This window comes from Thioclava sp. 'Guangxiensis', assembly GCF_045348365.1.
GTDB classification, from domain to species: Bacteria; Pseudomonadota; Alphaproteobacteria; order Rhodobacterales; family Rhodobacteraceae; genus Thioclava; species Thioclava kandeliae.
In genome coordinates, this window is sequence record NZ_CP155822.1 from 1476459 (window position 1) to 1530207 (window position 53749).

General features: G+C 60.4%; 63 protein-coding genes (2 of these 63 only partly in view). 32 read left to right on the top strand and 31 right to left on the bottom strand.

Annotated elements, in window-relative coordinates; translation table 11 throughout:
• Both hemF and ABEB22_RS07305 read left to right on the top strand, forming a co-directional pair.
• Positions 1-22: the 3' end of an oxygen-dependent coproporphyrinogen oxidase gene (hemF, locus tag ABEB22_RS07300; RefSeq protein WP_406869955.1), read on the top strand. It extends 875 nt beyond the left edge of the window; only the last 22 of its 897 coding nucleotides appear in the window; the start codon falls outside the window, past its left edge; the stop codon is at positions 20-22.
• A gap of 117 nt (positions 23-139) precedes the next feature.
• On the top strand, positions 140-2032 hold the full coding sequence (locus ABEB22_RS07305) for a DEAD/DEAH box helicase (RefSeq protein ID WP_406869956.1): 1893 nt from the start codon (positions 140-142) through the stop codon (positions 2030-2032).
• A gap of 47 nt (positions 2033-2079) precedes the next feature.
• On the opposite strand, the gene hrpB is transcribed toward ABEB22_RS07305, so the two are convergent.
• Together hrpB and ABEB22_RS07315 are read right to left on the bottom strand one after the other, a co-directional pair.
• Complete coding sequence (gene hrpB / locus ABEB22_RS07310) at positions 2080-4518, bottom strand: ATP-dependent helicase HrpB (RefSeq protein WP_406869957.1); 2439 nt, start codon at positions 4516-4518, stop codon at positions 2080-2082.
• Between the two features lie 3 nt (positions 4519-4521).
• The gene (locus ABEB22_RS07315; RefSeq protein ID WP_406869958.1) at positions 4522-5247 is read right to left on the bottom strand and encodes a DUF3108 domain-containing protein; all 726 of its coding nucleotides are present in this window, start codon (positions 5245-5247) and stop codon (positions 4522-4524) included.
• A gap of 163 nt (positions 5248-5410) precedes the next feature.
• On the opposite strand from ABEB22_RS07315, the gene meaB reads away from it, so the two are divergent.
• Positions 5411-6388 (top strand): methylmalonyl Co-A mutase-associated GTPase MeaB, encoded by a 978-nt coding sequence (gene meaB, locus ABEB22_RS07320; protein ID WP_339113528.1) that lies wholly within the window; start codon positions 5411-5413, stop codon positions 6386-6388.
• A 1-nt stretch (position 6389) separates the two neighbouring features.
• Here meaB and ABEB22_RS07325 read toward each other — a convergent pair whose 3' ends face one another.
• The 4 genes from ABEB22_RS07325 to ABEB22_RS07340 all read right to left on the bottom strand — a co-directional run bounded on the left by ABEB22_RS07325 (position 6390) and on the right by ABEB22_RS07340 (position 8540).
• Positions 6390-6860 (bottom strand): copper chaperone PCu(A)C, encoded by a 471-nt coding sequence (locus ABEB22_RS07325; protein ID WP_339113527.1) that lies wholly within the window; start codon positions 6858-6860, stop codon positions 6390-6392.
• 34 nt (positions 6861-6894) lie between these two features.
• Positions 6895-7251: a hypothetical protein gene (locus ABEB22_RS07330; RefSeq protein WP_339113526.1), complete on the bottom strand. Its 357-nt coding sequence runs from the start codon at positions 7249-7251 to the stop codon at positions 6895-6897.
• Between the two features lie 117 nt (positions 7252-7368).
• The gene (rpmB, locus tag ABEB22_RS07335; protein WP_339108997.1) at positions 7369-7656 is read right to left on the bottom strand and encodes a 50S ribosomal protein L28; all 288 of its coding nucleotides are present in this window, start codon (positions 7654-7656) and stop codon (positions 7369-7371) included.
• A 167-nt stretch (positions 7657-7823) separates the two neighbouring features.
• Complete coding sequence (locus tag ABEB22_RS07340) at positions 7824-8540, bottom strand: NAD-dependent deacylase (RefSeq protein ID WP_339113525.1); 717 nt, start codon at positions 8538-8540, stop codon at positions 7824-7826.
• A 28-nt stretch (positions 8541-8568) separates the two neighbouring features.
• Between ABEB22_RS07340 and ABEB22_RS07345 the strand changes: the two genes are divergently transcribed.
• On the top strand, positions 8569-9018 hold the full coding sequence (locus ABEB22_RS07345; protein WP_406869959.1) for a low molecular weight protein-tyrosine-phosphatase: 450 nt from the start codon (positions 8569-8571) through the stop codon (positions 9016-9018).
• A 51-nt stretch (positions 9019-9069) separates the two neighbouring features.
• Here ABEB22_RS07345 and ABEB22_RS07350 read toward each other — a convergent pair whose 3' ends face one another.
• Together ABEB22_RS07350 and ABEB22_RS07355 are read right to left on the bottom strand one after the other, a co-directional pair.
• Positions 9070-9381 (bottom strand): hypothetical protein, encoded by a 312-nt coding sequence (locus tag ABEB22_RS07350; protein ID WP_339113523.1) that lies wholly within the window; start codon positions 9379-9381, stop codon positions 9070-9072.
• A 127-nt stretch (positions 9382-9508) separates the two neighbouring features.
• Entirely contained in the window at positions 9509-9697 is a 189-nt protein-coding gene (locus ABEB22_RS07355; protein WP_339113522.1) for a heavy metal-associated domain-containing protein, read from the bottom strand.
• Positions 9698-9915: 218 nt separating this feature from the next.
• On the opposite strand from ABEB22_RS07355, the gene lepA reads away from it, so the two are divergent.
• Positions 9916-11715, top strand: coding sequence for a translation elongation factor 4 (gene lepA / locus ABEB22_RS07360; RefSeq protein ID WP_339113521.1), 1800 nt, complete (start codon positions 9916-9918; stop codon positions 11713-11715).
• Positions 11716-11783: 68 nt separating this feature from the next.
• Here the strand turns inward: lepA and ABEB22_RS07365 are convergent, their stop codons facing one another.
• Both ABEB22_RS07365 and ABEB22_RS07370 read right to left on the bottom strand, forming a co-directional pair.
• Complete coding sequence (locus ABEB22_RS07365; RefSeq protein ID WP_406869960.1) at positions 11784-12836, bottom strand: Hint domain-containing protein; 1053 nt, start codon at positions 12834-12836, stop codon at positions 11784-11786.
• Between the two features lie 378 nt (positions 12837-13214).
• Positions 13215-14135: an AEC family transporter gene (locus tag ABEB22_RS07370; protein ID WP_339113519.1), complete on the bottom strand. Its 921-nt coding sequence runs from the start codon at positions 14133-14135 to the stop codon at positions 13215-13217.
• A 153-nt stretch (positions 14136-14288) separates the two neighbouring features.
• Here ABEB22_RS07370 and ABEB22_RS07375 point away from each other — a divergent pair, with 153 nt between their 5' ends.
• Positions 14289-15401, top strand: coding sequence for an aminodeoxychorismate synthase component I (locus ABEB22_RS07375; protein WP_406869961.1), 1113 nt, complete (start codon positions 14289-14291; stop codon positions 15399-15401).
• Positions 15362-15991 (top strand): aminotransferase class IV, encoded by a 630-nt coding sequence (locus ABEB22_RS07380; RefSeq protein WP_406869962.1) that lies wholly within the window; start codon positions 15362-15364, stop codon positions 15989-15991. The genes ABEB22_RS07375 and ABEB22_RS07380 overlap by 40 nt, the downstream gene beginning before the upstream one ends.
• Positions 15992-16012: 21 nt before the next feature.
• On the opposite strand, the gene ABEB22_RS07385 is transcribed toward ABEB22_RS07380, so the two are convergent.
• The 5 genes from ABEB22_RS07385 to fliL all read right to left on the bottom strand — a co-directional run bounded on the left by ABEB22_RS07385 (position 16013) and on the right by fliL (position 20804).
• Positions 16013-18319, bottom strand: coding sequence for a hypothetical protein (locus tag ABEB22_RS07385; RefSeq protein ID WP_406869963.1), 2307 nt, complete (start codon positions 18317-18319; stop codon positions 16013-16015).
• Positions 18316-19185, bottom strand: a complete 870-nt coding sequence (gene motA / locus ABEB22_RS07390; RefSeq protein ID WP_339113515.1) for a flagellar motor stator protein MotA — start codon at positions 19183-19185, stop codon at positions 18316-18318. The genes ABEB22_RS07385 and motA overlap by 4 nt, the downstream gene beginning before the upstream one ends.
• Positions 19186-19248: 63 nt before the next feature.
• Positions 19249-19869: a hypothetical protein gene (locus ABEB22_RS07395; protein ID WP_339113514.1), complete on the bottom strand. Its 621-nt coding sequence runs from the start codon at positions 19867-19869 to the stop codon at positions 19249-19251.
• Positions 19866-20294, bottom strand: a complete 429-nt coding sequence (locus ABEB22_RS07400; RefSeq protein WP_406869964.1) for a hypothetical protein — start codon at positions 20292-20294, stop codon at positions 19866-19868. The genes ABEB22_RS07395 and ABEB22_RS07400 overlap by 4 nt, the downstream gene beginning before the upstream one ends.
• A 12-nt stretch (positions 20295-20306) precedes the next feature.
• The gene (fliL, locus tag ABEB22_RS07405; protein WP_406869965.1) at positions 20307-20804 is read right to left on the bottom strand and encodes a flagellar basal body-associated protein FliL; all 498 of its coding nucleotides are present in this window, start codon (positions 20802-20804) and stop codon (positions 20307-20309) included.
• Between the two features lie 122 nt (positions 20805-20926).
• Here fliL and fliF point away from each other — a divergent pair, with 122 nt between their 5' ends.
• From fliF to fliP, 4 genes are read left to right on the top strand one after another with little or no spacing between them, the layout of a single operon-like run.
• Positions 20927-22549, top strand: coding sequence for a flagellar basal-body MS-ring/collar protein FliF (gene fliF / locus ABEB22_RS07410; RefSeq protein WP_406869966.1), 1623 nt, complete (start codon positions 20927-20929; stop codon positions 22547-22549).
• Positions 22546-23142 (top strand): flagellar biosynthesis protein, encoded by a 597-nt coding sequence (locus tag ABEB22_RS07415; protein WP_339113510.1) that lies wholly within the window; start codon positions 22546-22548, stop codon positions 23140-23142. The genes fliF and ABEB22_RS07415 overlap by 4 nt, the downstream gene beginning before the upstream one ends.
• Positions 23135-23410, top strand: a complete 276-nt coding sequence (locus tag ABEB22_RS07420; protein ID WP_350934955.1) for a FliM/FliN family flagellar motor C-terminal domain-containing protein — start codon at positions 23135-23137, stop codon at positions 23408-23410. The genes ABEB22_RS07415 and ABEB22_RS07420 overlap by 8 nt, the downstream gene beginning before the upstream one ends.
• Positions 23411-23417: 7 nt before the next feature.
• Complete coding sequence (gene fliP, locus ABEB22_RS07425; RefSeq protein WP_406869967.1) at positions 23418-24146, top strand: flagellar type III secretion system pore protein FliP; 729 nt, start codon at positions 23418-23420, stop codon at positions 24144-24146.
• Between the two features lie 42 nt (positions 24147-24188).
• On the opposite strand, the gene ABEB22_RS07430 is transcribed toward fliP, so the two are convergent.
• The 3 genes from ABEB22_RS07430 to ABEB22_RS07440 form a co-directional block, all read right to left on the bottom strand.
• On the bottom strand, positions 24189-24689 hold the full coding sequence (locus ABEB22_RS07430) for an acyl-CoA thioesterase (protein ID WP_339113507.1): 501 nt from the start codon (positions 24687-24689) through the stop codon (positions 24189-24191).
• A gap of 113 nt (positions 24690-24802) precedes the next feature.
• Positions 24803-25450: a GntR family transcriptional regulator gene (locus ABEB22_RS07435; protein WP_339113506.1), complete on the bottom strand. Its 648-nt coding sequence runs from the start codon at positions 25448-25450 to the stop codon at positions 24803-24805.
• Between the two features lie 41 nt (positions 25451-25491).
• Positions 25492-26235 (bottom strand): M48 family metallopeptidase, encoded by a 744-nt coding sequence (locus ABEB22_RS07440; RefSeq protein WP_406869968.1) that lies wholly within the window; start codon positions 26233-26235, stop codon positions 25492-25494.
• A gap of 119 nt (positions 26236-26354) precedes the next feature.
• On the opposite strand from ABEB22_RS07440, the gene ABEB22_RS07445 reads away from it, so the two are divergent.
• Together ABEB22_RS07445 and ABEB22_RS07450 are read left to right on the top strand one after the other, a co-directional pair.
• A complete protein-coding gene (locus ABEB22_RS07445; protein WP_339113504.1) occupies positions 26355-26681 on the top strand; it encodes a TIGR02300 family protein in 327 nt (108 codons plus the stop codon).
• A 154-nt stretch (positions 26682-26835) separates the two neighbouring features.
• Positions 26836-27723 carry an intradiol ring-cleavage dioxygenase gene (locus tag ABEB22_RS07450; protein WP_406869969.1) on the top strand — a complete coding sequence of 296 codons (888 nt, stop codon included), beginning with the start codon at positions 26836-26838 and terminating at the stop codon, positions 27721-27723.
• A 46-nt stretch (positions 27724-27769) separates the two neighbouring features.
• Here the strand turns inward: ABEB22_RS07450 and lpdA are convergent, their stop codons facing one another.
• The 9 genes from lpdA to sucC form a co-directional block, all read right to left on the bottom strand.
• Positions 27770-29155, bottom strand: a complete 1386-nt coding sequence (lpdA, locus tag ABEB22_RS07455; RefSeq protein ID WP_406869970.1) for a dihydrolipoyl dehydrogenase — start codon at positions 29153-29155, stop codon at positions 27770-27772.
• Positions 29156-29217: 62 nt separating this feature from the next.
• Positions 29218-29625 (bottom strand): MAPEG family protein, encoded by a 408-nt coding sequence (locus tag ABEB22_RS07460; protein ID WP_406869971.1) that lies wholly within the window; start codon positions 29623-29625, stop codon positions 29218-29220.
• A 7-nt stretch (positions 29626-29632) separates the two neighbouring features.
• Positions 29633-30025: an MAPEG family protein gene (locus tag ABEB22_RS07465; RefSeq protein WP_350934965.1), complete on the bottom strand. Its 393-nt coding sequence runs from the start codon at positions 30023-30025 to the stop codon at positions 29633-29635.
• Positions 30022-30357, bottom strand: a complete 336-nt coding sequence (locus tag ABEB22_RS07470) for a hypothetical protein (protein WP_339113499.1) — start codon at positions 30355-30357, stop codon at positions 30022-30024. The genes ABEB22_RS07465 and ABEB22_RS07470 overlap by 4 nt, the downstream gene beginning before the upstream one ends.
• A 72-nt stretch (positions 30358-30429) precedes the next feature.
• Positions 30430-31932 carry a 2-oxoglutarate dehydrogenase complex dihydrolipoyllysine-residue succinyltransferase gene (odhB, locus tag ABEB22_RS07475; RefSeq protein WP_406869972.1) on the bottom strand — a complete coding sequence of 501 codons (1503 nt, stop codon included), beginning with the start codon at positions 31930-31932 and terminating at the stop codon, positions 30430-30432.
• A gap of 3 nt (positions 31933-31935) precedes the next feature.
• Entirely contained in the window at positions 31936-34884 is a 2949-nt protein-coding gene (locus tag ABEB22_RS07480; RefSeq protein ID WP_339113497.1) for a 2-oxoglutarate dehydrogenase E1 component, read from the bottom strand.
• Between the two features lie 72 nt (positions 34885-34956).
• The gene (locus tag ABEB22_RS07485; RefSeq protein WP_339113496.1) at positions 34957-35367 is read right to left on the bottom strand and encodes a hypothetical protein; all 411 of its coding nucleotides are present in this window, start codon (positions 35365-35367) and stop codon (positions 34957-34959) included.
• A gap of 378 nt (positions 35368-35745) precedes the next feature.
• The gene (gene sucD, locus ABEB22_RS07490) at positions 35746-36630 is read right to left on the bottom strand and encodes a succinate--CoA ligase subunit alpha (protein ID WP_339113495.1); all 885 of its coding nucleotides are present in this window, start codon (positions 36628-36630) and stop codon (positions 35746-35748) included.
• Between the two features lie 4 nt (positions 36631-36634).
• On the bottom strand, positions 36635-37828 hold the full coding sequence (gene sucC, locus ABEB22_RS07495; RefSeq protein WP_406869973.1) for an ADP-forming succinate--CoA ligase subunit beta: 1194 nt from the start codon (positions 37826-37828) through the stop codon (positions 36635-36637).
• Positions 37829-38056: 228 nt separating this feature from the next.
• Between sucC and ABEB22_RS07500 the strand changes: the two genes are divergently transcribed.
• On the top strand, positions 38057-39139 hold the full coding sequence (locus ABEB22_RS07500; RefSeq protein WP_339113493.1) for a glycosyltransferase family 2 protein: 1083 nt from the start codon (positions 38057-38059) through the stop codon (positions 39137-39139).
• A gap of 56 nt (positions 39140-39195) precedes the next feature.
• Here ABEB22_RS07500 and mdh read toward each other — a convergent pair whose 3' ends face one another.
• Positions 39196-40158 carry a malate dehydrogenase gene (gene mdh, locus ABEB22_RS07505; RefSeq protein ID WP_339113492.1) on the bottom strand — a complete coding sequence of 321 codons (963 nt, stop codon included), beginning with the start codon at positions 40156-40158 and terminating at the stop codon, positions 39196-39198.
• A gap of 214 nt (positions 40159-40372) precedes the next feature.
• Positions 40373-40699 (bottom strand): hypothetical protein, encoded by a 327-nt coding sequence (locus ABEB22_RS07510; RefSeq protein ID WP_339113491.1) that lies wholly within the window; start codon positions 40697-40699, stop codon positions 40373-40375.
• 191 nt (positions 40700-40890) lie between these two features.
• Between ABEB22_RS07510 and ABEB22_RS07515 the strand changes: the two genes are divergently transcribed.
• From ABEB22_RS07515 to ABEB22_RS07575, 13 genes are all read left to right on the top strand, one after another.
• On the top strand, positions 40891-41751 hold the full coding sequence (locus ABEB22_RS07515; RefSeq protein ID WP_406869974.1) for an HpcH/HpaI aldolase/citrate lyase family protein: 861 nt from the start codon (positions 40891-40893) through the stop codon (positions 41749-41751).
• Between the two features lie 18 nt (positions 41752-41769).
• Positions 41770-42309: an NnrU family protein gene (locus ABEB22_RS07520; protein WP_339113489.1), complete on the top strand. Its 540-nt coding sequence runs from the start codon at positions 41770-41772 to the stop codon at positions 42307-42309.
• 11 nt (positions 42310-42320) lie between these two features.
• Complete coding sequence (locus tag ABEB22_RS07525) at positions 42321-42524, top strand: DUF1737 domain-containing protein (RefSeq protein ID WP_339113488.1); 204 nt, start codon at positions 42321-42323, stop codon at positions 42522-42524.
• Between the two features lie 29 nt (positions 42525-42553).
• Positions 42554-43588, top strand: coding sequence for a MaoC family dehydratase (locus tag ABEB22_RS07530; protein WP_406869975.1), 1035 nt, complete (start codon positions 42554-42556; stop codon positions 43586-43588).
• 135 nt (positions 43589-43723) lie between these two features.
• Positions 43724-44011: an NINE protein gene (locus ABEB22_RS07535; protein ID WP_339113486.1), complete on the top strand. Its 288-nt coding sequence runs from the start codon at positions 43724-43726 to the stop codon at positions 44009-44011.
• Positions 44012-44036: 25 nt separating this feature from the next.
• Positions 44037-44297, top strand: a complete 261-nt coding sequence (locus tag ABEB22_RS07540; protein ID WP_339113485.1) for a TM2 domain-containing protein — start codon at positions 44037-44039, stop codon at positions 44295-44297.
• Positions 44298-44660: 363 nt separating this feature from the next.
• Positions 44661-45050, top strand: coding sequence for a succinate dehydrogenase, cytochrome b556 subunit (gene sdhC, locus ABEB22_RS07545; protein WP_339113484.1), 390 nt, complete (start codon positions 44661-44663; stop codon positions 45048-45050).
• 12 nt (positions 45051-45062) lie between these two features.
• On the top strand, positions 45063-45455 hold the full coding sequence (gene sdhD, locus ABEB22_RS07550) for a succinate dehydrogenase, hydrophobic membrane anchor protein (RefSeq protein WP_339113483.1): 393 nt from the start codon (positions 45063-45065) through the stop codon (positions 45453-45455).
• Positions 45456-45475: 20 nt separating this feature from the next.
• Positions 45476-47284, top strand: coding sequence for a succinate dehydrogenase flavoprotein subunit (gene sdhA / locus ABEB22_RS07555; protein ID WP_339113482.1), 1809 nt, complete (start codon positions 45476-45478; stop codon positions 47282-47284).
• Positions 47284-47574 (top strand): hypothetical protein, encoded by a 291-nt coding sequence (locus tag ABEB22_RS07560; protein WP_339113481.1) that lies wholly within the window; start codon positions 47284-47286, stop codon positions 47572-47574. Before sdhA ends, ABEB22_RS07560 begins: the two co-directional genes overlap by 1 nt.
• A gap of 108 nt (positions 47575-47682) precedes the next feature.
• Positions 47683-48462: a succinate dehydrogenase iron-sulfur subunit gene (locus ABEB22_RS07565; protein WP_339113480.1), complete on the top strand. Its 780-nt coding sequence runs from the start codon at positions 47683-47685 to the stop codon at positions 48460-48462.
• 162 nt (positions 48463-48624) lie between these two features.
• Positions 48625-48795: a hypothetical protein gene (locus tag ABEB22_RS07570; protein WP_406869976.1), complete on the top strand. Its 171-nt coding sequence runs from the start codon at positions 48625-48627 to the stop codon at positions 48793-48795.
• A gap of 50 nt (positions 48796-48845) precedes the next feature.
• Positions 48846-49724, top strand: a complete 879-nt coding sequence (locus ABEB22_RS07575) for an urea carboxylase-associated family protein (RefSeq protein WP_406869977.1) — start codon at positions 48846-48848, stop codon at positions 49722-49724.
• A gap of 89 nt (positions 49725-49813) precedes the next feature.
• On the opposite strand, the gene ABEB22_RS07580 is transcribed toward ABEB22_RS07575, so the two are convergent.
• Positions 49814-50176: a metalloregulator ArsR/SmtB family transcription factor gene (locus tag ABEB22_RS07580; RefSeq protein WP_339113477.1), complete on the bottom strand. Its 363-nt coding sequence runs from the start codon at positions 50174-50176 to the stop codon at positions 49814-49816.
• A 226-nt stretch (positions 50177-50402) separates the two neighbouring features.
• On the opposite strand from ABEB22_RS07580, the gene ABEB22_RS07585 reads away from it, so the two are divergent.
• The 5 genes from ABEB22_RS07585 (at position 50403) to ABEB22_RS07605 (ending at position 53089) form a co-directional block, all read left to right on the top strand.
• Positions 50403-50738 (top strand): AtpZ/AtpI family protein, encoded by a 336-nt coding sequence (locus ABEB22_RS07585; protein ID WP_406871135.1) that lies wholly within the window; start codon positions 50403-50405, stop codon positions 50736-50738.
• 77 nt (positions 50739-50815) lie between these two features.
• Complete coding sequence (locus ABEB22_RS07590) at positions 50816-51577, top strand: F0F1 ATP synthase subunit A (protein ID WP_339114433.1); 762 nt, start codon at positions 50816-50818, stop codon at positions 51575-51577.
• A 60-nt stretch (positions 51578-51637) separates the two neighbouring features.
• The gene (locus tag ABEB22_RS07595; RefSeq protein WP_339109046.1) at positions 51638-51874 is read left to right on the top strand and encodes a F0F1 ATP synthase subunit C; all 237 of its coding nucleotides are present in this window, start codon (positions 51638-51640) and stop codon (positions 51872-51874) included.
• A 95-nt stretch (positions 51875-51969) separates the two neighbouring features.
• Positions 51970-52527, top strand: coding sequence for a F0F1 ATP synthase subunit B' (locus tag ABEB22_RS07600; protein ID WP_406869978.1), 558 nt, complete (start codon positions 51970-51972; stop codon positions 52525-52527).
• 4 nt (positions 52528-52531) lie between these two features.
• Complete coding sequence (locus tag ABEB22_RS07605; protein ID WP_339113475.1) at positions 52532-53089, top strand: F0F1 ATP synthase subunit B; 558 nt, start codon at positions 52532-52534, stop codon at positions 53087-53089.
• Positions 53090-53160: 71 nt separating this feature from the next.
• On the opposite strand, the gene ABEB22_RS07610 is transcribed toward ABEB22_RS07605, so the two are convergent.
• Positions 53161-53749: the 3' portion of an FCD domain-containing protein gene (locus ABEB22_RS07610; RefSeq protein WP_339113474.1), read on the bottom strand. The gene runs 176 nt beyond the window's last position; the window shows 589 of its 765 coding nt (coding positions 177-765); its start codon lies beyond the right edge, outside the window — the gene reads right to left on this strand; the stop codon is at positions 53161-53163.

Sequence of the window (53749 nt, forward strand, 5' to 3'; positions counted from 1 at the left end):
GCCGATCGCGAAATGGGTGTGAGCGCATAACCAAGGGCGCAGATTACCCCTATACAGAAGGCCGCAAAGGGCGTATGAGCCGCCCCTTGCGCCGCAGTTGAGTGCGCCCGTTCCATTCCAGACCCGAAAGTCCCCCGCCATGAGCATTGATATCGCCATTCACCCCGCGCTGCAGTCCGCGCTGGAAAAGAAGGGCTACGAAACCCTCACCTCCGTGCAGCATGCGGTGGGTGACCCTGCTCTGGCGGATAAGGACCTTCTTGTGTCGGCGCAGACCGGCTCGGGCAAGACCGTGGCCTTCGGGCTTGCGATGTCGGCCCAGCTTCTGGCCGAGGGTCTGCCCACCCGTGCCGATGTGCCGCGCGCCATCGTCATCGCGCCGACGCGCGAGCTGGCGTTGCAGGTGAAGCGCGAGCTGGAATGGCTCTATGCCGAAGCCGGTATGATCATCGCGGGTGCTGTTGGGGGCATGGATCCGCGCAATGAGCGCCGTCAGCTGGAACGCGGGGCGCATATTGTCGTGGGGACGCCGGGCCGGATCTGCGATCATATCCGCCGTAACGCGCTGGATCTGTCGGAACTGCAGGTCGCGGTTCTGGACGAGGCCGACGAGATGCTGGATCTGGGCTTCCGCGAGGATCTGGAATTCATCCTCAACGAGGCGCCCGAAGAACGCCGCACGCTGATGTTCTCGGCGACCGTCTCGCCCGAGATCGAGCGTCTGGCCGGCACCTTCCAGAAAGATGCGCAGCGCATCTCGACCATCGACCGCAAGGCCCAGCACAGCGATATCGAATATCGCGCGCTGGTGGTGGACCGCTCGGACCGCGAGAATGCCATCGTCAACCTGCTGCGTTTCTATGAGGCGCATAACGCGATCGTCTTCTGTGGCACCCGCGCGATGGTGACCCATCTGACCACGAAGCTGCTGAACCGTGGCTTTGCCGTGGTGGCGCTCTCGGGCGAACTGAGCCAGGAAGAGCGTTCGCGTGCGCTGCAGATGATGCGCGATGGCCGTGCCCGCGTCTGTATCGCCACGGACGTGGCCGCACGCGGTATCGACCTTCCGGGCCTCGAGCTGGTGATCCATGCCGACCTGCCGCAGAACAAGGAAGCGCTGCTGCACCGTTCGGGCCGGACCGGTCGTGCGGGGTCGAAAGGCGTGTCTGCGCTGGTCGTGCCGATCAATATCAAGGCCAAGGCAGAGCGCCTCCTGAAATTCGCCAACCTCACCGCCGATTGGGCGCCCGCGCCTTCGGCCGAGGAAGTGCAGGAGCGTGACAGCGCCCGCATGATGGAAATGCCCAGCCTTACCGACCTGATCGAAGCGGACGAGAATGACGCCGTTCAGGCGCTGGCCGCGCGTTTCGACAAGGTTCAGCTGGCCGCCGCCGTTGTGCGCGCCTTCCGTGCCGGTCGTTCGGCGCCCGAGGATATCACGCCGATCAGCGTGGACGGGCCGAAGCCGCGTGCAAAGGTCGAGTTTGAGCGCTCGACATGGATGCGTCTGTCGATGGGCCGTGACAGCGGCACCGATCCGAAATGGCTGCTGCCGATGCTTTGCCGCGCGGGTGATCTGACCCGCCGTGACATCGGAGCGATCCGCATCATGAACGACCATACTTTCGTGCAGATCCATGCCGATGCCGCCGACCGTTTCCTGCAATCGGTGGGCCCCGAGCGCTCGCTCGAGGATAAATGCGGTGTGGATGTGCTGGACAAAGCGCCTGAGGGACTCGACCGTCCGAACCCGCGTCCCGCCAAATGGGACAAGAAACCCGGTGGCCCGCGCCGTCATTCCGAGGGTCGCGATTTTGGCGACCGTGGAGACCGCGAGTTCAAGAAGCCGCATCGCAAAGGGGATTCGGACGATGGTGCGCCGCGCAAATCCTTCAAGAGCCGCGACGAGTTCGGCGAGGGAAAACCTGCGAAATTCGGTAAACCCGCCGCAGGCAAGTCTTTCAAGGACAAGCCGAATCCCAAGGATAAGGGCAAACCGAAAGCCAAATATGGCAAGCCCGGCAAGAAGTAACTAAAAAAGGCGGTCTCGCGGGGCCGCCTTTTCCATTGGGGGGAGGTCTACTGGGAACGGGGTTTGGCGCGCAATGTTGGGTCGGCCTCGCGCGGGTTTTCGGGCCACGGATGTTTGGGGTAGCGCCCGCGCATATCCTTGCGCACATCGGCATAGGAGCCGTCCCAGAAGCCCGGAATATCCATCGTTACCTGAATGGCCTTATGGCCGGGCGAGAGGAGCGTCACGCGTAACGGCAGGCGTTTGGGACCGATGCTGGGATGGGCCGTCACACCGAACATCTCCTGCAAGCGGATCTCGATAGCGGGGTGCTCTCCGCTATAATCGATGGGCACGCGCCGCCCCAAAGGCGTTTCGAAATGCGCAGGGGCCAAGCGGTCCACCAGCTTTAGCTGCTCCCAGTCGAGGCTTGCGCGCAGCGCGTCGGTGATATCCATCCGGCGGAGGTCGGCTTCGGTGCGCTTGCCACCCAGATAGGGCAGAAGCCAGTCCCCGGCGCGCGCCATCAGCGCATCGTCATCGAAGGCGGGCAGATCCGCGCCTTCCTCGTGCAGAAGCTGCACACGGGCGCGGAAGCGTCGCGCGGCATCGGAAAATGGCAGCCCGATCTGGCGGATGCCGTCCAGCGCCCCGCGGGCCAGCGCTTCGCGCGGGGCGTCCTTCCAGATCCGGTCATCGAGCACCAGCGCGCCGAAACGCTCCTGCTTGCGCGCCACCACGCGGCCCTCGCGGCGCGACCACTCGCAGACATCCACCCAATCGATCTGCGCGCCGAACAGCCCGCGGATCTGGGCTTCGGAAATCTGGGTGCCCTGGCGCAGCATGGCCTCGCGCGGGTCACCATTGGTATCAGTAGCCACGATCAGGCGGGCGGTGGCCAGCGGGTCCGTATCGGCGATCTGCACGCCCTTGCCACCCGAGAGCACATAGCGCGGCTGATCGCCCGCGCGGCGCAGGCCCACACGGTCGGGATAGGCAAGTGCGGCCATCTCGGCGGGCTCGAGCGGGGTAGTATGATCGACCATCTTCGCCAGTCGGCGGGCCTCCTGCCGGATGCGGTCCACCGTGCCACGATGGGGCTGCCACGGATGATCGGCGGCAAAGTCACGCGGTTTCTGGACCGCTTTCAGGCGTAGCGTCAGCTCGGCGGGGGCCCCGCGCAGAGGGTCGCGCTCGGCCAGCAGGGCGGCCAGATCGGCGGCGCTTTTTCCGGCCTTCAGTAGCATATGCCCGAGGCGGGGATGGAGTGGCAGGCGGGCGAGCGCCTGACCATGCGGCGTCAGGCTGGTGCCATCGAGCGCGCCCAGATTTTTCAGCAGGGCGCGCGCCTCGGCCAATGCGGGCGCGGGGGGCGGCGTGAGAAAAGCCAGATCCGACCCGTCGCTGCCCCATTGCGCCAGTTCCAGCGCGAGACCCGACAGATCGGCCACCTCGATTTCGGCAGGCGGGAAGGCGGGCAGCGCGCCCTCGGCGCCTTTGGTCCAGAGCCGGTAACAGATGCCCTCGGCCACACGGCCCGCGCGTCCGCGACGCTGCTCGGCTTCGGCGCGACTGACAGGCTCGGTCACCAGACGCGCCATGCCCGATCCCGCGTCAAAGCGCATCCGGCGCGCGCGACCGCCATCGATCACCACACGCACATCCTGGATGGTCAGCGAGGTCTCGGCAATCGAGGTTGCCAGAACCAGTTTGCGGCCCGTTCTGGCAGGCTCGATGGCCGCGCGTTGGGCGGCAAATTCCATCGCGCCAAAGAGCGGACGGATGGTCATATCGGCGGGCAGGCGGCCGGCCAGCAGCGCCTCGACGCGGCGGATCTCGCCCTCGCCCGGAAGGAAGGCGAGAATGCTGCCCGTGGTCTCGGTGGCGGCCTGCTCGATCAGGCCCGCAAGTGCGGGTTCAAACCGCATCGTGCGGTCCACGGGACGGTCGAGCCAGCGGGTCTCCACCGGAAACGCGCGGCCTTCCGACACCACCACCGGCGCATCATCGAGCATCGCCGCTACCGGCCCCGCGTCAAGCGTGGCGGACATCACCACAATGGCGAGATCGTCGCGCAGCGCGCCACGCACCTCCCAGACCAAGGCCAGCCCCAGATCGGCATTGAGCGAGCGCTCGTGGAATTCGTCGAAGATCACGCAGCCCACGCCCGAGAGCTCGGGGTCGGACTGGATCATGCGGGTCAGGATGCCCTCGGTGACCACTTCGATACGGGTTGCTTTCGAGACTTTCGCCTCGCCACGGATGCGGTAGCCCACGGTCTGGCCCACCGGCTCGCCCAATGTGTCGGCCATGCGCTCGGCGGCGGCACGGGCGGCCAGACGGCGCGGCTCCAGCATCAGGATACGACCGCGGATCTGGTCCATCAGGGCCAGAGGCACGCGGGTGGTCTTGCCCGCGCCGGGCGGCGCCATCAGGACGGCGCGGCCATCGCGGGCGATCGCGGCGCATAACTCGGGCAGGACGGTATCGATAGGAAGGGTCGTCAAAACTCAGCGCCGTATCAGGCGGCCTTCGCCATAGATCGTATCGGTGGCAATCTGGCTGACCTCCAGACGGCCCTTGGCGGTGGGACTATAGGTCAGGGTGAAAGGGAAGACCGATTTCTTGGACATATCCGATTTGGAGAAGCCCGACAGGCGGCGGTATTCGCCGGTGCAGATCACGTTCTTCCCCTGTTTCTGCGGCGCGTTCAGTTTGACCTGCGAGCGGCGGGAGCCGTCGAAGATCTGCTCGGAGCGGTTGCAGGCCTCGTCTGCGGGAACCGAGCGCAGGACCGAATAGAGTGCGGTCAGCGGATCGACGGTGCCATGCTGCTGCGTCGGGTCCAGATCGGTGCTGCGCGGCTTGCGCGGCGGTTCCTGACTGACCGAGATCGGCGTGCCGCGGTTATAGACCATCGTCGAGACACGGTCCCGGTCCGGCGTATCGGCTTGCTCGACATAGCGGGTAGGTGTGAAACGCTGGCCGGTGATGTAGCCATTCGCGGTCGCATCAAAACGCACCTTGCGGATGAAGCCCAAGAGCCCTGTGGTCTGCAGCGTCCCGTTGGCGCCATAGCCATTGCCCTCGATTTTGCCATTAATCAGCAATTCGCCCGCCTTGATACCCTTCAGCTCGACATCAAAGGTGATCTGGTCGCTCTGATCCGCACGCGCGGCATATCCGGTGGCGATCTGCCCCAATGCCAGCGCACCGGCCAGAACGATCTTGTGCATAACCCCTGCTCTCATGACGGTCCTTTCGTCGTGACGAAACCTGAAGCTCTTCAGGCTATGGGCTGGACATATACCTTTTGGCCGAGGCAAGAAATAGGAAGCGTTTCACAGATACTCACTCTTTTACGCTAGGTTGCAAGGATTGGCCGATAGGGGGAGAACCATGCGCAATACTGCCGATGATCTGGCGCGCGGCATTCTGGCCGGAGAAAGACGGGCTCTGGCGCGGGGTATCACGCTGATTGAATCGCAGCGTCCCGATCACCGTGCCGAAGCCTTGCGCTTATTGGATCTGCTGGCGGGCAGGGGGCATGCCCTGCGGGTCGGATTGTCGGGCACGCCGGGTGTGGGAAAATCGACCTTTATCGAGAGCTTCGGGCTGATGCTGACAGGGCAGGGCAAGAAAGTTGCCGTGCTGGCCGTCGATCCGTCCTCGGCGCGCTCGGGCGGCTCGATCCTTGGCGACAAAACGCGGATGGACTTGCTGTCGCGTGACCCCAAGGCGTTTATCCGGCCCTCGCCGTCGCAGGCGCATCTGGGCGGGGTCGCGCGGCGCACCCGCGAGGCGATCCTGCTCTGCGAGGCGGCGGGGTTCGATCTGATCCTGATCGAAACGGTGGGCGTCGGCCAGTCCGAGACACTGGTGGCCGATATGGTCGATCTGTTCGTTCTTCTGATGGCGCCTGCGGGAGGGGACGAGCTGCAGGGGGTGAAGCGGGGCATCATGGAAATGGCCGATATCCTTCTGGTCAACAAGGCTGACGGCGACCTGAAGATGACGGCGCTGCGCACGGTGGCCGATTATGCAGGTGCGCTCAGGCTGTTGCGCAAACGTCCGCAGGACCCGGAGGGGTTCCCCAAGGCGATGGCGGTGTCGGCGTTGGAGGAGGTGGGCCTCGAGACCGCATGGGACGAGATCCGCGCCTTGGCCGGTTGGCGCGAGGCCGAGGGGCATTTTGCCGCCCGCCGTGCCGAGCAGGCGCGTCACTGGTTCGAGGCAGAGGTGCGCGAGGGGCTTTTGGCGCGATTGCGCAATGATCCGGTGATCCGCGAGCGGATGGCCGCTCTGGGGGACGAAGTGGCGGCAGGGGGCACTGCGCCGGCGGTGGCCGCCGCCGCAATGCTCGAGATCCTGCGCTAGGTCAGTTGTGGCTCATGCTGCCGTGGCTCTGACCGGTCGGGCCTTCGCCCATCGTCACCTGCAGATCGACGGTCACGGGGGCGGCGTGTTCGAAATCGAGCGTAAGCTGGATATGCTCGCCCTCTTCCAGCGGTTCGGTCAAGCCCATGAACATCACATGATCGCCCCCACGCGCCAGTGCATGCGCGCCATGAGCAGGGATCGCAAAGCCCTCGGGGACGTGCAGCATCTCCATCATGCCGTTGGCATCGGCCTGATGGGTATGCAACTCGGTGCGCTCTGCGATGGTGGAGCTGACACCGACAAGACGGTCGGCCTCACCGGAAGTGTTCTCGATCGTCATGAAGGCGGCGCCGGATTTGGCGACGGGAGAAGAGATGCGCATATAGGCATCATGAACGGTGATGCCCTCGGCAAAGGCGGGCAGGCCAAGAATGAGGGTCGTGGCGGCCAGAAGGGTCGAGCGGATCATGGTGTGTCTCCTGTAAAGATCGCATTTCAAAGGGTTATGCGGCGGTCTCAGGAGGATCGCGGGCCTTCGGGAGAATGATGGCAAGGCCGCCCTCGACAGGGAGGGGGGACGTGGCATCGAGCCGGTGCATGCCGTCCGGGCGGTGCAGCACAGGCGGGGTGACGCCGAGCGAGGCCAGCAGACCCAGCGCCATATCGGGACAGATCTTCACATGACGAATCGGTGTGCCACCGGCATCGACCGTCACCGTGACCAGCCCCTGACCGCTACAGAGCACGATCTGTCCGGCCGCGCGGGTCTGACCGCGCGCGGAGGCGAATTCGAGACTGGTGAGCGCGAAGACTGTCACCAGAAGTATCGTCACAAAGGGCAAAAGCCGGAGCGTCTTCATATCCGGCGTCATAGCCTGCCGCGCGGGCCGGACCAAATGATTTCGATCAGGAAGCGCCGTAAAGAAAAAACCCCGCGCCGGAGGCACGGGGTTCGAAATCTGTCAGGATCGCGGGGATCAGGCTGCTGCCTGTGCCTTCACGATGGCCTTTTTGATTTTCAGAGCGTTGACCGAGAGGTCCGCGTCTTTTGCCTTGGCAAGGAATGCGTCCAGACCACCGCGGTGATCGACCGAACGCAGGCCATGCGCCGAAACGCGCAGTTTGAAGCTCTGGCCGAGGGTCTCGGAGATCAGGCTTACATCATTGAGGTTCGGCAGGAAGCGGCGACGCGACTTGTTGTTCGCGTGGCTTACAGTGTTGCCCGTCATCGGGCCTTTGCCGGTTAGTTCGCAAACGCGCGACATGGCATCATCCTTTGTTTCCACATGGGCGAAGATCGCCCGTTTTCGCAACATATGAAGGCGCCGCAAGCGCAGCGCCCAGAATTCTGTCCGCGGGAGATACGAGTAAACGCAGCGCAGGTCAAGCGATTCATCTGGCAATAGCGCAGCGATATGCAGGTTTTTGCACGCTATGCTTGGGTCAGCTGCTCTTTTACCCACTCCGGCACAAGCGTCGTGGCTGGTCCGTGGCGGCATTCGTCGAATCTGGAGGTGCCGGTGGAGGGGTCGAGATTGAGTTCCAGTGTGGCCACGCCCGCCCGCGCGGCGTCCTGCACGAAGCCCGCCGCCGGATAGACATTGCCCGACGTGCCGATCGACACGAACAGCTCGGCGGCGCGCAGCGCGGTCCAGATCTCGTCCATCCGGTAGGGGATCTCGCCGAACCAGACGATATCGGGGCGCGTTGCCATCTGGCCGCATTCGGGGCAGGGATCGGAAGCGCGCATGATCTCGGGGGCTGGCCAGCGTGACTTGCAGGCATGACAGATCGCGCCATAGAGGCTGCCATGCATATGGATTACGTTCCGCGCGCCGCCACGTTCGTGCAGGTCATCGACATTCTGGGTGACGATCAGCACTTCGAAGCGCGGATCGGCCTCCAGTTGGGCCAGTGCGATATGGGCAGGGTTGGGCTGCGCTCCCGTCGAGACGGCGCGGCGCTTGTTGTAGAAATCAAGCACCAGATCGGGATCGGCCTCGAAGCCCTCGGGGGTCGCGACATCCTCTATGCGGTGCTCCTCCCACAGCCCGTCCTCGGCGCGAAAGGTGCGGATGCCGCTTTCGGCAGAGATACCGGCCCCTGTCAGAATAACGATCTTGCGGGGCGCGCGCGCGGGCTTGGCCATGGCTCTCTCCTGCTTTAAGCTCTTCTCCATGCGTATCCTTTTTCTCTGCCTAGGCAATATCTGCCGTTCGCCCGCCGCCGAAGGTGTGTTCCGTGATCTGGCCCGCAAGGCGGGGCTGGAGGTGGTGACCGATTCGGCAGGGACGGGGAGCTGGCATGCCGGCGAGCCGCCCTATGGTCCGATGCAGAAAGCGGCAAGGGCGCGCGGCTATGATCTGTCGGATCTGCGGGCGCGGCAACTGACGCGGGATGATTTCGGGCGATTCGATCTGATTCTGGCGATGGACCGGCAAAATCTGGCGGATGCGCAAAGGCTGGCACCGGTTTCTGGCGGAGCAGAGATCCGGCTGTTCCTGCCGGATGATCTGGCGGGGGGCGAGGTGCCCGATCCTTATTATACGCGGGACTTCGACGGTGTTCTGGATCTGATCGAAAGAGGGGTGCGCCGCACTCTTGCCGAGCTGAGCGCCCCGGACTGAGGGCGCCCGCGTTATGAAAAAGGGCCGGAAACCCCGGCCCGATCATCGGGATCAGTTGCTGCAGTAACCTTCTGCGGCGGATACGAAATTCTTGTAGCGCGCCCAGAAATCCTCATCCGAGGGACGATCCGAGCTGCGCACGATCTGTGCCTGATCGGGATCGGTGAAGAACTTGGCGGCGCGGCGTTGGTCGCGATTGCTGAGCGTGATATCTGCGACCTGCTGGATACAACGGCACAGGCCCGTATCGGTGGTGCGCCCCCCTTGCTGACAGGCGTTTTCCAGCGCGCCAGCCTGCGCGGTGGTGCCTAGGCTCAGGCTTAGGGTGACCGCTGCCGCTGCGGTCAGAATGATCGTCTTCATGCTCTGCCTCGATATGGTTTGCTCGGTTCTTATGGACGCTGCACGCGTATCTTTATTTTAGCAAGATGGTTAACAAACTATGAAGCTCGCCTCAAAGCAGAGTTGCCCCTCTCGCTGGATCGTGAAGTTACTCGATCACTTCCGCCGGATAGCCTGCGCCTTTGAGGGCGGCCAGAACGGTCTCAGGGGGCAGGCCGGTGACCTCGACCTCCTTGTCTTCCAGAAAGACCTCTGCCTTGCCGCCAACCTCTTCGATGGCGTTCTCGACCGAGGCCTTGCAATGCTTGCAGGTCATATTGGGGACGGACAGGATCATGGGAACCTCCTTGGGGATGCTTCCTCTAACTTGCGCGGGCAGAGACAAAGGTCAATGTGCGGCTATGAACGCCAGCGGCATATTTTTGCGCTCGGCGCGCTTCGGGCAGGCTTGCCAAGCCACGATCTTCACGCCATAGCAGGCTTTCTGCGGTAGCTTAGGGCCTGCCGTGTGAATTTCTCTTCCCGCAACGTCGAAACCTATATATATCGCGCGCCATGACCGATCTCGACCGCATTCGCAATTTCTCCATCGTGGCGCATATCGACCACGGTAAATCGACACTCGCCGACCGGCTGATTCAGCTCACCGGGACGGTGGCCGAACGTGACATGAAGGCGCAACTTCTTGATGCGATGGATATCGAGCGCGAGCGCGGTATTACGATCAAGGCGAACTCTGTCCGGATCGAGTATCCCGCAAAGGATGGTAAGACCTACATCCTGAACCTGATCGACACCCCCGGCCACGTCGACTTCGCTTACGAGGTCTCGCGCTCCATGCAGGCTGTGGAAGGATCGCTTCTGGTGGTCGATGCCAGCCAAGGCGTCGAGGCGCAGACACTGGCCAATGTCTATCAGGCCATCGATGCCGACCACGAGATCGTGCCTGTTCTCAACAAGATCGACCTCCCTGCCGCCGAACCCGAGCGGGTGAAGGAAAATATCGAGGATGTCATCGGCATCGATGCGTCCGATGCTGTGGAAATCTCGGCCAAGACGGGCCTTGGCATTCCCGATGTGCTGGAAGCCATTGTCCACCGTCTGCCCGCCCCCAAGGGCGATCGCGATGCGCCGCTGAAAGCCATGCTGGTCGATAGCTGGTATGACAGCTATCTGGGCGTTGTCGTTCTGATCCGCGTCATGGATGGCGTCGTCAAAAAGGGCGACCAGATCAAGATGATGAAGACGGGCGCCACCTACAAGCTGGACCGTCTTTCCGTGCTCAAGCCGCAGATGGTCGATATTGCCGAGCTGGGGCCGGGTGAGATCGGGGTGTTCACCGCCTCGATCAAACAGGTGCGTGACACGAAAGTGGGCGACACCATCACCCATGACAAAAAGCCCTGTGCACAGGCGCTTCCGGGCTTCAAGCCGTCCATTCCGGTGGTCTTCTGTGGCCTCTTCCCCGTTGATGCCGCCGATTTCGAGGCGCTGCGCGATGCGATCGAGAAGCTGCAGCTGAATGATGCGTCCTTCTCGGCCGAGATGGAAACCTCGGCTGCCCTCGGTTTCGGCTTCCGTTGCGGCTTCTTGGGGCTTCTGCATCTCGAGGTGATCCGCGACCGTCTGGAGCGCGAATACGATCTCGATCTGATCACCACCGCACCGAGCGTTGTGTTCAAGCTGCATATGAAGGACGGCGAGGTCATCGACCTGCATAACCCCGCCGATATGCCGGATCTGACCTATGTCGACCATATCGAGGAGCCGCGGATCAAGGCCACGATCATGGTGCCCGACGAGTATCTGGGCGATGTGCTCAAGCTCTGTCAGGATCGTCGTGGCATCCAGATGGATCTGACCTATGCCGGTCAGCGGGCGATGGCGGTCTATGACCTGCCGCTCTCTGAGGTCGTCTTCGACTTCTATGACCGCCTGAAATCGGTAACCAAAGGCTATGCGTCCTTCGATTATTCGCTGATCGGCTACCGCGAGGACTTCCTTGTGAAAATGTCGATCCTGGTGAATGACGAGCCGGTGGATGCGCTCTCGATCATGGTGCATCGTGACCGCGCCGAGGCGCGTGGCCGTGCCATGTGCGAGAAGCTGAAGGACCTGATTCCGCGTCACATGTTCAAGATCCCGATTCAGGCGGCCATCGGTGCCCGTGTGATCGCGCGCGAGACGCTTTCGGCGATGCGCAAGGACGTGACCGCCAAATGTTATGGCGGGGACGCGACGCGGAAGAAGAAACTGCTCGAGAAGCAGAAGGCCGGTAAGAAGAAGATGCGGCAGTTCGGTAAGGTCGAAATCCCTCAATCCGCCTTCATCGCCGCGCTCAAGATGGATGACTGAACCACAGAAGATATACGAAAAGGCCCCCGGAGGGGCCTTTTCTTTTGCCGTGAGTGGCATCCTGTGTATCAGGCGAGCTCCTGCGCCAGCACGCGCCCCTGATAGGCTTTGAGGCTCTGGCGTGCCAAGGCCGGCACCTCGCCAAGCGGTAGCTCGGGAAAGAGCGATAGGACTTCGTCGCGTTGTAGCGCGTCCAGCGTATCGAGACCTGTTTCGCCCACGAAGAAACTTTCCGAGGGGAAATCTTCCGCAAAAACGATCTGATGGCATCCGAACAGGATATGGAAATACTCGACCGAGCCGCCCTGCCTTATCCGGATCGAGCAATCATTCTGCAGATGGGTCGCGGCCACGAGAATCTCGGGTTCGCCAAAGAGCAGTTCTGCCTGCCAGCCGCTGATCAGCATCCGGTGCTGTTGCGACACTTCCAGAATGCGGCTGTTTCCCAGAGCGCCCTCTTCGATGCGGATGGGGGCGAATGTGCCTCTCGCATTGACCTTTCGGTGTCCGATCCAAGCGATAGGCTGCAGCCCGTCATCTGCGGTCTGGACGAGGTCACCGACACGCAGCGTCTCGACGGGACGTTTGCCAGCTATAGTATCGATCAGAGTGCCACGCGTGAAGCAGACCGGAAGATCGAAAGAGCCACCTGCATCGAAATCGACAGTGAGCAGAGCGTTTTTCTCGACATATTCCGTCAGGCTGGTGACGCGGAGCACCCTCAGGACCGTGGCGAGACGAGGGATACCGGCTTCAAGCTGTGACACCAGACCATCAAGAAGAGAGGCTTGGTCGCCGTTCGGATAGTAGATATAGGTCGTGCCGTCGACGTCCCAAGCTTCGAATTCGACGGAGGTGCCGACATCGAGATCCAGCCCGAAAACAGAGAGATTCAGGCTGACACCCGATGTGATCGTGCCCGATCCGATATAGGTAGCCTCTGCACCGTTCCATGTGCCGGTTTCGCCAACATCCCAGTCGCGCCCGTTGTCGGTATCCTCAACGGTCAATGTTCCGCCGGACGTGTCGGAGAAATCGCTCAGGATGAGGTTGTTCTGGATGCCGAGCAGGCTGCCATTATAGGTCTGGACGTTATCGAGCTCTTTTGTACGCGTTGTCATGAGGGGGTTCCAATCGCGAAACACTCATCAACCAAGCACCGGATACAGGTTTATGTGCCCCGCAAAGCAACATGCCTGCGGGATGGGTGGGGGCGGTGAAATGAAAGAGGCTCTACCCCGGGGCGGGGCGTCGCTAATTGGAAGGTTGCCCAGAGGGCGAGAAAGGCATTAACAGTTTTAATTTCGACAACAAACGTTGATCTTTCAATTTTTAAGTGTGCCGATCCCAATTTTACGTTTCGTCACAACGCAGAAAATGCGCAATAACCTGCTCACTTCTATTGGTTAACCTAACGAAAGTTATAATTTATTTATCTTTTATGCCGGTAGAACAGATTGGTTTTCTGAGGGCGATTCTCCCTTGGGTTGCTTCGGTGCCTAGCGAAGCAAGTAGAGTAGGGTCGAGAGTGTCACGAAGGACAGAGCCGTTGCCGTGATAAGGGCTGTTGCGGCCACATCCTCGCGACGGAAGCGGATGCCGAAGAGCATATAGACAGACATCATCGGCAGCGAGGCATTGACGATCGCCGCGATCTGTAGATCACCGGGCATCCCCGAAAGAAGCAGGATCATCAGCCCCACCCACAGCGGGTGGAGGATCAGCTTGCACAGGGTAATACGCACGACGCCCCAGCGGAAGGTGCGTAAAGACAGCTCCGCCACCGCCCCGCCGACCGTCAGCAGCGCCACAGGAGCCGCCACTGGTGTCATCAGCCCGATGGCATCCAGCGCGATCTGTGGCAGACCCAGACCGGTGGCCTTCCATATGAGCCCCGCCACCGCGCCCACAAGAAGCGGGTTGGTCAGGACCCCGAAGATCAGTTTGCGCAGTTTCGGCCATGTCAGCCCACTCTCCGCCTCGATGATGCTTACAGCGAGGGGGATCATGATCAGGTTCTCGACCAGCAGTGCCATCGCGAAAATGTCGAAGGCAATCGCGGGGCCGGAGACCAGCGTCACGATGGGCAGCCCGAAGAAGGCCGAGTTCGAGCAGGAGCATCCCATGGCCTCGAAGGCCCTGACGCCATGATCCTTGCCCGCCATCCACGCCATGCCATAGGCGCTCGCATAGCTGAGCAGCGACCCCCCGACATAGGCGGCAAACAGCATCGGATGCAGCGCGGTATCATGCTGTCCCGCGCCCACCGCCGCAAAAACGACAAGCGGCAGGAAAAACCGGATGACAAGCCGCCCCGCTCCGCGCAGATCAGCCGGCGCGATATACCGGATCCTGATCAGCACGAATCCGACGGCGATGAGCAGGTAGATCGGGAGGATGAGGCGGATAATGTCGAACATGATGAGCTGTCTTATCTATTTCACCCTTGATAGCACGGGCTATCGGAGCTGCAACGGGATTGAAAAGCCGGTTTGGGCGGTGAAATGTCGGTTTCAGCCTTGACCCATGCGCCGAAGATGCGAAGTAGGCACGAGACGCGGCAGGAAAGTCCGATGAAGGTTTTGTTCGATCACGGTCCGCTCGGGGCCCATACCTGTTTTGCGAACCCCGTCGAGGTTCTATGCGCCAACCGCCCCGAAGAGGTCGCGCCGGTCCTTGCACGGATCGAGGCATTGCAGGCCGAGGGCTACTGGTTGGCGGGCATGATGTCCTATGAGTTGGGCTATTGTTTCTCCGATAAGCTTCTGCCGCTTCTGCCCGAAACCAGACGCGATCCGTTGATTGCCTTCGCCGCCTATCACACGCCGACGGTCACACCGCCCTTGCGGGGAGCGGCCGAGCTTACCGAGTTGGTGCCGCGCTGGTCGCAGGGCGATCATGGTGCAGCCTTCTCCCGCTTGGCCGAGTATATCCGCGCGGGCGATTGCTATCAGGTCAATCTGACCTTCCCGGTGACGGGCAGGCTGACAGGGCGGCCCGAAGCGCTCTATGCGCAAATGGCACAGCAGACGCCCCTGACCTATGGCGCTTTCGTCGATTTCGGTGGAGTGCATTTCGTATCGCGGTCGCCGGAACTGTTTTTCGAGGTCGATCCGGCGCGCAATATCCGGACGCGCCCGATGAAGGGCACGCGTCCGCGCGGCGAGGATCATCAGGGCGATCAGGCGCAGATCGCGGATCTGCGTGGGTCGGAGAAAGACCGCGCGGAAAATCTGATGATCGTCGATCTCCTGCGCAACGATCTTTCCCGTGTTTCATGTCTGGGCAGTGTGAAAGTGCCCGACCTCTTTACCGTCGAGACCTATCCGACGGTGCATCAGATGGTCTCCACCGTCGAGGCCCGTTTGCAGCCCGGGGCCGGTTTCAGCCAGATTGTCGAGGCGCTCTTTCCCTGCGGTTCCATTACCGGCGCGCCCAAGATCCGCGCCATGCAGATCATTCGCGAACTCGAGCCTTGGGCGCGGGGGCTGTATTGCGGGACCATCGGCTGGATCGGACCGCAGGGGAATATGGCCTTCAACGTGGCGATCCGCACTTTGCGATGCGAGGCAGGGGCAGTTACGCTGAATGTCGGAGGCGGGATCGTCTATGATAGCCGTGCCGAGGCCGAATATGAGGAGGCCCTATGGAAAAGTCGCTACGCCGGACCTGTCCTCCGGACCTGAAGGTCATCGAGACATTCCGCGTCGAGGGCGGGGTAGCCATCCGGCTGGATCTGCATCTGGATCGGTTGAAGCGCACCTGTCTTTCGCTCGGTATCACGCTGGATCGCGGGAGAGTGCAGCAGTGCTTGCAAAAGCTGCCTGCGACAGGGGCCTATCGCGTGCGTTTGACCGTCGGGATCGAGGGCGTGGTTGATCTACAATGCGTGGCGCTCGGCCCGGCGATGCCGGAATGGAATGTGGCGGTTGCGCAGCCGCGTCTGTCATCGGGCGATCCGTGGCTGCAGATAAAGACAACCCAACGCGCTCTTTATGACGAGACACGCAAAACATTGCCGCGAGGCGTTGATGAGTGGATTTTTCTCAACGAGCGTGACGAGGTGTGCGAAGGCACCATCACGAATATCTTCGTCGAGCGGTCGGAGGTGTTTCTAACTCCACCGACCGTTTCGGGGCTGTTACCCGGAGTGCTGCGCGAGAGCCTGCTAGTCAAAGGGCGTGCCCGAGAACAGGTGCTTCGGCTTGAGGATCTGCAAGACGGTTTCTGGCTCGGCAACTCGCTTCGCGGCCTTATTCCGGCGAAGCTCGTCTAGCCGCGCCGAAGCTCGCCTGTCTCAGCGCGCATTCAGACTTTCGAGAAGGTTGTTGAGGGCATCACGCTCTTCGGCACTGCGATCCAGAAGACGCTGCGCATTGGAAAGTTCGCCCTGAGGGGCTGCCTCCGAGGTGGACCCTGTAAGCCCGAAGGCCTGTACGAAAGCCTTTTCGGGCTCGGAGCCCGAAGTCGCGAGTGTTTCCCAATCCTGCCGTCGTAACGCATTGTCGGGGCCTGCGTCAGAAAGTTGCGGAACTCCGCCGCCTTCGTTCAGGGTATCCCCGCCAAGGAAGTAATTTTGGGCTTGCAGGCGTATTTGTTGGGCTTCTTCCGTATCGATTCCATCAACATAAGTCATGGCGGCAGGGCCATCATGTTCCAGTAGAGCAGCTTTTGCCATAAGAATACGCGATGGATCCGATAACGGGCGCTCGTTCTCGAGTAACGTCTGGACGCTATCGGGCAGGCCGAGATCGACGAGGCGCCCGGCCATGTGCTGATGATCGTCCAGTGTGAGATTCGCAGCCTCTATCTCTGGTTTATGCTGGAAGAAGAAGATCAGCATTTCCTTGTCATCAAGCTCGCGGATGGCGCGCTGCAGGATCTCTTCTTCGGTTTTTTTCTTCATCTCAGGTTGCTGATCTTCCGGCCAACGCGCAAGGGTCAACATTGCGCCGTTCCAGTCGTCACGGCTGGCTCGGCCCAAGGCGTCTGCACGTAACAGCTTTGCGCCATCCTCAGAGGGCAACAGTTCGATCGCGAGCGCTGAAGCGTTCTCCAGAACAAGCTCGTCCATAGCGTGATGGTCGCGGAACGCGGCTTCCGCGATCATGAGAGTTGCGTCCACAGAGTCATCATTGTCACGCTCGACGACAGGCTTCAGCCTCTGCTCTAGAGCATTTGCCGTTTCACGCTCGCTATCGATAGTTGCGTCAAGCATAACGGCTTGCAAACTCTTGTTTTCTTCGCCGCGCCCCAGTGAGAAACGGACGGTTTCCGCTTCACCGGGATAGCCGAGGGCAATAAGTTTGTTTGCGAGCGGAACGCCTAGCGACCGCCGCAGAGAAATAGGCAGGTCGGAATAGGTGCGCTGGATGGCTTTCATGTTGATTTCGAGCGGATCGGAGGTGTTCTGTCCCAGCAAGGCCCAAAAAGCCACTGAACCGTCGCAGGTGCTCATCGAGAGAAGAGGGTTGTTCTGGGCTACCGGCTTTCCGTCGACGATCCCCGCCATCAGGTGGATCACGTTCTGAGCGTCGTTATCGACCGAAAAATTCTCGACGATTGCCTCTGCTTCTGCGCCAAATCCGAGTGCGATATAAATCTGTGCCAGTCGCAATGCGACAGTCTCGTCGGGCTTGTCGAACTCGCCTATCAGAGAACGTCTCAGGTTCGAGATCAGAGCAAAGGGGTCACCTTCCTCGGACCATTCGCGGAGCGCGAAGCTGGAATTGGGTGCGCAACGCTTATCTCCTAAGGCATCGTCGAACGCGCTTTGCAACGATCCTGCGTCGCGGTCGATTACCGTCTCGGAATGAATCGCAATATGCTCATTTTGCCGCGTTGGTTCTGGAGCCGGCGCCTCTGCGGGCGCCGCCATCGGTTCCGGCGGCGGCGCCTGCGGCATTTCGAGTTTGATCAACCCTTGTGAAGCGGCACGACTAAGCTGCTTCAGAAGCTGCTCTTCAGCTTCCGAGACACGATCATCGTCGTCGTTGAGCAACTGATCTAGCGCCAGGGCATTTTCTACCGATGTGTCTGCTTGGGGGGTAGCTTCTTCTTGAGCTGGCGCAGTGAGGGCAGAGTTCGCTTTGCCGAGGGAAAGCTGGTCGGAAAGGCGCCAGTAAACCGCCGGATCGGAAAGCGCGATAGCCGTAGACGTTGGAGGCGTACTGGCCACTCGAGGGCTTGAAGGGTTGATTTCTATTTGAGGCGGGGAGGCTGGTGCCCGCGCAGACGGTTGTGGGGCCATCGATTTCCTCGCATCGACAACAACTTCACCGGATGCCAACTCGAAGGCGGTCAGTTCGATATCGTCTGGGGTCTGGATATCCAGGCTGGATGAGCCATTAACGGGATAGAGATCGTTAATGCGTGTACGGGGAATAAAGTAGAATACGTTATCCAGATTGTACTCAATTTCCGGCCTGTTGACCGAAAAAGAATAACCGTTCTCGTTCTGCTCGAGTGACCAGTCAACTTTATCGCGGAACAGAAAAACTAGGCGCGTAAAATCTGGATGCTCTCCCGATTGAACGGTTACGGTCTGGGCCGTGGTGACCGTTGCTATCGTGGTAAATATCGCGCCGACAAAAAGATGCCTCATGCTGCCTCCGACTTGACGGATTTAAGCGCTTCTTCCAGTGCCGAAAAACTCGGGCGAATATGGTGAGGAGTATTCTGGCGCCCGACTTCGATGCAGATATTGGTCGCGTGGTTATGCAAATTTGCCACAAGGACTTCTCGGATCAACTTGTAGAAATGGGAATCCTCATCGACAACAGCCTTGATGCGCGACGCAAAGGGACCGATGAACCCATAGGCCAAAAAGACGCCGAGGAAGGTTCCGACCAGCGCCCCACCGATCATCTTGCCGAGCACTTCGGGCGGCTGGTCGATGGAGCCCATCGTCTTGATAACGCCGAGCACAGCAGCCACAATCCCGAGCGCGGGCATTGCGTCAGCGACGTTCTGGATCGCATGACTGGAATGCATTGCGTGATGGTAATTGGCTTCGAGCTGCTTCTCGAGAACCTCTTCGACCTGATGGGGGTCGTCATAGTTCATAGAGGCCGAGCGCAGCGTGTCGCAGATCATTTCGACGGCTTCGTGGTCATGGAGAATCTTCGGATATTTCCCAAAAATCGAAGAGTTCTCGGGGTCTTCGATATGTTCTTCGATGGCCACGGGGTTTTGCCGCTGCAGGCGGATCAACTCGAACAGCAGACAGAGAAGATCCCGATAATCATCAGGCTTCCATTTCGGCCCCTTGAAGACTTTCCCGATGTCCTTCAGCGCGTGTTTGATAGACGCCATGTCATTTGACAGGATAAAGGCCCCGACGGCCGCGCCCCCGATCATAATCATCTCAAAGGGGAGTGATTTCAGGATAATTCCCATCTTGCCACCGGCTGCTACATAGCCGCCAAATACCATGGCGAAGATGATCACGATTCCCACTATGCCAATCATCGTCCGTCTCCATTGTTACGATGCAAGCATCGCAAAGGACGTTTAAAAAACTACTGACGCGCTTTACCTTTTTGGGGCGTTCGCGTTCCGACCTGCCATCAATACGCTGATCGTATAGGCGGTGTCCGGGGACAGACCTGCCATAATCGATGCAGCCGCGGCGGGTTGCATGCGCCCGAGGAAGCCTGCCGCAAATTCCGGCGCCATGGTCTCGAATAGAGGAACGGCTTGTTTCGGCTTCATATTTTCATAGAGCGTCACAAGTCGAGTTACATCGTCCTCGGCACCGCGATCCGCAATCTGGACAGTTTTGGCGAGCTCTTCCTCGGCGGTTTTCATTTCTTCGATGCGCTGCCTCAGCCGATCTTCTGCGACGCTGATCGCTGTGGCACGGTTGGCCAGAAGGGCTTCGCGTTCATCAAGCTTGCCGGAGCGGGCATTCACCTCGGATAGAAGCGCCATGACGCCTTCTTCTGTCGTGCAGGTTGGAGAGGTCACAGCGTTGGTGAGATCTGCGGCCTTCGCAAATGCCGTGTCTGCACCTGCCGCAATACGGATCGCGGCCGAGCCTGCGAGGAGCGTTGCGATGATCATCAGCGTATTGCGCGCCGGTCTGCGCGGGGTGGCTTTGGGCTTTCGCGCCGCTTGCGGTTTGCGAGCGTCTTTCTTTTCGGTCGCGCTCATTCCGCGGCCTCCATGTTGTCACGGTTACGGCGCCGTACGACGCGCGGGCGCTTCGGGGCATTGGCCTCTTCGGTCATCACGGGTTCCAGGGGAACCGTAGGAGCGGGACGCGGTTCGGGAGTTGTGTCCTGAGGGACAGGCTCCGGAAGATCATGCAGCGAGGCGAGCATGATCTCCAGTTTCTCCGCGCCGATCTCCGCGCGTTTCGTGAGCGTCCGCAGCTGCTCCGCCGAGGTATTTGCTGTGCTTTGCGCCTTTTCCAGAGCCTTGGTCAGTTCATCGACCTGAGCGGATAGAACGGCAATCGCGCCGCCCATTCCGCTTTCAAGCTGATTGAACTTCTTGAGGCGGCGCGACAGGACAATACAGTAGACGGCAGCACCCAGAGCGCCAGCGATCAGCAGGATATTAGAGATAAGTTCCATGGTCTGCATTCCTCAGTTCAGCACAAATTCGATGATAAGCAGATCATTCACACGGCCCTCGCCGGTGACGATCTGGATGCGCCGCAACATCTGTGCGCGAAGCTTGATGAGTGCGGTGCGGTCCTCAAGCTCGCTCAGATCTACAGCGCGCAGATAACCGTTCAGCACATCCATGACGCGCGGCCGCAGCTTCTCGACATCGGCCTGATACGCCGTCGGGACTTCAAGCTCGGCGCTGAAGCGTAGATGGCGCGAGGCAGAATCGCTAAGCGAGATCACCATCGGATCGAGTTTGATAAAGGAAATATCCGGCAGATCCGCCGGTTTTGGAACCTCTTCGGCATGTGGATCCTCTGCCGCCGGAGGGGCGAGAATCATGCCGGAATAAAGTGTGAAGAAACTGCCGCCGCCAAAGACGAGCATCAGCACGAGGCCGATAATTAGCGGAAGTTTCGACTTTTTCTTCGGCTCTTCTGAGCCTTCTATCTGATCTGCTGTTGCTTCTGCCATGGGATCATTCCGATTACTTCGTTGAAACCGTAATAAACCCAGACCCACTAACCGATTGTTAAGGGCGATCGGCGAAACATGAGACGACGACGGGACAGAAGGTCCGCTCATGGAGGTGCGTCTTGGAACAGGTAACTGCCGTTTGGCAAGCGATGGATACGCGGCGGCGTTTCATTGTGCTCGCAGCAACCGGGATCGTCTTCGCGGCGATCCTGCTTCTTTCTAATATGGCATCCAAGCCATCCTACTCTCTCCTCTATGCAGGACTGGAAGGGAAAAGCTCTGGGGAGGTTGTCAGCGCGCTCGAACAGCGTGGCGTTCCTTATGAAATCCGTGGCGATTCGATCTATGTCGATGCAACCCAGCGCGACGAGCTTCGCATGACGCTTGCCTCCGAAGGACTACCGGCGATGGGCGGCGCCGGATATGAGCTGCTCGATTCGATGTCCGGATTTGGCACGACCTCGCAGATGTTCGATGCGGCCTATTGGCGCGCAAAAGAGGGCGAGCTGGCGCGGACGATTGTAGCCAATCCCGGCATCCGCTCGGCCCGTGTCCATATCGCACATGGCAGCGATAACGCTTTCCGCCGTTCGATCGAGCCGACGGCTTCCGTCTTCATCACTGCAGTCTCCGGCTCTATCAGCCAACAGCAAGCGCGCGCGCTTAAGCATCTTGTTGCCTCGGCGGTCACGGGTATGAAGCCCGAAGATGTTTCGGTGATCGATGCGAATGGTGGTCTGATCTCTACCGGTGACGATGACAACATCCTGCAAAATGGCGAAGATCGTGCAGCCGAGCTGAAAAAGAACGTGGAACGACTTCTGGAAGCGCGTGTTGGTCGTGGGAATGCCGTGGTGGAGATCTCGCTCCGTACCGCTTTGGAAAGCGAATCTATCACCGAACGCGTGATCGACCCGGCCAGCCGGATCGCAATTTCGACCGACGCTCAGGAGCAGAGTGACAGTTCCCAATCGACCGACCCGGCGAATGTGACCGTTGCATCCAACCTTCCTACCGGCAATGCGAATGCGGGTGGTCAGTCCCAGAGCAACAGCTCGCAGACCCGCGAGCGCACCAATTTCGATGTGTCCGAGACACGGCGCGAGGTTCTGCGTAAACCGGGTAGTGTGACACGCCTCACCGTCGCAGTGCTGGTGAATGGCCTCCCGACCACCGGTGCCGATGGTACCGTGACCTGGGCGCCGCGCCCTCAGGCTGAACTGGACCAGCTTCAAGCGCTCGTGTCGTCGGCTGTAGGCTTTGACGAAGCGCGTGGCGATGTGATCACCCTGCAAAGCATGCAATTCGAGCCGACGCTGATCGAAGGCACCGAGGCGATGTCGGGAGGCTTCATGGGTGGCCAGAACCTTGATGTCATGCAGCTTATCCAGCTGGGTGTGCTGGCGGTGGTGGCGCTTATCCTCGGTCTCTTCGTGATGAAGCCTATCCTGACCCAGCGCCAGCAGGTTGCACAGCTGCCTCCTGCTGCAGGTGACCCGAATGCACTGACTGGCGAGATTGCCGATGGCGACTTGCCCGATGATATGCCGCTCGTGTCCGGGCTCGGGGGCGGTGACGAACTGGGCGGTTTCGACATGCCCTTCGCCATGGGCAACGCCTTTGATGATGCAGAAAATGATGCCGATCCGGTCGACCGGTTGAAACGCCTGATCGAAGAGCGACGCGACGAGACCGTAGAGATCTTGCGCAGCTGGATGGATGAGAAGGAGGAACGTGCGTGATGCAGCGGTTCGAACTGGAATCCTTTGAAACGACCTCGCATGTGCCGCAATCCGTGACCGTGGAACATGCCGAACTCGAGGAAATCAAGCTCGCGGCCTTCGAAAAGGGCTACTCGGCAGGCTGGGAAGATGCGGTCGCGGCCCAGAATGCCGAGGAGGCGCGTTTGCGCGCCGATCTGGGCCAGAACCTGCAGGCGCTCTCTTTTACCTTCCACGAAGCGCGTCAGCATGTGCTCGAGGCCATGAAGCCGCTGCTTGTTGATATGACTGCAAAAGTTCTGCCGACTGTTGCACGCCAGACGCTGGCACAGACAATCGCGGAGCAGGTCATGCCGATGGCGACCGAGCTTGCCGATACGCCGCTCACCGTGGTGGTTAACCCTAATAGCCTCGAGCAGGTGCGGGAGCTTCTCTCGCAGGAGAAAAGCCTGCCAATGAGCTTTGTTGCAGAAGATACGCTGGGCGAAGGGCAGGTCTATCTGCGCTTCGGCGGCAAAGAAACGCATATCGACCTTGATGGTGTTATCGCACTGATCGGCGATGCGATTGCCAGTTATTTTGGCGCGGTCCAGAAGGAGCAGAATAATGACTGAGGCGGCAACCCAATCCTCGAACCCATTTACCCAAGTGCCGATCGAGATCACTATCTCGGTGGGTAAGGCGCGCCCGATGGTGCGTGACCTTCTGCGTATGAAGCGCGATTCGGTCATGCCGTTGGACAGCCGCGTCGATGATCCGGTCGAGCTCTATGTTGGGGACAAGCTGATCGCGCGTGGCGAACTGACCGAGCTGCAGGGCGATCACGCCGGGCAACTGGGCGTGCGTCTGACCGAGGTGATCGATCTGCAAAACGGGCTGTGACATGACAATGTCACGCCTAATTTGTTACGGCGCATTAACGTTAATGCTTTCTGCGGCGCCGGGTTTGGCGCAAGAGGTCACTCTGGATTTCGGCGGCGAGAATAGCCTGACGGGCAGTTCGGTTCTGCTGATCTCTGCGGTGACCCTGCTAAGCCTCGCGCCCGGCATCATGATTATGGTGACCTGTTTTCCGTTCATTGTCACGGTTCTGTCGATCCTGCGTCAGGCGATCGGTCTGCAGGCGGCGCCGCCGAATATGCTGATCATCTCGTTGGCGCTGTTTCTGACATGGTTTATTATGGAGCCCACCTTCATGGACGCCTATACCAACGGTATTGCGCCCCTGATGAACGGTCAGCTCGAGATGATGCCCGCACTGGAGCGCGCGATAGAGCCGTTCCGGACCTTCATGGCAGGGCGCACCAATCCCGAGACCTTCGCATCTCTGGCCAAGCTCCGCTCGCCTGATGCGGCCCTTGCGCTGTCGCCGGATGTGCCGCTCTCGACCCTGGTGCCGTCTTTCATGCTTTCGGAGATCGCGCGTGCCTTCCAGATCGGTTTCCTGATCTACATTCCGTTTCTGGTGATCGACCTCGTGGTATCGGCCGTGCTGATGTCGATGGGGATGATGATGGTGCCGCCTGCGGTCGTGTCCTTGCCCTTCAAGCTGGCATTCTTCGTGGTGGCCAATGGCTGGGTGCTGATCTCGGACGCGCTGGTGCGCAGCTACTTCTAACGCGAAAGGCGCCCCTCGGGGCGCCTTTTCCAGTTCCGTGGCTTACTTGACCTTGGCAGAGGCTTCTTCCATCCGCTTGCCATGTTCCTTGCGCAACTCCTTGCGCAGCTCTGCGGCATCCCAGCGGTGCTGCTCTTCCTCGTTCTGCGGCACCAGCTTCGGCACCTCGACCGGTTTGCCGATCTCGTCCACGGCCACCATCGTGAAATAGCAGCTATTGGTGTGGCGGCGGCGGCCTGCGGTGATGTTCTCGGCCTCGACGCGGATCCCGATTTCCATCGAGGAGCGGCCGGTATGGTTCACGGCGGCCTGGAACCGCACCAGCTCGCCCACGAGGATCGGCTGTTTGAAGGTCACCTGATCGACCGAGAGCGTGACCGCATAAGAGCCCGAATAGCGTGAGGCCAGCGTGAAGGCCACGCGGTCCAGCTCGGCCAGCAGCGCCCCGCCATGCACCTTGCCGGAGAAATTCGCCATATCCGGCGTCATCAGAACGTTCATCTCGAGCGTCTTGCGCTCGTCTTCGGTCAATCTACTGGCCATACCCGTCATGTCCCACTTACCTTTCCGTGCCTTAAGCCATGCTGTGACCGGAATGGGAACCCCCGACGGCGCAAAGGTGCCTTGCACATGGAGGATATGTCACAGCCCGCACATTATTGTGCCAGATGTCGCAGACCTTGGGTCACATCCGTGCGGATCGCAAGCCGTAAACCGGGGTCGTCGCCTGCCCGTAGCGCGGCGAGAATCAATCTGTGGTGACGCGGCGGTTCATTGCGCTGCATGGACGCATAATAGGTGCTCATCGTCGGACCCAGCTGCAGCCAGACGGTCTCGATCACGGCGAGGATCGCGGGGGCCTGTGCGCGCAGATAGAGCGTGCGGTGGAATTCCAGATTGGTGCGGATATACCCGATCGCATCCATCTTCACCACGGCCTCGGCATTGGCGTGGTTGATGGCCGTCAACCGGTCGATCAGCGCCATGTGGGCGCGGGGCAGGGCGCGCGAGGCCAGTTCGGGCTCGATCAGGGCGCGCAAGGCGGCCAGCTCCTCGATCCGTTCGTTCGACAGCATCGGCGTTGTTACCCGTCCCGAGGCCGAGAGAAACAGTGCGCCTTCCGCAACCAGACGCCGCAGCGCCTCGCGCACGGGGGTCATCGAGACACCATTCTCCTTGGCCAGCCCGCGCAGGGTCATCGGCGTGCCGGGCGGGATTTCCCCGTGCATGATCTGCATGCGCAGGCGCCGGTATAGCTTGTCATGCGCGGCGCTATCGATCTGGCGTGTGGTGATGGTGGTCATGGTCTCTATGTGATGAGCTTTGGGGGGCAGGTCAATGGGCATCAGGGCGCGCGGAATTGCGTCGCATGTAGCCGGCCGCCTTCCTCACGCAGCCAGCGCCGCTCTTTGCGCCAGCTCGGGCGCAGCTCCTCGACGATGGACCAGAAGGCGGGAGAGTGGTTCATCTCCACGAGATGCGCCACCTCATGGGCCGCCACATAGTCCAGCACCTCGGGCGGGGCCATGATCAGCCGCCAGCTATAGCTGAGCGCGCCTTTCGAACTGCACGATCCCCAGCGCGAGCGGGTGTCACGCAGGGTGATGGCGCTGAAATTGCGCCCGATCCGCGCGGCGTAATGCTCCGTCGCGCTCTGGAGCCTGCGGCGGGCATTATGCTTGAGGAAGCTCTCCAGCTTGCGCGCCATGCGGTCCTCGGGACCGGGCACGAAAAGGGTCGTGCCTTCGCGTAGCGGCAACCGCCCCTGACCGGGCGCCAATGTCACCTCTTGCCCCTCATATAGGATGCTCTGGCCGTAGCCTACGAGCGTCACCGAGGGCATGCGCGCAATCGCTTCGCTAAGCCAGTCGGTCTGGGCGCGGGCGAATGCAATTGCCTCCCTTTGGGTGCCACGCTGCGGGATGGTCAGGGTTACGCTTCCGTCGCTGCGCGAGACTCTGAGCCCGTAGCGCCGCGCCCGTGCCGAACGGTTGAGACGGATCGCCACACCGGGCAATTCGGGCAGTTCGATGAAGACGGGCTCCGCCTTGACGGGAGGGGGAGTGCGTTTGCGCGACAGGAAAGCCATGATCCAGATACAACCCCTTCATCCCATTCGGCGAAAATTTCGAAAAAGCTTTGACACGCCTCGGTCATTGTGGCAGTTGGCTTCGACTCTTTCTCTCAGAGCGTAGCCAGGAGAATTCCATGCCCAAAGAGGAATGGGGCGTCAAGCGCCTCTGCCCGCATTGCCAGAGCCGGTTTTACGATCTGAACCGTGATCCGATGATCTGCCCTGTCTGTTCCAATAGCCTGACGCTGGAAAGCGTATCGAATGGTCGTGGCCAGGTTCTGGTCGCGGATAAGACCAGCAACAAGCAGACCGATCTCGAAGTCGATGATCTCGGTGATGACGATCTGGATGATGATGCAGGCGACGTCGATCTCGACGATGATCTGCTCGACGAGGATGATGACGATAACGTCTCGCTCGACGATATCGCTGATGTCAGCTCGGATGACGACGATAACTGATCCATCGATTAGGATGATATTGGGAAAGGGCGCGGCCATTGGCGGCGCCCTTTCTTGTTGGCGAAGCGGGTAGGATAAAATCTGCCCATCAGAAAATCTTCTGGAACAGATCGGCCATGCTGCTGCGTTTTAAGCGCATCGAAAGGAAGATCTCATGACAAGCAATTTTAACGGGCTCAGCCGCCGTAATCTGATGAAGGTCCTTGCGGCTTCGCCAGTGGCCGTAACGGGCGCCGGAATAGCCAGCATGGCCCATGCCGAGGCCGAAGCCGCCGCGCAATCCGTGGGGCTGATTTCGGGCAACATGTGCCTTGTCTCGCCGGAAACCACCGAAGGGCCCTATTACATCGACCCCAAACTGGTGCGGGCCGATATTCGCGAGGACAAAGAGGGCATCGCGATGACCATGCAGTTGCAGGTCGTCGATGAAAACTGTCAGCCGATGGCCAATGCTCGCGTCGACATCTGGCATTGCGATGCCGAGGGAAATTACTCGGGTTATGCCTCGCAAGGCTCGGAGGGGACGCTGGACACCGAGGGCGAGACCTTCCTGCGTGGCACCCAGATGACCGACAAAAGCGGTATCGTCAGCTTCCAAACCATCTATCCGGGCTGGTATCGCGGGCGCACGACCCATATCCATTACAAGGTCTTCCTCGACGAGACCAATGTGCTGACCTCGCAGATCTTTTTCCCTGACGCGCTAAGCCAGTATATCTACGACAATATCGAGCCCTATACGCGCGACAGCACGCGTGACACCTATAACGCCATCGACGGCATCCTGCAGGCGGCGGGCGATGGGGCCTATACGGCGATCCGCGAGCAGTCCGAGATGTATCTGGCACAACTGGTGGTAGGGGTGGATCCCGATGCGGTAAGCCAGGAGGGCTCGGGCCCCGGCGGTGCGCCGAAATCGGCCAATATGGGCGAGCCGCCCGAGGGCGCAGCACCGGAGGGGGGCGCACCGGGTCAGCCGCCGGAACAGAGCGCGGGCGATCTTTCGCCCGAGGATCTGATCCCCGGCAGCAAGACGGAATAAAAAAGGGCGGCCCCGGGGCCGCCCTTTCTTTTAACTCTCCGCCAGATCAGGCGTGGATCGCGCCGTCGCCGCAGGCCAGAGCCGCTTCGCGGACCGCTTCCGAGAAGGTCGGGTGGGCGTGGCAGGTCAGTGCCAGATCCTCGGCAGAGGCGCCGAATTCCATTGCAACACAAACCTCGTGGATCAGATCGCCTGCGCCCGGGCCGATGATATGGGCACCGAGGATGCGGTCGTTCTCGTCCACGATCAGCTTGGCGAAGCCTTCCGCCTGGAAGACGGCCTTGGCGCGCGCATTGCCCATGAAGGGGAACTTGCCGACCTTGTATTTGACGCCGTCTTTCTTCAGCTCTTCCTCGGTCTTGCCGACCGATGCCACTTCGGGGGTGGTGTAGATCACGCCGGGAATGACGCCATAGTTCACATGGCCATGCTTGCCGGCAAGGACCTCCGCCACGGCCATGCCTTCGTCTTCGGCCTTATGGGCCAGCATCGGGCCGACGATCGCATCGCCGATCGCATAGATGCCTTTGACAGAGGTCTGCCAATGCGCATCGGTCTTGATCTGGCCGCGCTGTTCCATCTCGACGCCGATATTCGCCAGACCCAGACCATCGGTATAGGGCTTACGGCCGGTTGCCACGAGCACGGTATCCGCGTCGATGGTGACCTCGCTGTCATCCTTGCGCAGCTTGTAAGTGACCTTGGCTTTGCCGTTCTTGGTCTCGACCGATTGCACGGCCGCGCCAAGGACGAAATCCATGCCCTGTTTGGCAAGGATCTTCTGGAACTGCTTCGAGACCTCGCCATCCATGGTGGGGGTGATTACATCGAGGAACTCGACCACGGTCACCTTCGCGCCAAGGCGTGCATAGACCGAGCCCATTTCCAGACCGATGACACCCGCGCCGATCACGACCAGCGATTTCGGGATCTTCTTCAGCGCCAATGCGCCGGTGGAGGAGACAACGGTCTCCTCGTCGATCTCGATGCCCGGAAGCGAGGACGGAACAGACCCCGAGGCGATCACGATGTTCTTGGCGTTATGGACCTCTTCGCCCACTTTCACCTGACCGGCGGCCGGGATCGAGCCCCAGCCTTTGAGCCAGGTGATCTTGTTCTTCTTGAACAGGAATTCGATGCCCTTGGTGTTGCCGTCGACGACCTCTTGCTTATAGGCCTTCATCTGGTCCCAATCGACCGAGGGCGCCTTGCCCTTGAGGCCCATCTTGGCGAAGTTATGCTCGGCTTCATGCAGCTCATGGGTCGCATGCAACAGCGCCTTGGAGGGAATGCAGCCGACGTTGAGGCAGGTGCCGCCCAGCGTCTCGCGGCCTTCGACCACAGCGGTTTTCAGGCCAAGTTGTGCACAGCGGATCGCGCAGACATAGCCACCCGGGCCGCCGCCGATTACGATCACATCAAAATCTGCCATTTGTTGCTCCTATCTGTCAGGTGCGGATATCGTCTCCGGCAGGCGGACCCCGCCGGAGGGTGTTAGATCAGGCCAATCACGAGAATGGCCAGCGTTGCAAGCAATCCCACGCCCCAGATCAGCGAGCGCCAAGGCACCCAACCGAAGGCATAGGCGGGGATATAGAGAAGCCGTGCGACGAGAAATACGCCGCAAAGCGAAAGGGTGAGCGCACTGGTCTGGCGGGTCAGAACCACCAGCAGAACGGCAGGGGTGAACAGGATCAGGCTCTCGAAAGAGTTGTTCATCGCGCGGCGCAGGCGGGCGGTGGTCACCGACAACGGCACCGGCGGTTCATCATCGCGCGGCCCCATCGTGTAACTCGAGGGCAGCTCCATATTGGCGCGCACCGCGAACAGCACCATAAGGGCGATATGCAGGAAAATGGCGAGCCCGAGGGCGCTGAGTTCGGGGGTGGTGAATGCGATCATGATACCCTCAGAACACTGCCGCCAGAACCATCACCAGCGTGGCCAGAAGGCCCAAGGCAAAGATCGCGGACCGCCACGGCACCCATGCAAAGGCATAGGCGGGCAGGTAGAGCGCGCGGGCAATCACATAGATCCACGCACAAAGGCCCGTCAGCCAGCCATTCGAGCCGGTGAACTGCACCAGCACGACGGCAATGATGAACAGCCCGATATTCTCGGTATGGTTGGACAGCGCGCGGCGCAGACGCTTGGTCCGCTCGGACAGCTGGGCGTCAAGGTTTTCCCGCGTGCCAAGATTGCCGTCCTTGCCGATATCGGCTTCCAGCGAGCGCTGCGACCAGAAGACCGCCGCCAGATGGATGAGGACCGTGGCGGCCAAGGCGTAAAGCTCTGCTGTCATGCAATTGCCTCTTTCGGTTTGCGGATCACGAGCGAAAGCCCCGCGATCATCGCCAGAATGCCGTCAACCAGCGGCCAGAGATTAGCGAGAGCAATACCACCGGAAATCGCGTGGAGATAATGCAGGGCGCAGAGGCCGAGGGCGGCGGCAAAGGCAGTGCGTGAGGGGGCGCGCAGCGCGAATTGCACGGAGAGCAGAAGCAAAACATCAACCAGCAGGAGGATCATGTCGGAGGCTTCCGCACGCCCCATCGCAAGATACGCGACAAGGAGGGGGAAATAGACGCCGCGAAGCGCGATCTCTGCCCAGAACATCCAACGTGCCAACTGCATCAGTCTTGCCTCGAAATGCGTCCCGAAGAACGTAGGGATGTGGCGCCCCGTGATGGAGCGCCACATGTCGGATCACAGATCCATCAGCAGGCGGCGCGGATCTTCCAGCGCTTCCTTGACGCGCACGAGGAAGGTCACGGCGCCTTTGCCGTCGACGATACGGTGGTCATAGGACAGCGCGAGATACATCATCGGGCGGATCTCGATCTTGCCGTTGACGACCATTGGACGGTCCTGGATCTTGTGCATGCCGAGGATACCCGATTGCGGCGGGTTCAGGATCGGCGAGGACATCAGCGAGCCATAGACACCACCGTTGGAGATGGTGAAGGTGCCGCCCTGCATCTCTGCCATCGACAGCTTGCCGTCACGCGCGCGCTTGCCTTTTTCCGAGATCGCTTTCTCGATATCGGCAAAGGACATGCTGTCGGCGTCGCGGATGACCGGAACGACCAGACCCTGCGGGGTGCCTGCCGCCACGCCCATATGGACGTAGTTCTTGTAGACGATCTCGTTGCCGTCGATCTCCGCGTTCACTTCCGGCACTTCTTTCAGAGCGTGGCAGCACGCTTTGGTGAAGAAGGACATGAAGCCCAGACGCGCGCCATGTTTCTTCTCGAACATGTCCTTGTACTGGTTGCGCAGCGCCATCACCTCGGTCATGTCCACCTCGTTATAGGTGGTCAGCATGGCAGCGGTGTTCTGGCTGTCTTTCAGGCGCTTGGCGATGGTGGCCCGCAGGCGGGTCATCTTCACGCGTTCCTCGCGGGCCGCGTCATCGGCATTCGAGGTGCCGCGCGGCATCTGTGCCGGTGCGGGGGCCACGGACGCTGCCGGAGCCGAACCCGCTTTGGCCACATCCTCTTTCATGATGCGACCGTCGCGGCCGGTGCCGGTGACCGATGCGGGGATGATGCCCTTTTCGGCCATCGCTTTTTCTGCCGAAGGGGCGTTCTTCACGCCGGCGCCGGAGGAGGCTTCTGCCGCCGGAGCGGGGGCTGCGGCGGGTGCGGAACCGGCCGACGCGCCTGCCGAGATCACGGCGAGCTTGGCCGAGGCATCAACGGTGGTGCCCTCGGTGGCCACGATCTCCATCAGAACGCCAGCGGCGGGCGCGGGCACTTCGACCGACACCTTGTCGGTTTCGAGTTCGCACAGCATCTCGTCCTGCGCAACGGTGTCGCCGACTTTCTTGAACCAGGTCGAGACGGTGGCTTCCGACACCGATTCGCCCAGCGACGGGACCATGACATCCACAGGCTTGCCTTCCGAGCCACCAGCTGCCGGAGCCGCAGCCGCGGGGGCCTCGGCCTTGGGAGCGGAGGCTGCGGCTTCGCCACCTTCGCTGATCATGGCCAGAAGCGCGTCCACACCAACGGTGGTGCCTTCTGCGGCCACGATCTCGCCCAGCGTACCGGCTGCGGGAGCGGGAACCTCGACGGTGACCTTGTCGGTTTCCAGCTCGCAGAGCATTTCGTCTTGGGCAACCGCGTCACCCGGCTTCTTGAACCAGGTGGCGACAGTCGCCTCGCTCACGGATTCGCCCAGCGTAGGGACGCGAACTTCGGTACTCATGGATTATCCCTCCAGTGCATCATTAACGAGCGCGTCCTGCTCGGCCTTGTGCGATTTCGCCAGACCCGTTGCGGGCGAGGCGGAAGCGGCACGGCCTGCATAGCGGGCGCGGGAATGTTTGGCGTCGAGTTTCGACAGGACCCATTCCAGGTTCGGTTCGATGAAGGACCAGGCGCCCTGGTTCTTCGGTTCTTCCTGACACCAGACCATCTCTGCGTTCTTGAAGCGGGCCAGCTCGTTCGACAGCGAATTTGCCGGGAACGGGTAGAACTGCTCGACGCGCAGCAGATAGACATCGTCGAGACCGCGGGCGTCGCGCTCGGCCAGCAGGTCGAAATAGACCTTGCCCGAGCACATCACGACGCGCTTGATCTCGGCATCGGGTTTCAGGTTCATTTCGGAATTGCCCTTTTCCGCATCGTCCCACAGGACGCGGTGGAAGAAGGACCCGGTGGTGAAATCTTCCTTGGTCGAGATCGCCATCGGGTGGCGAAGCAGCGACTTCGGCGTCATCAGGACCAGCGGCTTACGGAAGTTCCGGTGGATCTGGCGGCGCAGAATATGGAAGTAGTTGGCGGGTGTGGAGCAGTTGGCAACGATCCAGTTGTCTTCCGCGCACATCTGCAGGAAGCGTTCCAGACGTGCCGAGGAGTGCTCGGGACCCTGACCCTCGAAGCCATGCGGCAGCAGCATCACCAGACCGGACATCCGCAGCCATTTGCGCTCGCCCGAGGAGATGAACTGGTCGAACATGATCTGCGCGCCGTTGGCGAAGTCACCGAACTGGGCTTCCCACATGGTCAGCGTGTTGGGCTCCGCCAGCGAGTAGCCATATTCGAAGCCAAGAACCGCATATTCGGACAGTGCCGAGTCGATCACCTCGTAGCGGGCCTGACCTGCCTTGATGTGATTGAGCGGGTAATAACGCTCTTCGGATTTCTGGTCGATGAAGGCCGAGTGACGTTGGCTGAAGGTCCCGCGGGTCGAATCCTGACCTGCAAGGCGCACCGGATAGCCTTCCGCAAGGAGCGAACCGAAGGCCAGCGCCTCGCCGGTTGCCCAGTCAAAGCCCTTGCCGGTCGAGAACATCTCTTCCTTCTGGCCCAGCAGACGCGTGACCGTGCGGTGCATCTCGAACCCTTCGGGGGCGGTGGTCAGCGCCTTCCCGACCTCGTGGAAGGTCTCTTCGGAGACAGCGGTGGAGCCTGCGTCATAGACCTGCCCCTCGCGTTCCATGTTCTTCCAGCGACCGTCAAGCCAGTCGGCCTTGTTGGGTTTGTAGACCTTGCCCGCCTCGAACTCCTCGTTCAGATGGGCCTGGAACGCGGCTTTCATATCCTCGATCTCGCCCTCGGGGATCAGGCCGTCCTTCACCAGACGCTCGGTATAGAGCTGGAGCGTCGTCTTGTGACCCTTGATGTTGGTATACATCTGCGGGTTGGTGAACATCGGCTCGTCGCCTTCGTTGTGACCGAAGCGGCGGTAGCAGAAGATGTCGAGAACAACGTCCTTGAGGAACTTCTGACGGAACTCGGTGGCCACTTTCGCGGCATGCACAACCGCTTCCGGATCGTCGCCGTTGACGTGGAAGATCGGGGCTTCCACCATCAGCGCGATATCGGTCGGGTAGGGCGAGGTGCGCGAGAAATGCGGCGCGGTGGTGAAGCCGATCTGGTTGTTCACGACGATATGGATCGTGCCGCCGGTGCGGTGACCGCGAATGCCCGAGAGCTGGAGGCATTCCGCCACAACACCCTGACCTGCGAAGGCCGCGTCGCCATGCAGCAGGATCGAGAGCACTTCGCGGCGCTCGCTGTCGTTGAGTTGGTCCTGCTTGGCGCGGACCTTGCCCAGAACAACAGGGTTCACGGCCTCGAGGTGCGAGGGGTTCGCGGTCAGCGAGAGGTGGACCTTGTTACCATCGAACTCGCGGTCCGAGGAGGCACCGAGGTGGTATTTCACATCGCCCGAGCCATCCACGTCATCGGGCTTGAACGACCCGCCCTGGAATTCGTTGAAGATGGCGCGGTAGGGCTTCATCATCACGTTCGACAGAACCGACAGACGGCCGCGGTGCGGCATGCCGATGACGATCTCTTTCAGGCCGAGATTGCCGCCGCGCTTGATGATCTGCTCCATTGCGGGGATCAGGGCCTCGCCGCCATCCAGACCGAAGCGCTTAGTCCCCATGTATTTCACATGCAGGAACTTCTCGAAGCCTTCGGCCTCGACCAGCTTGTTCAGGATCGCGCGACGACCTTCACGGGTGAAGGTGATCTCCTTGTCATAGCCTTCGATACGCTCTTTCAGCCATGCCGATTGCTCGGGGTCCGAGATATGCATGTATTGCAGTGCGAAGGTGCCGCAATAGGTGCGTTTCACGATCTCCATGATCTGGCGCATCGAGGCGATTTCCAGCCCCAACACTTTATCGAGGAAGATCGGGCGGTCCATATCGGCATCTGTAAAGCCGTAGGATTTGGGGTCGAGTTCCGGATGCGGAACCTCGTCGCGCATTTTCAGCGGGTCGAGATCTGCGGCCAGGTGACCACGGATACGGTAGGCACGGATCAGCATCAGCGCGCGAACGGAATCCAGCACGGCACGCTTGATCGCGCCCTCGTCGAGAGCGACGCCTGTCTCGGCGGCTTTCTTCGAGATTTTCTTGCCGGCATCCTTCACTTCGGCGGCCGGCCACTCGCCGGTCAGCGCGCCCATGATCTCGGACGGCGCCGCACTCGGCCAGTCGCTGCGTTCCCAGCTGGGACCGGAGGCCGATTTCTTCACGCTGGCTTCGTCGTCCTGCAGCTGACGGAAGAAATCCGCCCATGCCGCATCTACAGACGCCGGATCATTGGCGAAGCGTGCGTAAAGCTGCTCGACATATTCGGCATTGCCTCCCTGAAGGAAGCTGGATGCCTGGAATTGGCTGTTTGGAGATTCGTCGTTCATATGGTCACCTGTTCAGGTGGATGGGTGATGGCGCGGCCCGCGCGTCTCGCGGACCGTGATGCTTGTGTGGCCTTAGTTGCTGTAAGGCGAGATATAGGGCTGGCTGGCGGCAGGCAAACCTGCGGCATGGGCACAACCGTCTGAGTATTTGGACCAGTCATTGGCATTGGTGCAGCGAGCAGCTTGCCCGTTGACAATGGTCCCGTCCGTGCGGGCGGTATTTGCAACGGCATAACCCGTAGAACCGGTGGGCGTGGTGCCTGCCGGAACTTTTCCGTGACCGACAACCGGCCCTGTGGTGATCGGGCCGGGGGCACCTTTCACCATTTGGTCCTGAATTTCGTGAGCGGGGGTGTCGGATTGCTCGTGCAGCTTGCCGCTGCCCCAGTAATTGCCCGGGCCGCAAGCGGTCAGGGCAAGCGCCGCGACCCCCAGCATCGACAGCAGGGGGAAACGGAGGGAACGGGTTGTCGTGGGCGTCATCGTCATTGTCCTTCTCGGAGGCTCGGCTGCACTATCGGTGTCATTAGTCAGATAATAGGTTTCCGCATCGTCAAGGCCGTCGGGGCAGATAGCGGTAAGTTTAACATCTGGCATATGTGCGTGCAGTATGGGCGAAACGCTGGTGACGGAGGCGTAGGCGCGAACCGCCCGGCCACGATGGGTCGGGAGATGGCTCGTCAGCACGTTGATCCGTCTTCTCATTGGTTCGCCCTTTGCCCGACCTTTTGTCAGGCTGACGTAGTTCTAAAGAAACCTCGGAAGGGCAAAACAGAGACGCAGTCTCTGTTCAGCTCTGCCGAGTGGCCCGGAAATGAGCCGGAGATGCCCGCGCAGGTCACCTGCGCGGGCACCAGAAAATTAGCCCTTGATGGCTTTCATGACGGCTTCACCCAGCGTTGCGGGGCTGTCTGCCACGACGATACCAGCCGATTTCATGGCTTCGATCTTCGATTCCGCATCGCCTTTGCCGCCGGCGACGATTGCGCCTGCGTGGCCCATGCGGCGGCCCGGAGGGGCCGTGCGGCCTGCGATAAAGCCTGCGGTCGGCTTCCAACGGCCTTTTTTCTTCTGCTCGGCGAGGAATTCTGCGGCTTCTTCTTCCGCCGAACCACCGATTTCACCGATCATGATGATCGAGGTCGTTTCCGGATCGTCAAGGAACATGTCGAGCACGTCGATATGTTCGGTGCCCTTGATCGGGTCGCCACCGATACCGACAGCCGAAGACTGGCCCAGACCCAGATCGGTCGTCTGCTTGACGGCCTCGTAGGTCAGAGTGCCCGAACGCGACACGACGCCGACCGAACCACGCTTGTGGATGTGGCCGGGCATGATGCCGATCTTGCAGGCATCGGGGGTGATAACGCCCGGGCAGTTCGGACCGATCAGACGCGACTTGCTGTCGATCAGAGCGCGCTTAACCTTCATCATGTCGAGCACCGGAATGCCCTCGGTGATGCAGACGATCAGCTCCATTTCAGCGTCGATCGCCTCGAGGATCGAGTCGGCCGCGAAAGGCGGGGGAACGTAGATCACGGTCGCATTGGCTTCGGTGACATGCTTGGCTTCATGAACCGAGTTGAACACGGGCAGGTCCAGATGCTTCTGGCCGCCTTTGCCGGGGGTCACGCCGCCGACCATCTTGGTGCCGTAGGCGATCGCCTGTTCCGAGTGGAAGGTCCCCTGCGAGCCGGTGAAGCCCTGACAGATGACTTTGGTGTTTTCGTTGACGAGAACTGCCATGATCTTAGCCTTTCACCGCTTTCACGATTTTTTCTGCGCCGTCGGACAGGTTGTCTGCGGCAATCACATTCAGGCCGGAAGTCGCGATGATTTCCTTACCCTTTTCGACATTTGTGCCTTCAAGGCGGACAACCAGCGGAACTTGCAGGCCGACTTCTTTCACGGCGGCGAGAACGCCTTCCGCGATGATGTCGCAGCGCATGATGCCGCCGAAGATGTTGACCAGAATGCCTTTGACGTTCTTGTCGGAGGTGATGATCTTGAAGGCCTCGGTAACCTTTTCCTTGGTCGCGCCGCCGCCCACATCAAGGAAGTTCGCAGGCTCTGCGCCGTAGAGCTTGATGATGTCCATCGTCGCCATCGCCAGGCCCGCGCCGTTCACCATACAACCGATCTCGCCATCGAGCGCGATGTAGTTCAGGTCGTATTTGGACGCTTCGAGTTCCTTGCTGTCTTCCTCGGTCTCGTCGCGCAGCGCTTGGATGTCGGGGTGACGATAAAGTGCGTTGCCGTCGAAGCCGAGCTTGGCGTCGAGCACTTTAAGGTTGTTATCGGGCATGACGATCAGCGGGTTGATCTCGAGCTGCTCCATGTCCTTCTCGATGAAGGCTTGGTAGAGCTTGCCCAGAAGGCTGACCATCTGCTTGACCTGACCGCCTTCAAGACCCAGCGCGAAAGCCACGCGACGGCCATGATAGGCCTGGTATCCTGCTGCCGGGTCGATCGAGAAGGAGATGATCTTCTCGGGGGTCGAGGCCGCAACTTCTTCGATATCCATGCCGCCTTCGGTCGAGCAAACCACCGAGACGCGGCTCGACTGACGGTCGACCAGAAGCGCCAGATACAGCTCGCGCGAGATATCCGAGCCGTCTTCGATATAGATGCGGTTGACCTGCTTGCCTGCCGGACCGGTCTGATGCGTGATCAGGGTCTTGCCGAGCATCTGCTTGGCCATGGTTTCGGCTTCTTCCACCGATTTGGCAAGGCGGACACCGCCTTTTTCGCCGGCTTCGGCTTCCTTGAAATGGCCCTTGCCACGGCCACCGGCGTGGATCTGCGCCTTAACAACCCAAAGCGGTCCGTCGAGTTCGCCTGCTGCGGTCTTGGCCTCCTCTGCCTTCAGAACCGCGCGACCCTCCGAAACCGGGCAACCGTAGCTCTTGAGGAGCTGCTTCGCCTGATATTCATGAATGTTCATGATCTCCGTCCCATGCTGGTGCGATTTGGGGCAGACTGGACAGAATGTCGCAGCCTGACAAGCTGAAATTGCCTTGCGCGCTGATATGTGAGCGGAAAACCGACTTTTGTGATCACACGATTGACGCGTGTGATCACAAGGAAGAATTCGTTAGCGATTCAACTCTGCAGTAGCCAAAACGGAACGAATCTTTGAAGACTGGGCAGGGCAGTTGAAAGTGATGCAGCAATGACGAAATCCGACGAATCACCGGAGCTCCCGAGATGGGGGGTGGTCGGCACGATGGACGAGCCTGTGCCGCTTGTCGCGGCCTGGGTGGCCCATCATCTGGCCATCGGTGCCTCCGAGGTCCATGTGGTTTTCGACCGGCCCGATCCTCCGGCAGAACGTCTTTTGCGCGGGGTAGCCGGGTGCTTCGTGCATCGTTCGGGCGAAGATGGCTGGGTGCGGCACTGGAACGCGCAACGTCCCTCACGCCACCAGGCCCGCCAGAAATACAACGCGACCCGGATCGCCAACGAGGTGGATGTAGCCTGGATGGTGCATTGTGATGCAGACGAGTTCATCCATCTTGAACGGCCCTTTGAATGGGAGCTTGCAAAGACCCATGAGAAGGCGTGGTTGCGGCTGGAAGTGCTTGAGCGGACCTTTGTGCCTGATGTGACCGGCAACGACATTTTCCAAGGCGTCTTCCGCAAGCGCTGGGATGCATTTGCCGAAGAGGGAGAGGCGTTTTACGGCGCACGGGCGCAGTTCCTCAACCGTGGCGTTTCCGGCCATATCGCGGGCAAGGCCTGCACGCGCGTGGGGCAGGGCTATGTGTTGGGGGTTCATCACCCGACCGAACACTGGGACGCGCCAGGTGGCACGGTGACCCTGCCGTATCGTCCCTCCTATAATGCGCGACTGATGCATTTCGACGGGCTCACGCCGCTGCATTATATTCTCAAGATGATGCGTCGGGCCTTGACGCAGGTGCAAGGTGATCCGGTGCCCTATGCCGAACCACGCGTCGCACAGTTCCGGGAGGCCGCCGCGCGGGCGCGGGATCCGCAGGCGCTATGGGACCAGTGGTATGCCGTTCAGGGCGTCACGGAGGCGGAGGAGGTGGGGTTGCTAAAGCGTCATCTGCTGGAGCGGATCGCCTGTCCGGTTCTGGGCCATGCCCGTGCACTTTTTCCCGAGCTGGATTTTACCTCCGCGGGGTTCGACAGGCTGCTCATGGAGCATGAGGCGGCTCTGATCGGGCGGGCGAGGGAGGAGCTGGGCTTCGATGCGCGGGCCTTCGCCATGGACGGGATCGCAGGCTAGACCCGAATGCAAAAGGCGCGGCCTGAGCCGCGCCTTTCACGTGAAACATCGATGGCTTATGCCAGCGAGCTGTCGATGCCTTTGCAGGCTTCGACGAGGCCATTGACCGCGTCTACCGACTTGTCGAACATGGCTTGTTCGTCCTTGTTCATCTTGATGTCGACAACGCGCTCGATGCCGCCGGCACCGATCACGGTCGGGACGCCGACATACATGCCGTCGAGGCCGAGCGCGCCTTTGACATAGGCCGCGCAGGGCAGAACACGCTTCTGGTCCTTGAGATAGGCTTCCGCCATCTCGATCGCCGAGGTCGCAGGCGCATAGAAGGCCGAACCGGTTTTCAGCAGGCCCACGATCTCTGCGCCGCCATCACGGGTGCGCTGGATGATCGCGTCGAGTTTTTCCTGCGTGGTCCAGCCCATTTCGACGAGGTCGGGCAGCGGGATGCCGGCAACGGTCGAATAACGGGCAAGCGGCACCATCGTGTCGCCGTGACCGCCGAGCACGAAGGCGGTGACGTCTTTCATCGAGACATTGAACTCGGTCGCGAGGAAGTGGCGGAAGCGGGCCGAATCCAGCACGCCTGCCATACCGCAGACCTTCTCTGCCGGCAGGCCGGAGAATTTCTGCAATGCCCAGACCATCGCGTCGAGCGGGTTGGTGATGCAGATCACGAACGCGTCGGGGGCGTATTGCTTGATCCCCTCGCCGACCGATTTCATGACTTTGAGGTTGATGCCCAGAAGGTCATCGCGGCTCATGCCGGGCTTGCGCGGAACGCCAGCCGTCACGATGCAGACATCTGCACCAGCGATATCGGCATAGTCGTTCGTGCCTTTCATCGTGGCATCGAAGCCTTCCGACGGGCCGGATTCTGCAATATCGAGGGCTTTCCCCTGCGGGGTGCCTTCGGAAATATCGAACAGGACGACATCGCCAAGTTCTTTGAGGGCTGCAAGATGGGCGAGAGTACCACCGATCTGACCTGCGCCGATCAGCGCAATCTTGGGTCGGGCCATGAATTCCTCCGTCATAGGATGGATATAAGTGACCGGTGATGGGTAGGCGGTTTTTATGCTTTAGGCAAGAGGACCTAGCGCATTCGTGCATCCTAAACGGGTTCTGTATGCTATGGTGTACGGCTTCGCGAGTCAGGAATGCAAGCGGGATCAGTCACTTATATGTGAGCAAAAATATCCCGCGAAATCAAATAAAACAGGTGGATTCCGCCGTTCAGATGTCTTTTTTCGGGCCGGTGCCGAAAGCTCTGCCAAAACCGCCGCTTTGGGTCTTGAAGTCCATTCCGGAGGCGATCAGGCAGCTGGTGCCACCAGGAGTGGTGGCCAGCAGGGTCCATGTGCCGCTCTCCGCAGCAAACAGCTCCATCAGCGTATTATTGGCAGCAATTCCCGTGCTGCGCTGTGTTTCCTGATAGCGGTTTGCCAGCTCGACCACGATCTCGGAGCGGTCACCACAGGCGGGGGTCTCGGCGCGCAGGTTCTGCGCGGCAAGGATGAGTGCAAGAAAGCCCAGTGAGAGGGCAAAAAGCTTCTTTTGCATAGATCGCCCCTTGGTTGTGATATGCAATGATCACTAAACTAAGGCGAACTGACGAAAAGAGAGTTAATCACCCTGGGGGCGCCCGCAATTTACCTGCGAGAACTAAAATTCTGCGATGCGGCAGAAATTATATTGCAAATAACGTTTATACTGTGATCTTTTGTTCTGTATAGCAGTTTGGGAGGAGAATCATGTCGGCACAGCCTTATCGTTCGGTGCTTTACATCCCCGGCTCCAAGGAGCGGGCGCTTGATAAGGCCATGGGGCTAGATTGTGATGCGATCATCTTCGATCTGGAGGATGCTGTCGCCGTTGACGAAAAAATCAACGCCCGCGACACGCTGGTCGCAGCGCTGAAGGATAAGGATTTTGGCAATCGCGCGCGCATCGTGCGGATCAACGGGCTCGATACCGACTGGGGTCGCGAGGATGTGCTGAAGATGGCACGCGCCTTGCGCGAAGGCGCCCGGATCGATGCGATCCTGATCCCCAAGGTGAATGACCCCGCCGATCTGGATGCCGTGGGGGATCTGATCCCCGACGTGCCTCTCTGGGCAATGATGGAGACCTCGCTGGGGATGCTGAACGCGCAGGCGATTGCCGCCCATCCCCGCCTTCAGGGGATGGTGATGGGCACCAATGACCTCGCCAAGGAACTGGGCGCGCGGTTCCGCCCCGATCGGTTGCCGATGCTCTCGGGGCTGGGCCTGTGCCTGCTGGCGGCCAAAGCCTATGGGAAGATCATCGTGGATGGAGTCTATAATGCGTTCAAGGACGAGGAAGGTCTGGCCGCCGAATGCGCGCAGGGACGCGACATGGGCTTTGACGGCAAGACCCTGATCCATCCGGCGCAACTCTCCGTGGCCAATACCGCCTTTGCCCCATCCGAGGCCGAGATCGATCTAGCCGAGCGCCAGATCGCCGCCTTTGACGAGGCGCGATCAAAGGGGCAGGGTGTTGCGGTTGTCGATGGTAAGATCGTGGAAAATCTGCATATCGTCACAGCGCGGCAGGTCCTCGCCAAAGCGGAGGCGATTGCCGCACGGATATAAGCCAAGCGGAGTAAGCCAATGATCCTTCTCATCCTCGGTGTCCTGATCTGGGCGCTGGCGCATTTGTTCAAACGTCTGGCGCCCGAGGCGCGCGCGAAGATGGGGCCGCAGGGGCGGGCGATGGTGTCGGGGCTTCTCGTTCTGTCGCTGATCCTGATGGTGATCGGTTACCGCTCGGCGGATGGCGCGTTCTTCTGGGGCCGTAGCCCTGCGGTGACAGGGGTGAACAATCTGCTGATGCTGGTCTCGGTCTATCTGTTTGCAGCTGCCGGCATGAAGACCAAGATCGCGCAGATCTACCGCCACCCGATGCTGCTGGGCGTGCTGCTGTGGTCGGTCGCGCATATCCTCGTGAATGGCGATACGCCGAGCTTCGTGCTCTTTGGCGGGATCGGGATCTGGGCGCTGGTCGAAATGGTGCTGATTAACCGCACCGCGTGGGTGCCGCCCAAGGGCAAGGGCGCCAAAATGGAGATTTTCGCCCTTCTCGGGACGGTGATTGTCTATGGCGTGATTGCGGGTATCCATTATGCCTTCGGCTACCCGGTATTCGGGTGAAGGAGGATCCCATGAAAGCCTATCGTTTTCTCACGGCAGATGACACGAGCGAGTTCTGCCACAAGGTAACCGAAGCCCTGGCCAAGGGCTGGGTGCTGGAGGGGAACCCGCAATATGCGTTCGACGCGGCGCGCGGCGTGATGCGCTGCGGGCAGGCGGTGACGAAGATCGTCGAGGGCGAGTATTCGCCCGAACTGAAACTGGGGCAGCTCTAACGCGCCCCCAAACGGGAGGAGTGCAGGGTATGGCCAAAACGAATGCGGGCCGGTTTTTCGAGGATTATCATGTGGGGCAGGTGCTGAAACATGCCGTGCCCCGCACCGTCTCGGGCGGGGAGAGGGCGCTTTATCACGCGCTCTACCCCGCGCGCGGGGCGCTTTATTCATCGGATGAATTCGCACGGTCCTGTGGCCTGCCTGCCTCTCCCATCGACGACCTGGCGAGTTTCCATGTGATCTTCGGCAAGACGGTGCCGGATGTCTCGCTGAATGCGGTCGCCAATCTGGGCTATGCCGAGGGGAGATGGTATCTTCCGGTCTATCCCGGCGATACGCTGCGCTCCGAATCCGAGGTGATCGGGCTCAAGGAGAACTCCAACGGCAAGACCGGCGTGGTCTATGTCCGCACGCGCGGGCTGAACCAGCGCGATGAAACGGTGATGGACTATGTCCGCTGGGTGATGGTGCGCAAGGGCAACCCGGATGCGCCCGCGCCCGAGACGGTTCTGCCCGATCTGGCCAGGGTCGTGGCGCCCGAGAACCTGATCCTGCCCGAGGGGCTGGATTTCACCGGCTATGATTTCGATCTGGCGGGCGAGCCGCATCGCTGGGGCGATTACGGGATCGGCGAGAAGATCGACCATGTCGATGGCGTCACCATCGAGGAGGCCGAGCACATGCTGGCCACCCGCCTGTGGCAGAACACCGCTAAAGTGCATTTTGACGCGACCTTCCGCTCCGATGGCCAGCGGCTGATCTATGGCGGTCATGTGATCTCGATGGCGCGGGCGCTGTCCTTCAACGGGCTCGCCAATGCGCAGATGATCGTGGCGCTCAATGGCGGCGCACATGCCAATCCCTGCTTTGCGGGGGATACGGTCAAGGCATGGTCGGAGGTGATCGACAAGGCCGGGACGGGCGCTCCGGGGGTAGGTGCGCTGCGCCTGCGTCTGGTCGCGGTCAAGGCGGGGGCTGCACCTTTTGCGCTGAAGGGGGAGGACGGGAAATACCTGCCCGAAGTGCTGCTGGATCTGGACTACTGGGCGCTTTGCCCCCTGTGACCGACCGGCAAGATACCGCCTAAAACATTGAAATCGAATGCATATGTTTGAATGCATCCGGTTTTTGCGGTTGATCATCCTAAAAACCTGCTTCAAACGGATCACATTGATGCGACCGTTTTGCGAGAATTTTAGATGAGCGATACACGTTCCCCGAAGTCCTACGGCACCGCTGTCGCGCTCTGTGGCGTGTTCGGTGTGCTGGGCGTGCATCACTTCTATCTCGGCAATATCCTGCACGGGCTGGTCGATCTGGGCCTGTTCCTCGTGACTGTGGCGCTGTTTTGCAACGGTAATCCGCTCGCGCTGGTGTTCCTGCTGGCGGATGCGCTGCACACGGTCATCGTGTTCTACAAGCTGATCACCGAGCAGGAACGCGACGGGCAGGGCCGACGCATCTGCCTTGCATCAACACCTATCTGACCTTTTCCCAATACCGGAGATTTCCATGACCGCTACCCCGATCGAGCCGCAATCCATGCAACAAGCCCCCGTTACGGGCGAATCCACCAAGGGTTTCGTTCCGGCGGTTCTGCTATGCTTCTTTCTGGGTAGCCTCGGTGTGCACCGCTTCTATCTGGGTCGCATCTTTACCGGCATCCTGATGCTGATCACGTTTGGCGGGCTCGGGATCTGGACGCTGATCGATTTCGTGCGCCTTGTCGTGGGCTCGCTGAAAGACAAGAACGGCCTGCCGCTGCGTCGCTAAGTTGGCCTCGCGCCCCCCAATCATGCACCCGTCCATGGATTGGGCGGGTGTTTTCGTTTAGGATCCGCCAGCGGCCTCTTGTGCGACTCTGCCGGTGCCTACGCTATAAGTCGACAAAATTACTCATGAATTGTTAGCGCCAATAATGTGATCACAGGAAGAATTTTCGTGATCACAAAGCGGGATTTCCACTCTGTTTTCACTGAAACGTGGCAAATTTTCCAGTCGTGACGCGTGACACCTGCGACAGATCGTCCTATGCATGTGCCAGACATTATTCCGGCCAGCCCCGCGGCACCCATAGCAATAGCCGATCGTCTTTTGCCATGCGAATTTCGGGGCCAAGCGACAGAGGGACCCACTATGGCAGAAACGAAACGGGTTGAACGGCCCCTTTCCCCCTTCATGATCGGTCAGTATTACCGCCCGCAAATGACCTCGATCTCGTCTATTCTGACGCGGATCACGGGCAATGCGCTGATCATTACGACAATCCTCGCCGTCTGGTGGCTGATGGCCGCAACCGGCGCGCCCTCCACCTTCGAGACCGTCAACTGGCTCATGACCTCCTTCATCGGCGATCTGGTCTTCACGGTTTCGGTGCTGGGCCTTTGGTATCACTACCTCGCGGGGCTGCGTCACTTCTACTTCGATTCGGGCCGCGGGCTCGATATCGAGACTGCCGAGAAACTCGGCATGGCCTGCATGATCGGTTCGGTCGTGCTGACCCTTCTTACCATCATCATCGTCTGAGGGAGGGATCTCATGCGTTACCTCACCGACCGCAAGCGCGCCGTTGGCAAAGGAGCCTCGGGGACGGGCACCGAACATCACTGGTACATGACCGTCTCGGCATGGGCTCTGGTGTTCCTCGTTCCCTGCTTCATCTTCATCTTCGGCTCCGCACTCGGCAAGTCGCAGGCGGAAGTCATCGCGACCTTCTCGCATCCCTTCCCGGCGATCATCACCGCGCTGACCTTCTTCGTGGGTCTGCGTCACTTTGCCAAAGGCGCACAGACGATGATCGAGGACTACTGGCAGGGCATGACCCGCAAGATTGCGGTGCTGTTCGTGCAGGGCCTGTCCTATTTTCTGATCGCATGCGTGCTTTACGCGCTTGGCCGGATGGTTCTCATCGGCCTGGCAATGGGCGCCTGATAATAACGGGATAAAGACAAATGGCTGCTTACGAATACGAGACGCATAAATATGACGTCGTGGTTGTCGGTGCCGGTGGCGCCGGTCTGCGCGCGACGCTGGGCATGGCCGAGCAGGGTCTGCGCACCGCCTGTGTGACCAAGGTTTTCCCGACCCGCTCGCACACGGTTGCCGCACAGGGCGGTATCGCCGCCTCGCTGGCCAATATGGGCCCCGATAACTGGCAATGGCACCTCTATGATACCGTGAAGGGCTCGGACTGGCTGGGCGACACCGACGCGATGGAATACCTTGCGCGTGAGGCGCCCAAGGCCGTTTACGAGCTCGAGCATTACGGCGTGCCGTTCTCGCGCACCGAAGAAGGCAAGATCTACCAGCGCCCCTTCGGCGGTCATACCACCGAATTTGGTGAAGGCCCGCCCGTTCAGCGCACCTGTGCCGCCGCCGACCGGACCGGTCACGCGATCCTGCACACGCTCTACGGCCAGTCGCTGAAGAACAACGCAGAGTTCTACATCGAATATTTCGCCATCGACCTGATCATGTCGGAAGACGGCAAGTCCTGTGTGGGCGTGCTGTGCTGGAAACTCGATGACGGCACCTTCCACCTGTTCTCGGCCAAAACCGTCGTTCTGGCGACCGGTGGCTATGGCCGCGCCTATTTCTCGGCAACCTCGGCCCATACCTGCACCGGCGACGGTGGCGGCATGGTGGCCCGTGCGGGTCTGGCGCTGCAGGATATGGAATTCGTCCAGTTCCACCCGACCGGCATCTATGGCTCGGGCTGCCTGATCACCGAGGGCGCGCGCGGCGAGGGTGGTTATCTGACCAACTCCGAAGGCGAGCGCTTCATGGAGCGTTATGCACCGACCTATAAGGACCTCGCGTCCCGTGACGTGGTCTCGCGCTGCATGACGATGGAAATCCGCGAAGGTCGCGGTGTGGGCGAGCATAAAGACCACATCTTCCTGAACCTCTCGCACCTCCCGCCGGAAGCGCTGCACGAGCGCCTGCCGGGGATCTCGGAATCCGCGAAGATCTTCGCCGGTGTCGATGTGACCAAGGAACCGATCCCGGTTCTGCCGACGGTGCACTACAATATGGGCGGTATCCCGACCAACTATTGGGGCGAGGTCATCAACCCGACCGCAGAAGACCCCGATGCGATCGTTCCCGGCCTGATGGCTGTGGGCGAGGCGGGCTGTGCCTCGGTTCACGGTGCGAACCGTCTGGGTTCGAACTCGCTGATCGACCTTGTGGTCTTCGGTCGTGCAGCCGCGCTTCGGGCGGGCAAGACGCTCGATCCCGAGGCGCCGAACCCGACCATGAACCTCAAGGGCGTGGAAGCGGCCTTCGAGCGGTTCGACAAGATCCGCTATGCCAAGGGTGGCACGCCGACGGCAGAGCTGCGTCTCGAGATGCAGCGCACGATGCAGGCCGACGCGGCCGTGTTCCGGACAGACAAGACGCTGGCAGAAGGCGTCGAGAAGATGAAGTCTGTGGCCTCCAAGCTCGACGATCTCTCGGTCACCGACCGCTCGCTCGTGTGGAACTCGGATCTGATGGAAAGCCTCGAGCTGACCAACCTCATGCCGAATGCGATGGCCACCATCGTCGGTGCTGAGGCCCGTAAGGAAAGCCGCGGCGCCCATGCGCATGAGGACTACCCGGATCGTGACGATACCAACTGGCGCAAGCACTCGATTATGCGTGTCGACGGCCCGAATGTGGATCTGACCTTCCGTCCGGTGCATATCGATCCGCTCACCAAATTCGAGGATGGTGGTATCGATACGGCCAAGATCGCGCCCAAAAAGCGGGTCTACTGATGCGGGGGCGGCCGGCTCTGGCGGTGGTTCTGGGGGGCGCGCTTGCGCTCTCCGGCTGCACCAAGATCCCGGTCGCTCGGGCAGAAACCCTCTGCCAGCAACGCGTGCAGGATGCGCGTCCGGTCTCCGGTTCTGTGGGATTGGGCGTGGCAAACGGAAAACCGGCTACCTCTTATGATCTGAAGGTGGGGATCTCCTCGGATACGTTCCGCGACCCCAACGAGGTCTACAAGAGCTGTGTCTACCAGTATTCCGGTCAACTGCCGCAAACGCCGCTCTATAACAGGTGATCCGCTGTCCGGTGGCCCCGGGCAGGGAAGAGATATAACGGGGGCGCTTCGCGACGAAGTCCGCTACGCAGCGACCCGCCCCGTCCACATATGACCGGAGGTAGAAACATGGTTCAGTTTTCCCTACCCAAGAATTCGAAGATCCGTGTCGGCAAGACATGGCCGAAGCCGGAAGGCAAAAACGTCCGCAAATTCCAGATCTATCGCTGGGAGCCGGAAGATGGTGAAAACCCGCGGGTCGACACCTATTTCGTCGACCTCGCCAAATGCGGCCCGATGGTTCTCGATGCGCTGATCAAGATCAAGAACGAGATCGACCCGACCCTGACCTTCCGCCGCTCCTGCCGCGAAGGGATCTGTGGCTCCTGCGCGATGAATATCGACGGCCATAACACGCTGGCCTGTATCTTCGGTCTCGACGAGATCAAGACCGATGTGGTCAAGATCTACCCGCTGCCGCATATGCCGGTGGTCAAGGATTTGATCCCCGATCTGACGCATTTCTACGCGCAGCACGCGTCGATCATGCCGTGGCTGGAAACCAAGACCAACCGTCCCGAGAAGGAATGGCGTCAGTCGATCGAGGATCGCAAGAAACTCGATGGTCTCTACGAGTGTGTTATGTGCGCTTCCTGCTCGACCTCCTGCCCGAGCTACTGGTGGAACTCCGACCGCTATCTCGGTCCGGCAGCCCTCCTGCATGCCTATCGCTGGATCATCGATAGCCGCGATGAAGCCACGGCAGAGCGTCTCGACCAGCTCGAAGATCCCTTCAAGCTCTACCGCTGCCATACCATCATGAACTGCACCAAGACCTGCCCCAAAGGTCTCAATCCGGCGAAATCCATCGCCGCGATCAAGCATATGATGGTCGAACGCCAGAACTGATCCTTACGGTCATGTCCTGCGACACCCCCGGCGAAAGCTGGGGGTGTTTGCATTTTGCATTGCAGTATACGCATGTAAGCGTTGCAGCGCGGGCCATGGCGCCGCGATATAAAAACTTTATATCAGGCGTCGGGGAGGAACTCGGAAACACTGGAGAGTTCCATGAATCAGATTGTCAAATTCCCGGAACAGGCCGAGTCCGCTCTGAAGCAGGAAGACGCGCTGGCCTATTACAATCCCGGCACGCACAAGCCGGAACAGCCCTCACCGCAGGCGCAAAAACCTGCAAACATCGCTGTTCTTGATGAAATGTATGGCTACTATAGCGCCTGAACCGGTCTCTAGGGCCTGACAGACCCCGGTTGAGCAACCGGGGTTTTGTTATGTCCAAGAGGTTCGCGATGAAGCTTTCCACGCCAGAACATGCCGCGCCCGCCGATGCCATCGCGCGCAAATCCCTCCCGCCGGTGATCTGCTATCCCGTCACCACATTGCCCCGACCCGATCTTGCCGCCTATCGCGCATCGTGGGCAGGGGCGGAGAAAATCGGCGAGGTAATCGTTCCTCCGCGCGATGGTGCCTGTTTCCACGTGAAAGCCGGCCAGTTCTTCCGGATCTCCTCCATCGAGGGCGCCCAGGTGGGCGATCTCAACCTCTGGTCAGCCGATCTTTCCGAGCGGTTCTATTCCGGCAAGACCCGCGCACTCCACGGCACGCATCTGTCCAGCGGTGACCGCTTCTGGTCCTCTCTCCCGAGCCTGCGCCCGATGGCCACGATCATCGATGACAGCCTCGACTGGTATGGGGTCGATCCCGATGGCGGGTCGGTGCATGATGTCATCGGTACCCGCTGCGACCCCTATACCCATGCGCTGCTCAGCGATGGCGGGCAATATCACCATTGCTGCCATTCCAATCTGACGCGTGCCTTGGCAGCGGAGACGGGCATGTCCCTGGCCGAGGCTGAAACCCAGGTGCATGACGTCTTCAACATCTTCATGTGCACAGGCTTCACCCGTGATACGGGGCAGTATTTCATGAAGGCAAGTCCGGTCCGCCCCGGCGATTACATGGATATCTTCGCCGAGATCGATCTTCTCGGCGCGCTCTCGGCCTGTCCGGGCGGCGATTGCTCCTCCGAGCACAGCTCCGATAGTGCGGCCTGCTACCCGCTCAAGGTCGAGATTTTCGCCGCCTCAGAGCCACCCCGCGGCTGGGAGCCTTCCGCACGCAACTCCTATGACCGGAGCCACGGCCTGTAACAAAGACAAAGGGGCCCGCGCGGCCCCTTCTTCCAGTGTCTGTAAATATCCCGGGGGAATTGGCGCGCAGCGCCAAGGGGGCAGAGCCCCTAATCGGCCTCCGGCTGCGGTGCGGCGAGGGGGGCAAGCTCGCTCTCGACAAAGCGTTCGAACGCATCCAGATCCATCGCCCGGAACTGGCCGAAACTCTGGATCCAGATGATCGCCTCGCTCATGGCCGAAGGTTCCAGCTTGCACCATTTCACACGGCCATGCTTTTCCTGACTGATCAGTCCTGCTTGGCTCAGGATTGCCAGATGTTTCGACACGCCCGCCAGCGAGATGTCGAACGCGCTGGCCACATCGCTCACCGCCATATCGTCCTCGAGCAGCATATGCAGGATCTCGCGCCGCGTCGGGTCGGCGAGGGCTGCGAATATCGCATCGAGATCGGAAGAGGGCTGCGTGCTCATGGGCTTACTTACGGAGGTTTTGGGTCGATGGTCAACCGATGGGTTGAATTTGGATTTTGGCCCCGCGGGGCGGGGTGGTCAGATTGTCGCAGGGCGGCGTGAGGTGTGCGGTTTTCAAAATTGATACATATCAGTGCCTTGCGCGGTATTTCTCCTACGGTCATGAGCGTTGACTCACTGCGCCGTGACGTCTATCACAGCCCTAACACGACCAAAGGCCTGAATGATGAGCAACGAGCCTGATCCCGAACGTCTAAAAGCGCTCGAAGACAAGCTTGCGAAGCTGAGAAAGCAGGCTCCGGGCGAGACGGATAAACCACCGCGTGGCGGTGTCGCACAATCCGAGCTTGCCTGGAGGATGGTCATAGAGCTGGTTTCGGGGCTGGGTATCGGTTTCGGGGTCGGTTACGGGCTTGATGTCCTCTTGGGAACGTTGCCGATCTTCATGATCATCTTCGTTCTTCTGGGGTTGATTGCGGGGGTGCGCGTGATGATGCGCACCGCTGCGGAAATAAATGCGAAACCTGATGCCGCTCCTGCGGCTGATGAAGAGGGAAAATAGACGTGGCGGAAAGCACTTCGAACGCCAATGGCTCGTCCAAGATGATCAGCTACATCTTGTTCGCCGTTGTGATCCTGATGCTCCTCATTGCGATTGTGACCGAAGGGTCGGGCGAGATGGCTTTCCACCCGATGGACCAGTTCGTGGTCTCCCCTCTGGTGGGTGAGGGTGCTGTCCATTGGTATACGATCACCAATGCAACCCTGTGGATGGCGATTGCGATCGTCGCAATCGTTCTGGTGCTGGTTGTCGGCACCCGCGGCCGCGGCATTGTGCCCTCGCGCGCACAATCCATCGCCGAACTGTTTTACGGCATGGGCCACAAAATGGTCGAGGATATCTGTGGCAAGGAGGGGCTGAAGTTCTTCCCCTATGTCATGGTGATCTTCTCCTTCATCACCTTCGCTAACTTCCTAGGCCTGCTGCCGGGTAGCTTTGCCACCACCTCGCATATCGCTGTGACCGCTGTTCTGGCACTCTTCGTGTTCGTCTCGGTGACCGTGATCGGCTTCATCAAGAACGGCGCGGGCTTCCTGAGCCTGTTCTGGGTCTCGGCTGCGCCGCTTCCGCTGCGCCCGATCCTTGCGCTGATCGAGGTGATCTCCTATTTCGTCCGCCCCGTATCGCATTCGATCCGGCTTGCGGGCAACATCATGGCCGGTCACGCGGTGATGAAGGTCTTCGCAGGCTTTGCCGCCATCGCGCTGATCTCTCCCGTGTCCGTGCTGGCCATCACTGCAATCTACGGCCTCGAAGTGCTTGTTGCCTTCATCCAGGCCTATGTTTTCACGATCCTGACCTGCGTCTATCTGAAAGACGCGCTGCATCCCGCACACTAAGGTCGATCCAAGGATCGCGTTAATCTACTCAAGCCAATTCCAACTTTAGGAGTGACGACTATGGAAGGCGATATCGTTCAAATGGGTGCTTACATCGGTGCAGGTCTGGCTTGTATCGGTATGGGTGGTTCGGCAATCGGTGTGGGTACCGTTGCAGGCAACTTCCTGTCGGGTGCCCTGCGCAATCCGTCGGCAGCCGCTGGTCAAACCGCAACGCTGTTCATCGGCATCGCATTCGCAGAAGCACTGGGGATCTTCTCGTTCCTCGTCGCTCTGCTGCTGATGTTCGCCGTCTGATCCCTTTTTCGCAATCTTGCGGACGGAGGGGCCCCGACGGGCCCTTCCGAGTTTGAGACAGGACCGCGTGCCTGCGGTCCGAGAGGGACAACGACATGGCAACAGAACATGAAGCTGGCGATGTGGCGGTGACGGCTGGCGCTTCGGCGCATAACGCCGATGCTGCCGGTATGCCGCAGCTCGACTTCTCGACCTATCCCAACCAGATCTTCTGGCTTCTGGTCTCGTTGGTCGTGATTTATTGGGTTCTGGCAAAAGTCGCGCTGCCGCGGATCGCCTCCGTGCTGGCCGACCGTCAGGGCACCATCTCGGGGGATCTTGCCTCCGCCGAGGAATTCAAGCTCAAGGCCAAAGAAGCCGAGGCCGCCTATGAAAAGGCCCTGGCCGATGCTCGCACCAAAGCGCAGGCCATCGTGGCCCAAGCCCGTGCAGACATCCAGAAAGACGTGGATGCGGCAATCGTGAAAGCGGATGCCGAGATCGCGGCGAAAACGGCCGAAAGCCAAGCGCGGATCGCGGAGATCGAAGCCGGTGCCAAAGAGGCGGTGGAAGCCGTCGCCAAAGACGCTGCTGTCGAGATCGTCTCGGCTCTGGGTGGTCAGGCCGACCAAGCCAGCGTCGCTGCGGCTGTCGACGAACGGTTGAAAGGATAAGGTCATGAAGAAACTTGCTGTTCTCATCGCCCTTGTTGCTGCTCAGCCCGCCTTTGCAGCGTCCGGCCCGTTCTTCAGCCTGCATAACACGAACTTCATCGTGACGCTGGCCTTCCTGACCTTCATCGGTGTGCTTTTCTATGTGAAAGTCCCGACGATGCTGGGTGGCCTGCTCGATAAGCGTGCCGCAGGGATCAAATCGGACCTCGAGGAGGCGCGCAGCCTTCGTGAGGAAGCCCAAGCCATTCTTGCCACCTACGAGCGCAAGCAGCGCGAAGTGCAGGTGCAGGCCGACGAGATCGTCGCCAGCGCCAAGCGCGACGCGGAGCTGGCTGCCGCTCAGGCGAAGAAGGATCTGGCCGATTCGATCGAGCGTCGCCTGAAAGCTGCAGAAGAGCAGATCGCCTCTGCCGAAGCTGGTGCCGTGAAAGCCGTGCGCGACGAGGCCATCACGGTCGCGATCGCTGCTGCTGGCAAGGTTCTGGCCGAGCAGATGTCTGCCGCTGATAAAGCGGCCCGCGTCGATGCGTCCATCGACGAGGTCGCCCAGCGTCTGCACTGATCTTTCGAGGTCACCAAACATTCTAACCCGGCCCTTGGGCCGGGTTTTTTCATGTCAGCTTGCGGGACGCGTCAGCTGCTGCGCTGTTGCAGACGCAGCTTTGCTGTTTCCTCGTTTTTCATCGCTTTGCGGTTATGGGTCATCTCGACCTCGACGAAGTTCATATGCGCCGCCACTGCCTCGCGTGCGGCCGTCCCGTCGCGCTTCTGGATCGCCTCGTTCATCGCGCGGTGCTGGTTGAGCAGCTCGTCACGGGTCACGCGGTTCTTGAAGAGCATGGAGCGGTTGTAAAACACGCCCTCGCTCAGCAGGTCGAACATCGCGCGCATCATATGCAGCATGATCACGTTATGGCTGGCCTCGATGATGGCCAGGTGGAATTGCGCATCAAGCGCGGCTTCATCAGCATAGCTGCGTTTGCTATGGGCGGCTTCCATGCGGCGGAAAAGCCCGTCGATAACCTGCAGATCGGTATCGGAAGCAAAACGCGCGGCGCGCTCGGCGGCCAGCCCTTCGACATCGCGGCGGAAGGCCAGATAGTCATAGACCGCCTGATCGGAGGACGAGAAGAGGCGGATCAGCGCGGGCGAGAAAGCCGAGCCCAGAACATCGGCCACATAGACGCCGGCACCGGCGCGCGTGGCAAGCAGCCCCTGATCC

Coding starts and splice junctions, on each gene's coding strand:
- ABEB22_RS07305 (WP_406869956.1), top strand. CDS start 140: ATGAGCATTGATATCGCCATTCACCCCGCGCTGCAGTCCGCGCTGGAA.
- ABEB22_RS07315 (WP_406869958.1), bottom strand. CDS start 5,247: ATGCACAAGATCGTTCTGGCCGGTGCGCTGGCATTGGGGCAGATCGCC.
- meaB (WP_339113528.1), top strand. CDS start 5,411: ATGCGCAATACTGCCGATGATCTGGCGCGCGGCATTCTGGCCGGAGAA.
- ABEB22_RS07325 (WP_339113527.1), bottom strand. CDS start 6,860: ATGATCCGCTCGACCCTTCTGGCCGCCACGACCCTCATTCTTGGCCTG.
- ABEB22_RS07330 (WP_339113526.1), bottom strand. CDS start 7,251: ATGAAGACGCTCCGGCTTTTGCCCTTTGTGACGATACTTCTGGTGACA.
- rpmB (WP_339108997.1), bottom strand. CDS start 7,656: ATGTCGCGCGTTTGCGAACTAACCGGCAAAGGCCCGATGACGGGCAAC.
- ABEB22_RS07340 (WP_339113525.1), bottom strand. CDS start 8,540: ATGGCCAAGCCCGCGCGCGCGCCCCGCAAGATCGTTATTCTGACAGGG.
- ABEB22_RS07345 (WP_406869959.1), top strand. CDS start 8,569: ATGCGTATCCTTTTTCTCTGCCTAGGCAATATCTGCCGTTCGCCCGCC.
- ABEB22_RS07350 (WP_339113523.1), bottom strand. CDS start 9,381: ATGAAGACGATCATTCTGACCGCAGCGGCAGCGGTCACCCTAAGCCTG.
- ABEB22_RS07355 (WP_339113522.1), bottom strand. CDS start 9,697: ATGATCCTGTCCGTCCCCAATATGACCTGCAAGCATTGCAAGGCCTCG.
- lepA (WP_339113521.1), top strand. CDS start 9,916: ATGACCGATCTCGACCGCATTCGCAATTTCTCCATCGTGGCGCATATC.
- ABEB22_RS07365 (WP_406869960.1), bottom strand. CDS start 12,836: ATGACAACGCGTACAAAAGAGCTCGATAACGTCCAGACCTATAATGGC.
- ABEB22_RS07370 (WP_339113519.1), bottom strand. CDS start 14,135: ATGTTCGACATTATCCGCCTCATCCTCCCGATCTACCTGCTCATCGCC.
- ABEB22_RS07375 (WP_406869961.1), top strand. CDS start 14,289: ATGAAGGTTTTGTTCGATCACGGTCCGCTCGGGGCCCATACCTGTTTT.
- ABEB22_RS07380 (WP_406869962.1), top strand. CDS start 15,362: ATGGAAAAGTCGCTACGCCGGACCTGTCCTCCGGACCTGAAGGTCATC.
- ABEB22_RS07385 (WP_406869963.1), bottom strand. CDS start 18,319: ATGAGGCATCTTTTTGTCGGCGCGATATTTACCACGATAGCAACGGTC.
- motA (WP_339113515.1), bottom strand. CDS start 19,185: ATGATTGGCATAGTGGGAATCGTGATCATCTTCGCCATGGTATTTGGC.
- ABEB22_RS07395 (WP_339113514.1), bottom strand. CDS start 19,869: ATGAGCGCGACCGAAAAGAAAGACGCTCGCAAACCGCAAGCGGCGCGA.
- ABEB22_RS07400 (WP_406869964.1), bottom strand. CDS start 20,294: ATGGAACTTATCTCTAATATCCTGCTGATCGCTGGCGCTCTGGGTGCT.
- fliL (WP_406869965.1), bottom strand. CDS start 20,804: ATGGCAGAAGCAACAGCAGATCAGATAGAAGGCTCAGAAGAGCCGAAG.
- ABEB22_RS07420 (WP_350934955.1), top strand. CDS start 23,135: ATGACTGAGGCGGCAACCCAATCCTCGAACCCATTTACCCAAGTGCCG.
- fliP (WP_406869967.1), top strand. CDS start 23,418: ATGTCACGCCTAATTTGTTACGGCGCATTAACGTTAATGCTTTCTGCG.
- ABEB22_RS07430 (WP_339113507.1), bottom strand. CDS start 24,689: ATGGCCAGTAGATTGACCGAAGACGAGCGCAAGACGCTCGAGATGAAC.
- ABEB22_RS07435 (WP_339113506.1), bottom strand. CDS start 25,450: ATGACCACCATCACCACACGCCAGATCGATAGCGCCGCGCATGACAAG.
- ABEB22_RS07440 (WP_406869968.1), bottom strand. CDS start 26,235: ATGGCTTTCCTGTCGCGCAAACGCACTCCCCCTCCCGTCAAGGCGGAG.
- ABEB22_RS07445 (WP_339113504.1), top strand. CDS start 26,355: ATGCCCAAAGAGGAATGGGGCGTCAAGCGCCTCTGCCCGCATTGCCAG.
- ABEB22_RS07450 (WP_406869969.1), top strand. CDS start 26,836: ATGACAAGCAATTTTAACGGGCTCAGCCGCCGTAATCTGATGAAGGTC.
- lpdA (WP_406869970.1), bottom strand. CDS start 29,155: ATGGCAGATTTTGATGTGATCGTAATCGGCGGCGGCCCGGGTGGCTAT.
- ABEB22_RS07460 (WP_406869971.1), bottom strand. CDS start 29,625: ATGATCGCATTCACCACCCCCGAACTCAGCGCCCTCGGGCTCGCCATT.
- ABEB22_RS07465 (WP_350934965.1), bottom strand. CDS start 30,025: ATGACAGCAGAGCTTTACGCCTTGGCCGCCACGGTCCTCATCCATCTG.
- ABEB22_RS07470 (WP_339113499.1), bottom strand. CDS start 30,357: ATGCAGTTGGCACGTTGGATGTTCTGGGCAGAGATCGCGCTTCGCGGC.
- odhB (WP_406869972.1), bottom strand. CDS start 31,932: ATGAGTACCGAAGTTCGCGTCCCTACGCTGGGCGAATCCGTGAGCGAG.
- ABEB22_RS07480 (WP_339113497.1), bottom strand. CDS start 34,884: ATGAACGACGAATCTCCAAACAGCCAATTCCAGGCATCCAGCTTCCTT.
- ABEB22_RS07485 (WP_339113496.1), bottom strand. CDS start 35,367: ATGACGCCCACGACAACCCGTTCCCTCCGTTTCCCCCTGCTGTCGATG.
- sucD (WP_339113495.1), bottom strand. CDS start 36,630: ATGGCAGTTCTCGTCAACGAAAACACCAAAGTCATCTGTCAGGGCTTC.
- sucC (WP_406869973.1), bottom strand. CDS start 37,828: ATGAACATTCATGAATATCAGGCGAAGCAGCTCCTCAAGAGCTACGGT.
- ABEB22_RS07500 (WP_339113493.1), top strand. CDS start 38,057: ATGACGAAATCCGACGAATCACCGGAGCTCCCGAGATGGGGGGTGGTC.
- mdh (WP_339113492.1), bottom strand. CDS start 40,158: ATGGCCCGACCCAAGATTGCGCTGATCGGCGCAGGTCAGATCGGTGGT.
- ABEB22_RS07510 (WP_339113491.1), bottom strand. CDS start 40,699: ATGCAAAAGAAGCTTTTTGCCCTCTCACTGGGCTTTCTTGCACTCATC.
- ABEB22_RS07515 (WP_406869974.1), top strand. CDS start 40,891: ATGTCGGCACAGCCTTATCGTTCGGTGCTTTACATCCCCGGCTCCAAG.
- ABEB22_RS07520 (WP_339113489.1), top strand. CDS start 41,770: ATGATCCTTCTCATCCTCGGTGTCCTGATCTGGGCGCTGGCGCATTTG.
- ABEB22_RS07525 (WP_339113488.1), top strand. CDS start 42,321: ATGAAAGCCTATCGTTTTCTCACGGCAGATGACACGAGCGAGTTCTGC.
- ABEB22_RS07530 (WP_406869975.1), top strand. CDS start 42,554: ATGGCCAAAACGAATGCGGGCCGGTTTTTCGAGGATTATCATGTGGGG.
- ABEB22_RS07535 (WP_339113486.1), top strand. CDS start 43,724: ATGAGCGATACACGTTCCCCGAAGTCCTACGGCACCGCTGTCGCGCTC.
- ABEB22_RS07540 (WP_339113485.1), top strand. CDS start 44,037: ATGACCGCTACCCCGATCGAGCCGCAATCCATGCAACAAGCCCCCGTT.
- sdhC (WP_339113484.1), top strand. CDS start 44,661: ATGGCAGAAACGAAACGGGTTGAACGGCCCCTTTCCCCCTTCATGATC.
- sdhD (WP_339113483.1), top strand. CDS start 45,063: ATGCGTTACCTCACCGACCGCAAGCGCGCCGTTGGCAAAGGAGCCTCG.
- sdhA (WP_339113482.1), top strand. CDS start 45,476: ATGGCTGCTTACGAATACGAGACGCATAAATATGACGTCGTGGTTGTC.
- ABEB22_RS07560 (WP_339113481.1), top strand. CDS start 47,284: ATGCGGGGGCGGCCGGCTCTGGCGGTGGTTCTGGGGGGCGCGCTTGCG.
- ABEB22_RS07565 (WP_339113480.1), top strand. CDS start 47,683: ATGGTTCAGTTTTCCCTACCCAAGAATTCGAAGATCCGTGTCGGCAAG.
- ABEB22_RS07570 (WP_406869976.1), top strand. CDS start 48,625: ATGAATCAGATTGTCAAATTCCCGGAACAGGCCGAGTCCGCTCTGAAG.
- ABEB22_RS07575 (WP_406869977.1), top strand. CDS start 48,846: ATGTCCAAGAGGTTCGCGATGAAGCTTTCCACGCCAGAACATGCCGCG.
- ABEB22_RS07580 (WP_339113477.1), bottom strand. CDS start 50,176: ATGAGCACGCAGCCCTCTTCCGATCTCGATGCGATATTCGCAGCCCTC.
- ABEB22_RS07585 (WP_406871135.1), top strand. CDS start 50,403: ATGAGCAACGAGCCTGATCCCGAACGTCTAAAAGCGCTCGAAGACAAG.
- ABEB22_RS07590 (WP_339114433.1), top strand. CDS start 50,816: ATGCTCCTCATTGCGATTGTGACCGAAGGGTCGGGCGAGATGGCTTTC.
- ABEB22_RS07595 (WP_339109046.1), top strand. CDS start 51,638: ATGGAAGGCGATATCGTTCAAATGGGTGCTTACATCGGTGCAGGTCTG.
- ABEB22_RS07600 (WP_406869978.1), top strand. CDS start 51,970: ATGGCAACAGAACATGAAGCTGGCGATGTGGCGGTGACGGCTGGCGCT.
- ABEB22_RS07605 (WP_339113475.1), top strand. CDS start 52,532: ATGAAGAAACTTGCTGTTCTCATCGCCCTTGTTGCTGCTCAGCCCGCC.